This is a genomic window from Faecalibacterium tardum, from assembly GCF_040096515.1.
GTDB lineage: Bacteria > Bacillota > Clostridia > Oscillospirales > Ruminococcaceae > Faecalibacterium > Faecalibacterium tardum.
Genome location: NZ_JBBMEO010000020.1, coordinates 1 through 42,724 on the forward strand (window position 1 = coordinate 1; position 42,724 = coordinate 42,724).

Below are 42,724 nucleotides of genomic sequence, written 5' to 3' on the forward strand. Positions count from 1 at the left end.
GAAAGACTTCCCCCGCTCCGGGGGAAGATGTCACCGCAGGTGACAAAAAGGGGAATCTGGCGCGGGAGCGCCTGAGAGGGCGTCTCTCCCGTGAAAAAGGGGTTCTGAAAAGGCTACGCAACCGCAGCCTTTTCAGAACCCCAAAATTCAAATCATTTCTTCTTCAGCTGCTCTTCCAGCCCCTCGCGCGGGGTGATGTAGACGGTGGTGTACACCTCGTACAGCACCATGCCGGGCTTGGCACCGTTTGCTTTCCAGATGTTCTTCACCTCGGTGGTGTCCACTGCCACCTTGGCACCGGTGCCCGCCTTGTAGGCGCTGGAATGGATGACCGCCAGCTCCGCCGCTTCCTGCTTGGTGGTGTCCGGGATGTCCTCGCCCCGGCTCATGACCACAACATGGCTGCCGGGGGCTTTCTGCACATGGAACCATAAATCCTTGCCCCGGGCGGTGTGCAGGGTGAGCTTGTCGTTCTGGGCGTTGTTGCGGCCTACCAGGATCTCAAAGCCATCGCTGGAGGTATAGCGCAGAAAGTCCGCAGGCTTCTGCTTTTTGTCCCGCTGCTTGTAGTATTTCAGGTAGCCCTGATTTTTCAGCTCCATGCGGATCTCGTTCAGGGCGGCTTCGCCGGAGGCGCTTTCCACCTCGTAGAGCACCGTTTCCAGATAAGCGATTTCCTTTTCGCCCTCGGCCAGCAGGTCTACCAACATCCGGGCGGCGGTCTGCTTCTTTTTGTAGTTCTTGAAGAAGTTCTGGGCGTTCTGGCTGGGGCTAAACCGCAGATCCAGCGGGATGGTCACCTCTTTGCCCTCGTCGTACCAGTTGGGCACGGTCAGGCTCTTCATGCCCTTTTGCGCCAGATAGAGGTTGGCAGACAGCAGCTCACCGTACAGGCGCAGCTTTTCGCTTTTGCCGCTGGCAGCAAGCTCTTCCTGCCGTGCTGCCTGCTTGCGCAGGGCGCGGTCATACATATTGTGCACCGCCTTGTGCAGCTCCTTGCTCTTGGTGCGCAGCCGCTCGGCGCGGTCCTTCTCGGCGTAGTAGCCCTCCAGCATCGCGTTGAAGGACGGCCACTCCCGGATGGTGTACTGCTCGCCGTACTGCTGCGGACGGAAGAAGGTATACTCCACCGGCTTGCCGTCCGGCGCGGTGACGCTGCAGGGACAGCCGCCCTGCGCGTGCAGCTCCTTCAGCTCGTCGATTGCTGCCATCAGGCTGCGCTTCTGGGCATCGGTCAGCTCGTTGGCGGGCAGATGTTCCCCGTCAAAGGCGCGCCATGCGGCTTCGCGGCAGACCACCGGCCCTACACCGGCTACCGTCTTGTTCAGAGCATCCGCCACCGGCAGCTCCCGCTGACAGGCCGCTGCCACGATGGATGCGCTGCTCACCAGCAGAAAATCCGGGCGGACGGGCTTGGGGGGCGTGGTGTAGGGCAAGCCCGGCAGCAGCTGCCGGACGTCGCTGTCCTCAAAATCCACCCGCTTGAGGGCGTCGATAATTTTGCCGCTCTGCACCAGCACAAGGTTGGAGTAGCGCCCCATCAGCTCCGCGCACAGGGTATTGCGCACAAGGTCGCCCATCTCGTTGGTGCACTGAAAATCAAAGTAGACGATGCGGTCGCCCGGTTCCATGTGCACATCCAACAGTCTGCCGCCGGTCAGGTGCTTGCGGATGAGCATACAGAAGGAGGGCGGCGTCTCGGGGTTTTCAAAGGTCTCCTCGGTCAGGCACACCCGGGCAGAGCCGCTGCGGGCAGACAGCAACAGGGCATAGGTATCGGTGCGGGTGCGCAGGGTGATGACCAGCTCATCCCGGGTAGGTTCAAAAATTTTTGCGATCTTGGCATCGGTCAGGGTGGCTTTCAGCTCCGCTGCCGTCAGTGCCAGTGTCGCGGCATCCAGTGCCATAGTGTTTACCTCGTTTTATCTATAATCCTCTCAGTCGCCTGCGGCGTTGCCAGTTTTTCGGTTTATGCTGAAAGACCTCCCCCTTTCGGGGGAGGTGGCATTGCGCAGCAATGACGGAGAGGGTTCTCTTTTTTATAAATAAGTATACGGGTCGCGGTTCTCGGTGCTCACCAGCACCTCTACCTCCGGCAGGGCGGCGCGCAGGGCAGCCGCCACAGCGGCAGTTACCGGGAACTCGGTGGCGTAATGCCCCGCCGCAATGAGGGAAAGTCCCAGCCGCTTGGCGTCCAGTGCATGGTGGTGGTTGGCTTCGCCGGTCAGCAGACAGTCCGCGCCCTCGGCGATGGCTTCGGCAAACAGACTGCCGCCCGCGCCGCTGATGACCGCCAGCCGGCGCACCGGCTTTCCGGTGTTGGCAAACTTCACCTGTACTGCCGTGCCGCTGTCCGGTGCGTTGCACAGGGCTGCCAGCTTATGCTGCGCCAGTGCGGCCAGCTCCGGTACGGTGATGGGGTCGATGTCCCCCACCCGGCCGCAGCCGTCCGCAAAGGCGGTGCGCTGCCGGATGCCGAAAATATCCGCCAGCACATCGTTCACTCCGCCCTCGGCGACATCCAGATTGGTGTGCATACAAATGGCGGAAATGCCCGCCTGCACCAGCTGATAGGGCACATCGGCGGGGCACAGCCGCTTGAGCGGGTCAAAGATGACCGGGTGGTGCGCCACGATGACCGTGCACTGCTTTGCCGCAGCTTCTGCCACCACCTCCGGGGTGATGTCCAGCGTCACCAGCACCCGGCGCACCTCGCCGCCGCAGTCCACCAGCAGGCCGGGGTTATCCCAGTGCTCTGCCAGTTCCGGCGGGGCAAGCCGCTGCATTACTTCGTATACCTGCTGTACCGTGGTCATTTCAGTTTCCCTCTTTCAGAATGGCATCCATCTCTGCGGCAAGCGGACTGCCGTCCGGCACGCCCAGCCGCATCCGGGGCAGCTTTGCCCGCTGCCATGCGGCGTAGCCCGCGCCCTCCGGCCAGCGGCCGGTGTCCCCCAGCAGACACTGGGTAAAGGTGGGCTCTGTCACCTCGCCGGTGTACTCTGCCGCCATCACCGCATACCAGCGGCCTGCGGCCTGCACCGGGCGGTCGGCCACAAGGGCAAAGCCATGCTGCCACAGCCAGCGGCGCAGCTCGCTGTGCCGGGTGGCGGGCACCATGACAAGGCGCGGCCCGCCCACAGCGGACACCCACGGCGCTTTTTCGATGATCTCCCAAGTAGTCTGTGCTGACACGCCCGCCAGCACGATGCTGCCCACCTCCCCGGCAGACAACACAGAAAGACCGTCGCCGAGCCGAAGCTCAGCGCGGTCCAGACAACCTGCATTTTCCAGCGTCTGTTTTGCCTTGGTCAGCGGGCCGGGGCGCAGGTCTGCCCCGATGACCTTCGGGTATCTGCCCGAAGCCGCCAGCACCGCCGTCAGCTTGCCGTGGTCGCAGCCGATGTCCGCCACCGGCTGTCCCGGGCGCACCAGCTCTGCCGCTGCGGTCAGACGCGCATCCAGTGTGGGCAGCACTCAGGCCTTCTTGGCTGCCAGATGGGTGTTCAGCTTCTCCAGCAGCTCGTCGCAGTTCACGCCGTGCACTTCGCAGGCTTCCTCGATGGTCTCCCCGCGGGAAGCCGGGCAGCCCAGGCAGTGCATCCCGATCTCCATAAAGTAGGGTGCGGTGGTCTGGTCCATATCCAGAATGTCGCCGATGATGGTATCGCGGGTCACCTGCTTGGGTGCGGTGTGTGCCTCTTTTTTGAGCATATTGAAAATATCAAACATGATAGCTTTTCCTTTCTGTTTTGGGTGAGATACAGTATAACCTACTGTTCCTCTATACTATACCCCAAACCGGGGCAGTTTTGCAAGAGCCTTGGGGAAATCCGCTTACTCCTCCACCTGATAGTCCTTTTCCAGCGAGAAGCCGCGCCCGCTCACCTCGGTAACATGGCTCACGATCATAAAACAGGTGGGGTCGATGGTATGCGCCAGCTTTTCCAGCCTTGGCAGCTGCCGGTTGGAGACCACGCTCAGCAGCACCGACTCCGGCTCCCGCAGATAGCCGCCCTCGCCGTGCAGGATGGTCACGCCGCGGTCCAGCTGTGCAAAAATAGCGGCGCAGATCTCATCGGACTTGGCACTGATGATCTTTACCTCGGTGCGGGTGGTGCCCAGCATGAGCACCTTGTCCAGCACGACCGTGTAGATGATCGCCATCACCACGCCGTACAGGGACTGCCGCACCGGGCTGAACGCCGCCTGCGCCGCCAGAATGATAAAGTCGAAGGTCATCATGGTGCTGGACACCGGCAGGTGGAACCACTTGTTCAGCACCAGCGGGGGGATATCCATACCGCCGGTGGAAGCACCGGCGCGGATGGTGATGCCCAGCGAGATGCCGATGCCAAAGCCCGCGAATACGGTGTTCAGCACCAGATCATCGGTCAGTACAAGATTGCCCAATAAGTGCTCCCACAGCGCCATAAAAAAGGGGCTGAGCACCGTGCTTGCCATGGTGTTCAGGGCAAAGCGGCGTCCAAGCACCCACCAGCCCAGCAGCAGCATGACCACGTTGACCACGAACAGTACTGCGGACACCGGCAGTCCGGTGACCTTGTTGAAAGCCAGTGCGATACCGGTAGCACCGCCGGTGATGAGGCCGGAGGGCATCAGAAATAATACCACAGTCAGCGCATACATCGCATTGCCCACTACGATGGACAGTGCATTGAAGAGCTGCTGCTGCTTGCGTGTTAATTGCGTCATCTTCATCTTCCTTTGTTTATAGTTGAAGTATCTTCTACTATGATAACGAAAATATCCGCATTTATCAAGCCTTCGGCGATAAATGCGGATATCGGGATCAATTTTAAGGGGTCAAAGGGCAGCTTCCGGCTGGGCTTCGTCCTCTTCCATCAGCCGCAGACCGGCGGTATCGGTCACCGGCAGCGAGAACACGATAGCGCCCGCCTTGGGGTTTGCCCCCTCCATGATGGCTTTCATGATGGTGTTTTTCTGGCTGGTGCGGCTGACGATGAGCACCAGCTCCTTTTCGTTCACCAGTTCCACGCCCAGAAAGGCGGCTGCACCCTCCATGCCGGTGCCCTTTGCATGGATCACCGTGCCGCCGCCTGCACCGGCGGTGCGGGCAGCATCCATAATGGAGCCGGTGTAGCCCTGATTTGCCACCACCAGCAGCAGTTCATAGCGGGTATCCTTCAAGGTGCTCTCCTCCTTCCATGTAAGGGGCTGGTGCTCGGTGAGGAACATCAGCGCCCGTTTGCCGCCAATGCTGCTCAGCGGCACAATGAACGCAATGCCGGTGCCCGGCACATCGATCTGCATTTTGCGGCGCAGATCCTTCTGGATCTTCTGCCAGCTCTCTGCCGTTACCACGGCCAGCAGCACCGCTTTTTCGGTCTTTTCCAGCCCAAGGGTGGAAAGGGTCTCCTGCACCGCCGTGCCGGAACCTACGGTGCGCATACTTACCGTTACGCCGTGGCTTTTGTACAGCTGCAAAAAGCCATCGGTAGAGCGGCGGTCGGTGATGGTGATCATCAAAAACAAACTGCTCACGTTCTGCCTCCTTTACAGCTCGATAATGGCGTCATCCGGCAGGTCTGCAAACACGGTGGCAAGCACCGCAGCGGGCTGCGCCGTCCGTGCCTTGCGGGTGCGCAGCTGCGCCACCAGACCCATCATCTGCACGGTGATCAGCGGAGTCATGGCGACCATCGCCACCACGCCGAAAGCATCGGTGACGATATTGCCGCCCACCGCCACGCAGGCACCCTGCGCCAGCGGCAGCAGGAAGGTGGCGGTCATGGGGCCGGAAGCCACGCCGCCCGCGTCAAACGCAATGGCGGTAAACAGCTTGGGCACCACAAAGGAGATGCTGATGGCGAATGCATAACCCGGCACAAGGAACCACAGGATGGAGATGCCGGTCAGCACCCGCACCATGGCAAGACCCACCGAGATGGACACGCCTGCGGAAAGCGCCAGACCCATAGCCCGCGCCGAAATGGCGCCGTCGGTCACCTCTTCCACCTGCTTGTTCAGCACATAGACCGCAGGCTCGGCCTTGACGATGAAGTAGCCGATGAGCATCCCGATGGGAATGATCACCCAGCGCATCCCGCCGCCTGTCAGCACCTGACCCAGATAGTTACCGGCGGGCATAAAGCCCACGTTTGCGCCGGTCAGAAAGAGCACAAGGCCGATATAGGTATACACAAGGCCCACGCCGATGCGCCCCAGTGTGCGGCGGTCCAGCCGCAGGGCGATGAGCTGAAATGCTCCGAACATCAGCACGATGGGCAGCAGCGAGCGGGCGATCTCAGCCAGATAGGTGGGCAGACCCTCCCGGAACAGCTGCCACAGCTCCACCGAGTCTGCCACCTCCGGCAGAACGGGCGGGATGTAGGTGCTGTCCGCTGCGCGGAACGCGATGCCCAGCGTCAGCACTGCCAGAATAGGGCCGATGGAGCACATGGCCACCAGACCAAAGCTGTCGTCTGCCGCATGGCGGTCGCTGCGGATAGCAGAAACACCCACGCCCAGCGCCATGATAAAGGGCACGGTCATGGGGCCGGTGGTCACGCCGCCGGAGTCAAACGCCACGGCAAGGAACTCCTTGGGCACAAAGGCCGCCAGCAGAAAGATGAGCCCATAGAACAGCACCAGCAGCTTTGGCAGCGCAACGCCGATGAGCATACGCAGAAAGGCAAAGACCAGAAACAGGCCCACGCCCGCCGCCACCGAGAGGATCAGCGTGCCGCTGGGGATGGAGGGCACCTGATCTGCCAGCACCTGCAAGTCCGGCTCGGAGATGGTGATAAGGAAACCCAGCAAAAAGCCGAGCACGAGGATGAGGGGCAGCTTGCGGCTGCGGGTGATGACTGCACCCACCCGCTCGCCCATGGGGGTCATGCTCATCTCTGCACCCAGAGTAAAGAACATGATGCCCACCACGATCATGGCAGCGCCCAGCAAAAAGCACAGCAGGATGCTGGGCGATACCGGTGCTACCGTAAAGCAGAGCACCAGCACAATGGCCACAATGGGCAGCACCGCCTGCAGCGCCTCCAAAAGCTTTTCCCGCAGTTTTGGGAGCGATCGTCTGAGAATGATGTCCACCGCCTTTCGTCTGTATCCTGTTTGTACACTTTTGTACAAGATATATTTATAGTATACAGATTCAGAGGAATGCCGTCAATCCGCAGAAGGAAAAAGCTTGAGCAAGTTCCATAAATTGTAAAAATATGCTACTCACCTTTATGTCCTTCCCCATGAAAAGGGAATACCGGAGCGTCCGCAGATGCTCCGGTATTCCGAACTTATAAATAATTTTTCCGCTGAATATGGCCAAAGCGCACGCGGCGGCCATTCAAAATCGTCCCGCTTTACGCCTTTTTCGGCTTCAGCCAGCCGTCCACGGCGGCTACCAGCGCCTTGCCCCGGCGGCCCAGCAGACGGGGCAGCAGCACCCGCGCCATGGCCCATACGCCCGCAAAGTTGTACAGGATGACCGCCAGCGTGATCAGCCCCGTCCACAGCCCGTACAGCGGCGGCTCTGCCAGCAGTACAAAGGCTTCAAACACCAGCACTGCCGCATTCACCAGCACCCGCGCGGGATGGACGTGCATCCCGATCATGCGGCGGGCGTCCACCGCACGCAGGGTGAACACCAGCGCAAGGCCAAGGAAGGACGCATAGGTCGCGCCCACAGGCCCCCACAGCTTGATGAAAAAGTAGTTCATGATGCAGTTGCTGATAGCACCCGCCATCATGGTGAGCATGCTGCGCTGCGACTTTTTGGTCACAACGTAGACGCTGTTCATAAACTGGTTGAAGCAGCTGCAGGTGGAAGCCAGCACGAGGAACGGCACAAAGTGCCATGCGTAGTAATAGTTGGACTTCATGACGTGCATCACCGGGCGGCACAGCCAGATAATGCCCGCTGCGCAGCAGAACAGCACGCTGGAATAGGTGCGGAAGATCTGGGTAAAGAACCGCGCACGCCCTTCCTCCTCGGTGACGGCGGAAAGCTGCCACGCATCGTAGAAGATCAGACCCAGCGTGGTCAGGATGGTGGGCAGGAAGTAGCCGGTGGAAAGCAGGCCGCTCCATGCGTTGCCGGTACGCCCGTCCAGCCCCTCGCACATCTCGCGCACAAAGAACAGGTCGGACGCATTGATGATCCAGAAACTGATCTGCGCCGGGATCATGGGCAGCGAGAAGTTGAGCATCTGCCGCCACAGCTTTTTGTTGACGCCCTTCAGCTCCACATAGTTCCACAGCTTGCCGGTGAACAGCAAAAACAGCACGCTGGTCAGGTCGCCGCTGATGATGGCCAGCAGGTAGCCGTTGGCGCCCCACTTGAAGCCCACCAGATACAGCACATAGAACGCCATGGTCGCCACGGTGCACAGCACGCCGTCCACTGCCACAAGCTTATTCCACTGGCGGCTGCGCACGAACTGGGTGCACAGGGTGCGCAGGCAGCTCATGAGCACATAAATGTAGATCAGCAGGCCGTACTGCGCCATATCCGGCAAAAACTGGGTGACCGGCCAGCACAACACCAAAATGCCAAAGCCGCCCAGAATGGTCAGCAGGCCGTTGGTGAACACCTGTTTTTCGCTGTTGCCCTTGTCCAGACCAAAGCGGATGATGGCGTTGGACATTCCCATAGACACAAAGGGGATGAGCAGATTGGCGTACTGGCTCAAAATCTTGGACAGACCCAGATCCGAGATCTCCGCCATGGCGTAGGTCAGAAAGGGTTGTACGATCAAAGTGAGCAGCTTGGACGAAAAGCTGGAGATTGCAAAGATCAGGGTATTGCCGGCAAGTTTGGAATATTTATCACCGGTCTTTTTTTCGTTTTCCAAGGGAATTTCCCTCCGTTTTTACGATAGATTATTTTTTCAGCAGCTCCCGCCGGGCCTTCCAGTCCGGCAGCAGCTTTTCCACTTCTGCCCAGAATGCCGGGCTGTGGTTCAACTGCAAAAAGTGGCAGTACTCGTGTACTACCACATAGATCTGCGCCGCCGGGGGCTGGTTATACAGCTGCAAGGCAAAGGTGATCTGCCGCTTAGCCGGGCAGCACACACCCCAGCAGCTTGTCATGCTGCGCACCTTCAGAACGGGCTTCTGCCCGCCCAGCACCCCGGCAAAGGCCGGGTAGACCTTATCGCTCATGGCGGTAAAGTAGGCCAGTGCCGTGGCCTTGTCCGGCAGGTCGGCGTTGTCCCTGTTCCGCTTGGTGATGTTCTTCACCCGGGTATCCCGGATCCACTGGGCGTTTTGCAGCACAAAACGGTCAACCTGTTCCAGACTGGCCGTCAAAGGGATGCTTACCATCACGGTGCCGTTGCTGCGCACCCGCAGATGCAGCTGCTTTACCTTTTTGCGCACCAGCTCGTACTGGATGCCCTCCACGCTGCGCAGCTGGGTGCACGGCTTTGCCGGCATCTCAGGCCTTGCTCCGCATCAGGCGGCCAAGGGGCAGCTGCGCCAGCACCACGGCGGCAAACAGCAGCACGCAGCCGAAAGATTCCCGGATAGAAAGGTTCTGGTGCAGCAGCAGCCAGCCGCCCAAGGCGCTGAATACGCTTTCCAGACACATGATCAGGCTGGCAACGGCGGGGTTCAGGTCCCGCTGACCCAGAATCTGCAGGGTGTAGGCCACGCCGCTGGACATGATGCCGCAGTACAGGATTGGCCCGGCGAAGGTGACAAACTCTGCCATGGCAGGCTGCTCGAACAGCAGCGCCGCCACGGTGCTTTCCACCGACACCACAAAAAACTCCACAAGGCTCAGGCGCACGCCGTCCATCTGCGGGGAGAAATGATCCACCGCCATGATCTGGAAGCTGAACAGCACCGCGCACAAAAGCAGCAGCCAATCGCTGCTCTGGATGCTGCCAAAGCCGTCCTTCATACACAGCAGATACAGCCCTACCACGGCAATGGCCATGCTCACCCACAGCTGTGCGCTGCCCTTGCGGCCCAGAAACAGGCCGAACACCGGCACCAGCACCACATACATGGCGGTCAGAAAGCCCGCCTTTGCGGTAGATGGGTCCAGCGTGATGCCCAGCTGCTGCGCCGCGCTGGCTAAAAACAGCAGCGTGCCGCACATAAGCCCGGCTTTCAGCAGCAGCTTGCGCTCTGCCGCCGTTTTGGGCTTGCCGTCCGGCCTGCCCTGCCGGTGGTGCAAGGCGTCAAACGCCTTAACCGTGGGCAGCAGCACCAGTACCGCCATCCAGCTGCGCCCCGCCAGAAAGGAGAACGCGCCCATGCCGGAACCGGCGCTCTGCGCCACAAAGGCTGTGCCCCAGATCAGGGCACACAGCATCAGCAGCATTGAATTTCTCGTCTGGTTCGTCATCCGGCAATGCCCTCCACCTTCATCAGGCCGTACAGGTAGTACCGGCTGGAATCATACGAGATGGTCACGCGGTACTGCGCCGCCGGGTCCAGCCCGGAAATGGTGCAGCGGTAGTCGGTGCCATCGGTCTTGAAGTAGTAGGTGCTGTCCGGCACATACTCTGCGCCGCCGTCCACCTTTTTCCACAGTGCCACCTTGAACTTCTGGGTGCCCTCGGCGGTGCCGCAGGCCATAATGTTCACACTGCCGCCCGGCACGGTAAAGTAGCCGGTATTACGGCTCCATATCCCGTTGAATACCGCATACAGGCAGCCGTCTGCGGTGGCGGTGGCATACTTTGCCGAGGCATCCGCAATGCCCTGAATGATCAGCGGGTCGGTGGTAGCTTCCGCCCAGCGGGTGGTGTCCTCCTCCTGCACTTCTTCGGAGTGGCCTGTCACCTTCTGCGCCACCTTTTTCAGGGTCTCCTTGCAGCCGGTCAGGCTAAGCACCATCACCGCCGCCAGCAGCAGTGCCAAAAGCTGTTTTTTCATCTTCATAGCTTTCCTCATAGAAACAAAGAAACTTTTCTTTTTCGTGTGTCTCTGCCAACGGGCAGATACAAGTTAAGTATACCGCATTTTGCCGCTCTGCACAAGATACCTGTCTTTATTTTGTGCGGTTTGTCGCCTGTTTCTGCACAAATTTTCACCCATTCAGCGCCCGCAGCGCCGCGCACTCGGCCTCGGCCAGCGCGGGAGCCTCCGGCCCGAACAAACTGCCGTAGCGGTACAGTGCCCAGCCGCCCGCCGCCTGCTGCCGTAAGTCCTTTACCTGCGCCGCCAGCGCGCTGCCGGTGCTCCAGCCAGACACGCTGTCCGGGTTCGCGCCGCCATCCCCGGTGCCCACCCGGTACGCACCCAGCCCGAAGTACAGCGCCACATCTCCCGCCCGAGGGTAGGCAAGCCACGCCGGGACGATGTTTTCAAAGGCAAAGCGGGTGCTGCCGGAGTGCAGGGTAAAGCCGTAGCCCCAGTACACCTGCGGGCAGAGGTAGTCGATGACCTTTTCCTCCCCGCCCGCCGCCAGCCACGCGGTCACATCGCTGTACTGCTGGTCAAGGTCGTTGTCCGGGTTGCCCTGCGGGCTGATGCCGAACCGCAGGGTGGGGTCTGCCGCCTTTACAGTGCGATACACTTTCGCCACCAGCGCGGTAACGTTCTGCCGCCGCCACGCGGCAAGGTCGGCTGCGCCGCTTGCCGCAAACTGCACCGCGTCCACGGCGGCGTCGGTGGTGGGGTAAAAATAATCGTCAAAGTGGATGCCGTCCACCGGGTAGTTCTGCAAAAGCTCCGCCACCCCCTGCACCACATAGTCTGCGGCGGCAGGCACGGCGGGGTTCAGGTACAGCCCCTCCCCGGCGGTGCACAGCCAGTCCGGGTGGGTGTTTGCCAGATTATTCTCTGCCAGATTCGGCGGCATCGCCGCCGAGGAGCGCAGACGGTAGGGGTTGACCCACGCTTCCACCCCGATGCCCCGGCGGTGCGCCTCGGTCAGAAAGACATCCAGCGGGTCAAAGCCGGGGTCCTTGCCCTGCACCCCGGTGCACAGATGGCTCCACGGGAACAGGCTGCTGCAGTACAGCGCATCCCCAAAGGGGCGCACCTGCGCCAGCACGGTGTTCAGCCCCAGCCCTGCGCAATTGTCCAGCAGCTGCGCCGCCCCGGCACGGAAGGTGTCCTCGGTGGAGAAATCCAGCAGCGCCCAGTCCAGATAGCTCACCCACACCGCCCGCCACTCCCCGGCGGGCAGGGCGGGGTTGGGTGCCGGGGGCGTATCCTGCCCGGAGGCAGCAGTGTGGTCTGCATCGCTTTTCTGCCGCAGGTACCACCCCGCCGCAGCACAGGCGGCAACGCCCGCCCCGGCCAGAAAGGCTCTGCGCCCAAAGCGGCGTTTCGCCTTGGTTTTAGACGTCCTGCGGCGCTGGGTCACAGGGTCTCCTCCTGCATCTTATACAGGGTAAGTCCCGCCCAGCCCCGGGCACAGGTCAGCAGCACGAACAGGATATTCGTCCAGAAGGCAAGGCCGCTCATGCCCGCGTACTTGGTCAGCATCCAGAACACCAGCCGCAGCACCTCGGCGGCGCTCACCAGCTGCAACTGCCGCTGGATGGGTCTGCCGCGCTCATACTCCGTTGCCAGCAAAGCAGGCCACACCAGCGCCGAGCAGATATCCCCCGCCCAGCCGCTGGCACCCAGCTTGCTGAGCATCAGCACCACGAACACGCCGGTGTAGTTGCGCTTTTCCCTTGCCGGTGCGCCCTTTTGTGCCGCCAGAAACAGCACTGCGATGCCGGTAAGGCAGAACACGATCATTTCCAGCCCGGAAAAATCCATCCCGCCCAGCACGGCAAAGCCGCCCAGCATGGACACTGCCGCTGCAGCCAGCAAAAAGAAATACCATGTCTTGCGTGTAAATTTAAGCTTCATGAAGCCCTCCCCCGGGCGTTTGCGCCCGGCTTGCAGAAAAATTTAAAAAAGAATTATAAATATTATAGCACAAACCCCCGCAGGTTGTGTTACAATAAGGAAAACTCTTTTGGGGAGGGTCTTTCCATGAACGCTGTCGTTTCCGTCTGTCTTTTAGCCTGTGCGCTGGGCATCATCGTGTATCTGCTCTCCCGGCGGGAGACAACCCGCCGCAGCCAGTACGGCCCCGCCGGCCTGTCCGAGTTCCGCACCGGCCTTGCGCTGGACGAGTGCTTTGACCGTCTGGACTCCTGCAGCGACACCGACCTCTTTGCCTACGAGTGCCGCCGGGAGAACGACGGCAGCTTTCTGCTACACCTGACGCTGCACCAGCCCAGCCAGCAGCCGCTGGACACTTTGTACACCCTGCGGCTGGACCCCGGCCGCCAGACCGTGGTGACTTTGATCTTTATCCGGGAGGCCTTTGGCTACAAAGAGCCGCTGTTCCCGCCCGCCATGCTGGACGAATTTATGCTGCAAAAGCTGGATGCTCACCGCACCAAATGATTTTTGCGGAAAATGCTTTCCTTTTTGCGCAGTTTTTGTTATACTAGTGCGTGTTGCAGCAATGCAGCACCCCTGCGGGCCAGTAGCTCAGCTGGTCAGAGCTGGCGGCTCATAACCGCTTGGTCGCGGGTTCAAGTCCTGCCTGGCCCATACGAAAAAAAGACACCCTTCCGGGTGTCTTTTTTGTATTTCAGGCGCTTTTATTCCCCATCCTCTGCGGGCAGCTGGTTCCACAGGCGGTAGTAGACGCCCTGCTTTTCCAGCAGCTGGGCGTGGGTGCCCTCTTCCACGATGCCCTCCTCGCCCAGCACAAGGATGCGGTCGTAGTCCTTGATAGTGGTCAGGCGGTGGGCGATGGTCAGGGTGGTGCGGCCGTGCGCCAGCTTTTCAAGGCTCTGTCCCACAAGGATCTCGCTCTCGTTGTCCAGCGCACTGGTGGCCTCGTCCAGGATCAGGATGGGCGGGTTCTTCAAAAACACCCGGGCAATGGCGATGCGCTGCTTCTGTCCGCCGGACAGCTTGACGCCGCGCTCGCCCACATAGGTGTCGTAGCCATCCTTCAACGCAAGGATAAACTTTTCCGCGCCCGCCAGACGGGCGGCGGCTTCGATCTCCTGCCGGGTAGCGCCGGGCTTGCCATAGGCGATGTTCTGCGCCACCGTGCCGCTGAACAGGTACACGTCCTGCTGCACGATGCCGATATCCTGCCGCAGGCTCTTCAGGGTGACCCGGCGGATATCCTGCCCGTCAATGAGGATGCGGCCGCTGGTCACCTCGTAAAAGCGGGGGATCAGGTTGCACAGGGTAGTTTTACCGCCGCCGGAGGCACCCACCAGCGCCAGACGCTCTCCGGCGCGGATGTCCAAGCTGACGTCGTGCAGCACCTTGTTGTGGTCGTCCGGGTACTCAAAGCACACCTTCTCGAACCGGATCTCGCCGGGGCCGGGCTGCAATGGCACTGCGTCCGGTGCGTCCTTGATGGCAACCGGGGTGTCCATGATCTCGGCAAAGCGCTCGATGCCGGTCATGCCGCGCTGGAACTGCTCGGCAAACTCCACGATGCGCCGGATGGTGGCGATAAGGGTGGTGACGTAGAGCATATAGGCCACCAGATCGCCGGCGGTAATTTTACCGTACACCAGCGACAGGCCGCCCGCCAGAATGACCACCAGATACATCAACCCGTCAAACAGACGGGTGGAGGTGTTGAACGCACCCATGGCGTAGTAGCCAAGGGTCTTGATCTGCTCAAAGGCGCGGTTGCCCCTGGCAAATTTTTCCCGCTCCTCGTCCTCGGCGGCAAAGGCCTTGACCACGCCCTGTCCCAGCAGGCTGTCCTCGATGGTGGAGTTCAGCTCACCGATCTGGACGCGCTGCTGGCGGAAGCGTGCCCGCAGACGGCCGTTCAGGTACACCGACACCACGCCCATCAGCGGCACACAGGCAAACACTGCCAAGGTCAGCGGGATGCTTGCGCGGCACAGGATGACAAAGGACGCCACGATCTTGATGCCCGCGATGAAAAACTCCTCCGGGCAGTGGTGGGCGAACTCAGTCACGTCAAACAAATCGTTGGTGATGCGCCCCATGATGGTGCCCACCTTGGTGTTGTTGTAGTAGGTGTGATCCAGCTGCAACAGGTGGTCAAAGGCATCCCGGCGCATATCCGTTTCGATATGCACGCCCATGATATGGCCGATGCTGGACATATAGTAGCTGGCTGCGCCGTCGATGATGCGCAGCACAAAGTAGAGCGCCGCCAGCTTCAGCACGATGCCCGCCGTCAGGGTGATGCCCACCCCCATGGCGGAGTTTGTGATGGTGCTCATGATCTTGGGCAGCACGATATCGCACAGGGTCGTCAGCGCTGCACAGAACAGATCAAGGCACAGCACCATCTTATAGTTTGCCAGATACGGCAGAAAACGCCGGATCAGCGCACCGCTGCTTGCGTGGTGCGCCCCGGGGTCGTTGGTTTTGGTTTTCGGTTTTTTAGACATGATACCTCCGTTGTAAACCCTCTCCGTCTTTGCTTCGCAAATCCACCTCTCCCGAAAGGGAGAGGTTTTACGCAGCTGCCGGTCAGCCCGCATAAGCTCCCCCTTTCGGGGGAGCTGGCGAGCGAAGCGAGACTGAGAGGGTTCGTTTTTTACTTTTTACTGTAATCCCGCTCACCGTAGATGGCGGTACCGATGCGCACAAGGGTAGCGCCCTCCCGGATGGCGTTCTCAAAATCGCCGCTCATGCCCATGGAAAGGGTCTGCATCTCCACGTTGCGGTAGCCGCGCTCCCCTGCCCGGACGAACAGCTGATACACCTGCGCCAGATACCGGCGGTTCTGGGCATCGTCATCGTTTACGGGTGGAATCGCCATCAGACCCTTGACCCTGATATGCTCCTGTGCGGCGGCGGTGTCCAGCAGCGGCCAGAGCAGTTCCGGCGCGGCGCCGGTCTTGCTCTCTTCCCCGCCGATGTTCACTTCCAGCAAAATGTCCTGCACGATGCCGGCCTTGGCGGCTTCCTTCTCGATGGCCAGCAGCAGATGCTCACTGTCCACGCTCTGGATCAGGCTTGCCCGCCCCAGCACCTTTTTGATCTTATTGGTCTGCAAGTGGCCGATAAAATGGCTGGGCTTGCCGCAGTAAGCCCCGGCATCGTAGTTTGCGCACAGCTCCTGCACATGGTTTTCGCCAAACAAGTCAATAGGCAGGGCGGCACTGGCGGCAATGGTCTGCGCCGTGCGGGTCTTGCAGGCGGCGCACAGCTGCACCGCCGCCGGGTCGCGCCCGGCTTCCCGGGCGGCGGCGGCCATCTTTTCCCGGATCTCGGCCACAGCCTGCCGCATCTGTTCCAAATTCTTTTCTGCCATCTCGCTCAGTCCTCCTCGGTATAGCGGGCGCGTTCGCCGCCGATCAGCTTCGGACGGGTGTAGGCACACAGAATGTTTGCTTCGCCGATCTTATTAAGGCTCAGCCGCACCGGCACTGCCACCCGCTTCAGATGCATCCCGATCAGGGTGCCGCCGATATCCATGCCCGCGTTGGCGCGGATCTCTTCCACAGCCACCGGGTCTTTGAAGTTCTTCCAGCAGGTAGTGGCCCAGCTGCCGCCCGCATGGGGACGGGGCACGACGCACACTTCCTCCCAGCCGTATTTTTCTGCGGCTTCCCGCTCAAGGATGATGGCACGGTTCAGGTGCTCGCAGCACTGGGCTGCCAGCCAGATGCCTTTTTCCGCCAGCACCGGCGCAGCGCCCGCGTACAGCGCCCGGGCAGCTTCTATGCTGGAATCCTTGCCGATGTGACCGCCCACCATCTCACTGGAAGAGCAGCCCACCACGAGCACATCTCCCTTTTTCAGCTTTGCCGCAGCCACCAGCTCGGTCATGGCCTGCCGCGCTTCGGTCTCGATCTGTTTTGCAAATGCTTCGGTCATACAAAAACACCTCGCTTATCGGTTTGCAGCCAGCAGGCTGTTTGCCCCTGCTGCACCGAAATATACTTTACTTTCCACCGGGCACACCGCCGCGCAGCTGTCCTGTGCAAGGCCGGTAAAGGTCTGCTCCCAAGCCCCGGTGGCAAGGCTCACTGCTTCGGCGCAGGGTGCGTCTGCCGTGCACCGGAACAGCCGCTCCTGCGTATTCTGCCCCGCCCGCAGGGCGATGCCCCGCAGCAGGGTGCTGTCCGCGTTCTTTTCCAGCCAGCTGCTGCGCGCCCAGCGGTAGCTGATGTACAGCGTGCCGTCCGTGTCCGCAGCTAGCGCACCGGGATAGCCCGGCAGACCGGCAAAGGCGGCGATGCAGCCACGTCCCCCGGCGGTCAGTTCCCGGGCGTCGGCATCCACTGCCCAGATGCAGCGGCTGCCAAGGTCGGAGACATACAGGGTGCTGCCGTCCGGGCTGAGCGCCAGACCCGCAGCGCCTGCTACCCCGCCCAGCACCTTTTCCACCGTGCGGGCGGCGGGGTCGTATACATACACGCAGCCGGTAGCAGTGTGCGCCAGCAGCTCGGTGCGCAGGGCGCTTTCCAGCCCGTTCTCTGCGCCTGCCGCCGCAGCCACCGCAAAGTATACCTTGCCCGCCGGGCTTACCTCCACGGCAGATACCGCCCCCAGCGGCGCACCGTCCAGCTGGGTGACCACCTGCTCCACCGCTGCGCCCCAGCTGTCGTGCTTGGCGCGGCACAAGGTTCCCCCGGCGGTGGTCAGCTGGGTCAGCCACACATCCCCGGCGGCATCAAAGGCAAAGCCGGTCAGCTCGCCCTCCACGCTCAGGATGGCGGCAGCGTGCCCGCCATCGGTGCGCACAAGGTCGCTGGTGCGCTTTTTCAGGGCAGCACCGTTCCATGCGGCGGCATACAAAAGGCCGTCCTTGGCGCGGATGCAGTCCACGCCCTGATACTCCCCCAGCTCCAGCCGGGTCTTACGGTCGGTGGAAACTGCCGTCTGCATCGCGCCCGTCTCCTGCCGGAGGTCGGGTGCTTTATAAGCCTGCGGCGGGGTGTCGATGGGACGGAAACCCAGCGCATACACCAGCACCAGCAGGATGCCCACCCCGAACACCGTGCTGGCGGTGCGGAACCGCTTGAGCATGGCATCCCGCTCGATAGCCATCTGGGCGGCATACTCTGCCCGGCGGCGCGCCGCCATGGCGTTGGCGCGGTTGGCACGCCGCATCCACCGGTCCACGAACAACGCCACCCGCGGCCCTACCGTGAGGGACGCAATGGCCAGTATGAGCAAAAATTCGATCAGTCCGATTCGCATAAGCGCTTATCCTTATCTCTGAAAAACCTGCGGACAGCGCACTGTCCTTTATCGCTAAAGTATAGCATTCCTGCGCAAAAAGGGCAAGCGGGGACAAAAAGAACTGCTGCACAGCATCGTGCGGCAGCTCCGGTTTTCAGGTCCTCTTTCTCAGCCGTCCCTCGATCCGACCGCGCAGAGGGCAGTACCATGTATAATAGTGCTTCTTCAGCAGCCGCTGCAAAATGCGGCTGACCGCGCTGGGCTTCGGCTTCCAGCTTTCGGCATAGCGGTGGATGGAGTAGGTCTTGGGCGTTACCCGAAGCTTCCGGCTGCAAAGATCCATCGGGCAGAAATACTCTGCCGGAAAGATTTCCATTTCCTCGATGCTCTGCCTTGTTCCGTCCTTGCGCACGCCCAGTGCCTGCAACACCCTTGTGTTCCGCTCCGGGCAGGGCGTCAGGTCCGCGCTGCCGTCCGCCTTTAAAAAATCCAGTGCATCGTAATCCCGCAGCAGCGCCTGCACCACCGGGTTGCCCTTGCGTGCCCCGAACCCCAGCCCGGTGGCTACCTCGTTATTGGTCTGAAAACCCATAAACCCGGGCATCTCCAGCAGCTCGTCCAGCGGGCGCACCAGCTCCACATCCGTGTCCAGATAAATGCCGCCGTACTCGTACACCACCGCCAACCGCGCATAGTCCGATACAAAGGCATATTTCTTTGCCTCGTAGGCCTGCTGCACATAGCGGTTTTTGCTGATATCAAAATTCTGCTCGTTCCATTCGATGATCTTGTAATCCGGGCAGTATTTCTCCCAGCTTTCCATACATTTCCGGTTCTCCGGGCTGATAGTCCCACCGCCGAACCAGCAGTAATGGAGGATCTTGGGGATGCTCATGAGCACTTCTCCTTTTTCTCTGCAAATTTCCTGATCGTTACGACCTTATTTTACAAAAGTCCGCATTTTCTTGTCAAGTTTCCCCAGCGTATTTTTCCGTGTCTCCCTGTAAAAAGATTGCCGCCCCGCCGCCCGGTGTGGTATACTGGGTGCAGACGGTTTTGTTTTTCCAAACCATTCACTTAAAATTCACAGCTTTTTCCAATTCTTGCATTAAAATAAAGTCGTATACTGAACTATGATAGGAGGAGTCCTGTTTTATGGCAAAGATCCTGATCGTTGACGATGAGCCCCGCATCCGGGAGCTGATCCACGAGCATCTGCAATATTCCGGTTACGTCTGCGAGGAAGCCGGGGACGGCTCTGCGGCGCTGGCACAGCTGTCCGGCGGCGGGTTTGATCTGGTGATCTTAGACCTGATGATGCCCTTTATGGACGGCATGACCTGCCTGCGGGAGATGCGCGCCCGCCACATCAACACCCCGGTCATCATCCTGACCGCCCGGGGCGAGGAATACGATAAGCTGGCCGGGCTGGAAAGCGGCGCAGACGACTATGTGGTAAAGCCCTTCTCCCCCCGGGAACTGGTGGCGCGGGTGCGCGCGGTGCTGAACCGCACCATGCCCCGCACCACCGAGGCCGCCGATACCATGACCTTTGGCGAGCTGACCATCGACACTGCCAGTCATACCGTACGGGTGTCCGGCGAGGAGGTGGCCCTGACCCCCAAGGAGTTTGACCTGCTGGTATTTCTGGCCTCCAATAAGGGCATTGCCCTGAGCCGGGAAAAGATTTTGCAGAAGGTGTGGAACTACGACTACTTCGGCGAGGACCGCACCGTGGACACCCATGTAAAGATGCTGCGCGGCCATTTGGGCAAATGCCGCAGCTATATTGCTACGGTATGGGGCATCGGCTATAAGTTCGACCCCGATGCCGCCCGTTGACTGAAGGAGCGTGCGGAGCATGCGGCAAACCACCAAAGCACGGCATACCCTTGGCATCCGCGGGCAGCTGATGTGGTTTTTGTGCTTCATCTGCCTGTTTCTGCTGGGGCTGTTCTGGCTGCTGTCCACCCAGCTGCTGGAGCCTTTGTACACCAAGCACATCGAGACCCAGCTCACCAATCAGGCTGACAGCATCGTGGAGCGGCTGGACGATGCTATTGCCGAGGGCAAGGTGCTGTCCAGCTGGTCCTTCGGGCAGCTGTCGGTCAACAGCGATTTTTTTGATAAACTCACGCTGGAACTGTACACCAAGGGCACCTTGAACAGCTTCTGCGTGGATATCTCGGACACTACCCTGCACACCATTTATAAGATCGAGAACCAGTCCTTCTGCAACCTGCACGGCACCTATCTTTCGGATTCTGCCAACAACGATAAGATCATTGCCACTGCCCTTGCCATGCGGCGCAAATGCCGCAGCATGGGCAGCTTTGTGCAGACGCTCAACCCGCCCCGGCTCTCCGGCTCGGCGCAGCTATTAGTAGGGCGCACCACGGCAGACGGCAGCTACACCGTGCTGGTGACCACCAGCCTTGTGCACGTTGCCGAGGCTGGCAAGGTGCTCAGCACCCTGCTGCCGCTGGCAGCGGCGCTGATCTTCGGCTTTGCCATGTCGGCGGCGTGGCTGTTCAGCGAGTGGTTCACAAAACCGCTGCGCCAGCTTTCCAGCGCCGCACGGCAGATGGCGCTGGGCAACTACGCCGTGCAGGTGGACAACCGCCGCAACGACGAGCTGGGCGACCTTGCCCGGGACTTCAACCACATGGCCGAGGAGGTGCAGCACGCGGTGCAGATGCAGCGCGATTTGCTGGCCAACGTCTCCCACGACCTGCGCACCCCGCTGACCCTTATCAAGGGCTACGCCGAGACGGTGCGCGACCTGACCGGTGACGACAAGGCCCACCGGGACGAGCAAATGAACATCATCGTGGACGAGGCCGACCGCCTGACCGCGCTGGTGTCCAGCGTGATGGAGCTGAGCAAAGTGACCAGCGGCACCTATAAGTGCGAGCGGGTGCACTTTGACATGGGGCAGCTGTGCGATGAAGTAAGCGAGCGCTACGACGCAGTCTGCGCCCAGAACGGCTGGCAATTGCAGCTGGAGCTGCCGGAAGAAGAGCTGCCAGTCTATGCCGACCCGGACATGATGCAGCGGGCGCTGCACAATCTGCTGGGCAACGCCATGCACCACATCGGCCAAGACGGCATTTTTATCCTGCGTGCCTTCCGCTGCACCGAGGGCGTGCGGGTAGAGGTGGAGGACCACGGCCCGGGCATTGCCGCCGCCGACCTGCCCTATATCTTTGACCGGTACTACCGCTCCCGCTCGGACGCCGGCAAGCAGGGCACCGGTCTGGGGCTTTCCATCACCAAGGCCATCTTCCAGCAGCACAGCTTCCGCTTCGGCGTACAAAGCACCGTAGGCAAGGGCACCACCTTCTGGTTCGTCATGAGCGATCTGCCCTATGTGGACGATTTTGAGGGCAAGTGAGCACCCCCTGTGATACAGAAAAAGCACCGGCAGTTTTCCAGATCTTCCAATCGGGAAACTGCCGGTGCTTTTATTATGTTCCGCTCTCTGCTGTATGGTAGATGCCAAAGGTGTTGTCCGGGGCGGGCATCTCCACCCGGGAGGCGCGGTCGTTCACCGCCCACATCATCGCGCCCATGGCACCCAGCACCACCAGAATGATGAGCCATTTTACTGCATTGGGTAATTTTTTCATTCCGTTATCCTTTCCGTAGTCTCTATGCGGCATTTCTGCCGGGCAGCGCGCAGCAGCGCGGCGGCTTCGGCAGCCGAAAGCGCCTGCACCCAGCCGGAGCGCTCCCCTGCGCCCGCACCGGTGCTGCCTGCCTCGGCAAAGCCGGCCAGCGCCGTGTCGGTGCGGTCGTTCCAGCCGGCAAAGCCCTCCGGCGCAATGTGCGCCCCAAGACGGCAGTCCAGCACCGCCGTTTTGCCGGTAGGCCGCCACGGTCTGCCCAGATACACGCTGCCCGCCGGGCAGTCCGAGACAAAATCGCAGTCCCAGAACACAAAGCCCAGCCCATCTGCCGCACCGGAGGGCGCGGTGACCCAGCTGTGCGCAAGACCGTTATTCACCGTGCGCAGGGTGCAGTACTCAAACAGGGCGTCCGCCCCGCCAAAGATAAAATCGATATCTCCGGCAATTTCACATTTGTGGTAATACTGCGCGCTTGCCCGGCGGGGTGCCAGCACCCGCGGGCCCAGAAAGCCGTCCTTCTCCCGCTCCTTCTCCGGCAGAGGGGCACAGAACAAGGTATCCTGATTGCCCAGCAGCCGCACGCGGCTGAACGCCGCCCGGGCACTGTCCACATAGGCAGCGATGGCCTGTCCCGCCTTTGCGCCGGGGCCTGCGTCATTCTCGATGGTCATATCCTCCACCCGCAGCTTTTCGCCGCTGAAAAAGGCGGTGTAGCTGCGGAAGGTGTGGGTGGGACGCCCGTCCGGGTGCGGCAGCTTGCCGCCATCGTTCCATACCAGCCGGGTGGCATCCATGCCCGCGCCCGCAAAGGTGATATCCTTCTTCTCACAAACCAGCTTTTCCCGGTAAATACCCGGCGCGATGCGGATGACCGCAGGGCAGTCGTAGGGCACCGCCAGCACCGCCTCGGAAATGGTGGTAAACTGTCCGCTGCCGTCGGGTGCAACGTTGATGGTAAGCATAAGCCGCCTCCTGCGCCCGGCACTGCCGGGCTGAAAAATATGCTTCCAGTATACCCCTCCTTCCCGCAAATTGCAACGGAAACTCTGCCGCCGTTACCCGCTCTTTTCCAGCCGAAGCACGGCGGCGGTGATATCATCCGGGCGGCCGGTCTTTTGTGCGCGGATGCGGGCGGTCTGCACCAGTGTTTCGGCCAGCTTTTCCGGCGCGTCTCCCGCCGCCGCCGAAAGCTCCACCTGCTTTGCCACCCAGCCCGCGCCGTCCACCAGTAAGCCGTCCGATACCAGCACTGCGTAATCCCCGGCGGTCAGGTGCACCACCCGGCTCTGCCCGTTCACCCCGCCCAGCACCCCCATGGGCAGGGTAGCTTCGCCCACAGCCCGCACCCGCCCGCCGTGCACCAGAAACCCCGGGGCAGCCCCGGCCTTGAACAGCCGCGCCGTGCCGGTGTATAAGTCCACGCTGATGAGGTCCAACGTTGCGCCGCTCTCGTCCTCACTTTTCAGCGCCAGCGCCACGTTCACCAGCCGCGCCGCCAGCTCGGCGGTAAAGCCCGCCTTGAGCAGCCGGGCGGTCAGCTCTGCCGCCAGATTGCCGTCCACCGCCGCCGGGCGTCCGGTGCCCATGCCGTCACATAAGATCATCTGCGCCGCCGTAGGGCTGCAAAACTGCTGCACTGCATCGCCGGAGACTTCGCCCCGGGCGGCAGCGCTTGCCGCCCCGAACACCGCCCGCAGCGCCGGTCTTTCGCTGAACAGCAGGGTGGTCATGCCCTTGCAGGAGAGCACCTGCGGCACCTCCAGCGTGCGGCGGCAGATATGCCCCACCTCCCCCGCCAGCGCCGCCAGCTCCTGCGGGGTGAACCGGGTGCGCGGCAGGGTGACGGCGGCATGGGTGCGGCCAAGGTCGTCCAGCGTGACGGCGCACTCCTGCGGCGGCGCCCCCAGCCCGGTGAAGAACTCCGCCACCCGGCTGGATTTATAAGGCTCGGGGTCGCCGGGGCGTCCCAGCTGCTCGCTGAGCACCCCAAGTGCTTCAGCTACGGCGCTGTACTGCTCGGTCAGGGCGGTGCGCATGGCTTCGGAATGGATGCGCGCTTCCTTGCGGCTGCGGTACAGCGCAAAGCTGCGCCCCGCCGCCGCGCACAGCGCCGCCGGGTGGATGCAGCGGGACAATTGCCCAGGCAATTGCGCTGTTTCCACGCTGCCATTCTGTTCCAGCAGCGGACGCAGCGCTTCCATGCCCGCCATGGTGGCGGTGTATTCCTGCTTCCAGCAGGTCTCCCGCCGTCCGCAGTTAAAACAAAGCGTATCATGTACATTGTCTATGACCCAGCGGAAACCCTCCCGCCGCCGGGGCAAACCCTCGTAGACTGCGTTCACTGTCTCCGCCAGCGAGGAAAGGCTCTGCGCCACGGCTTCCAGCCGGGTAGATGCCGCCGCACTGCGGGCGGGCGCGGGGGTGTTTTTCCCGCTCTGTGAGGGTTCCGCCACCGGAGCCAGCCAGCCGCCGGGCAGCAGGCAGACCACCGCCATGCCGCCGCAGGCGCTGAACAGCAGCCCAAAGGCATTTCCGGGCGGCTGCACGCAGAGTACCCCGGATACGCACCCGCCCGCGTAGGCAGCAAGCGTTTCCACCCGCCGTCCGGGTGCCAGCACCGCCGCCGCTGCCGTGGCACAGCCAAGCCCCGCTGCCGCCGGGGCAAGGGCGGGGTCTGCGGCGCAGAGGGCGGCGCCCAGCACCGCGCTGCCGCTCAGAGCGGCAAACTTCTGCGCCCGGCAGCAGAGTGCCAGCTCTGTGGCGGCACACGCCAATGTCCCGGGCGAAAACCACCCCCACCGCACACTGCCCAGCGCCGCCGCCACGGCTGCGCCCACCAGCAGCGTGCCCATGCCCGGGCGCTCCGGGGCAAATTTGCGCAGCCCGAAGCCGATTGCCGCCGCAAGCAGGGCGTCTGCCGCGCTGTACAACAAAAGGTCTGCCCCGCCGCTGCTGCCCAGCGCAAAGCACAGCGCCATGCCGGTCAGGGTGCCACAGCCCGCCAGCGCGGCGGGTACAAACTTTTGCGGCAGCAGCCAGCGGGCTGCCACGGCAGCGCCCAGCGCACACAGCTGACACAGGCTGCGCAGCGAAAGCGCCCCTAGTCCATGGAGCAGCAGCCCCAGCGCCGCCCCTGCCGCACAGGGGGCAAAGCAATCCTCTGCCAGCCCAAGGGTCAGCCCCAGCCCAAAGGGCATCAGCGCCCCGTACAACACCGCCCAGCCGCCTGCAAAGCCGATGCCCACCGCTGCCAGCCGCCGCGCCGCCGGGCGCAGCATCGCCCGTGCCGCCAAGGGCGAAGGCTGCAAGCACCGCCCGTCCGAAGATAAAACGCCCATCCGCTCTGTCATAAAAATCCCCCGCTTTCCGGCGGGGATTTTTGTTCTGTTCCCCGCACTGTCTGCATATACTGTAACGCGGGGCAGCGGCAGTTTTTGGCGCGGTGCATAGAACCGCCCCAAACCCGCCCAAAGACGCAAAAAAGCCCTGCGACCGTCATTTTGCCGCAGGGCTTTAGGGGTATTTTGTAAAACTTAACCGTTCAGCTTTGCAATGGCAGCCTGCACGCGCTGCAGGGTCTTTTCGCGGCCCATCATGCAGGCAAGGTCGGTGCCACCGCCGGGGGTACGCTGCTTGCCGGACAGGGCAATGCCCAGCGGGTAGAGCAGCCAGCCGTTCTTTTTGCCCAGCTCCTCGGCCTTTGCCTTGCAGACATCGAACACGGCATCGCGGTTTGCAAAATCCAGAGCCTCGTCGCTCAGCACCGGCAGCAGGGCTTCCAGCGCTTCCTTGGCCGTTTCCGGGGTGGTCTTTTGCTTTTTGTTGGCATACAGGCTCACGTCGTACTCCGGCATGGCGTCAAAGAAATCCAGCTGCTCGGGGATCTCGCCCAGCACCTCGCACCGGGGCTGCAGGTTTGCGCACAGCAGCTTTTTGTCGATGGCGCTGTGCACGGCGCTGTCGATCCACGGCTCGGCCTTTTTCTGGAACTCCTCGGGGCTGAGGCGGCGGATATACTCCGCATTGATGGCACGCAGCTTGAGGGGGTCGAAGATGGCGGGAGACTTGGAAATGCCCTCCGGGGACCAGATCTTGACCAGCTCCGGCAGGGAGAAGATTTCCTGCTCGGCGTACTCGCCGCGGGGGCTCCAGCCCAGCAGACAGATATAGTTCAGCACCGCCTCGGTCAGGTAGCCCTTTGCCACCAGATCCTGATAGCTGGCATCGCCGTTGCGCTTGGACAGCTTATTCTGTGCGTCCTTCATCACCGGCGGGCAGTGGATATAGGTGGGGATGTCCCAGCCAAAGGCCTGATACAGCAGGTTATACTTGGGGGTGGAGGACAGATATTCGCTGCCGCGGATGACGTGGGTAATGCCCATCAGGTGGTCGTCCACAACGTTAGCAAAGTTGTAGGTGGGCATCCCGTCGGTCTTGATGAGGATCTGGTCGTCCATCTCGCTGTTGTTCACCTCGATGTGGCCGTACACCACATCGTCAAAGCCGGTCACGCCCTCGCGGGGGATCTTCTGGCGGATGACGTAAGGCTCGCCTGCGGCAAGGCGCTTTTCCACTTCCTCCTTGGGCAGCTCGCGGCAGCAGCCGTCGTAGTGGGTCATCTCACCGGCAGCGCGCTGCTCGGCGTGCAGGGCTTCCAGACGCTCCTCGGTGCAGAAGCAGTAATAGGCCTTGCCCTCTGCCACCAGCTGCTCGGCATACTGCTTGAACATGCCCATGCGCTCGCTCTGCACATAGGGGCCCACGGGGCCGCCGATATCCGGGCCCTCGTCCCACAGAAGGCCGGTCTCTCGCAGGGTGTTGTAGATGACATCCACAGCGCCCTCCACATAGCGGCCCTGATCGGTATCCTCGATGCGCAGGATGAAGGTGCCATCCTCATGCTTGGCCATCAGGTAGGTGTACAGGGCAGTACGCAGGTTGCCAACGTGCATATAACCCGTGGGCGAGGGTGCAAAACGGGTGCGGACTTTATTGCTCGGCATAGAAAAACGCTCCTTTATTCTCATGCAAAAAATTTGCGGATAGCTATGTTTTATTGTACTTATTCTGCGCAGTTTTGTCAATGCGGGATAATATCATGCACCCATGCAAAAAGGGGCTGCTGCATCAAATGCTGTGCAGCAGCCCCTTTTTATAATATTATTCTCCGTCCTTCGGGTCATCCAGATGCTCGCGCCGTTTGCGTGTCAATGCGGCGCACAGCTGCAGCAATGCAAAGCACAGGATGCCGGTAAAAACACCGGCAAAAACAGCACCGATCCAGTATCCATAGGAAAAACCGCAGATCAGCGTAACCGCCACCGCAGCCACCAGAGAATACACGGCATTGGCCGGGGCCTTATCCGAAAGGTGGCGATCCCACAGACCATTGCGCAGACACGCGACAACCGTATAGATACAGCCGATCATGAATACGACCCACTCTCCGGCAGCCTTGTCCGCAGCCCCGAACACCGTCTGCACGATCCACGCCGCCAGAAGGCTGCCCCACAACAGCCAGAAGCCATGGCTTTCAATTTTGCGCATGGTCTGCTCCTGCATCTCGTCCAACCGGTTTTTCTTGCTGTATAGTGAAAATTTCATAGTTCATTCCTCCCAGAACAGTTCATCCAGTGTCTTATCCAGAATTTTACAGATACTGCGGCAAAGGTTGATGGTGGGGTTGTACTCCCCTTTTTCAATGGCGTTGATGGTCTGGCGCGAAACCCCTGCCGCCTCGGCAAGCGCTCCTTGCGTCATATCCTTTTCCGCACGGGCGGCCTTTAATTTCAGGTTCTTCGGCATTGATATGCTCCTTTTCTGCCGGGTCGGCATTTGTTTTATCCTCTGGACATATAGTAGCATTTACCATTCTAAATGTCAAGTATATATTACAAAAAGTTTTTATGAGCAGACAAAAAGCACCCCAGCTGTTTTCAGCCGGGGTGCTTTGCGGTTACGATTATTTCAGCACAACTTCGCCGTTTTCATCGGCATCCACCACAAGGGTGCCGCCGGATGCCAGCGTGCCGTCGATCAGGCGCTCGGCGGCGGGGTCCTCCACCGCCTTGCGGATGGTGCGGCGCAGATCGCGCGCGCCAAAGCGCCCGCCCTGACTCTTTTGCACCAGTGCCTTGAGCGCTGCCGGGGTGTAGCTGTAAGCGATGCCTTTGGCTTCCATGCCGGGCTTGTACTCGTCCAGCATCAGGGCGGCGATGCCCTGCAGGGTCTCCTCGGTCAGAGGCTTGAAGGCGATGACCTCGTCCACACGGCCAAGGAACTCCGGGCGCAGGAACTGTGCCAGCGCCTTGCGGGTCTTTTCCTCGCTGCGCTGGGCGTCGCTCTTGTTAAAGCCAAGGCTGCCCGCGCTCTGGTCGCTGCTGCCGGCGTTGGAGGTCATGCAGATGACCGTGTTGGAGAAATCCACCGTGCGTCCCTGCGCATCGTTGATCTTGCCCTCGTCCAGAATCTGCAGCAGGATGTTCATCACATCCGGGTGTGCCTTTTCGATCTCATCAAACAGCACCACGCTGTACGGGCGGCGGCGCACCTTCTCGGTCAGCTGACCGGCTTCCTCGTAGCCCACATAGCCCGGAGGAGAACCGATCATACGGGACACCGCGTATTTTTCCATGTACTCGCTCATGTCCAGACGGATGAGCGGGTCGGGGCCGTCAAACAGCTGTTCTGCCAGCTGCTTGACCAGCTCGGTCTTGCCCACGCCGGTGGGGCCCACAAAGATGAAGCTTGCAGGACGGCGGCGGCCGGAAAGGTCGGCGCGGCTGCGCTTGATGGCCTGCGCCACCAGATGCACGGCTTCGTCCTGACCGATGACCTTCTGCTTGAGCGCGTTTTCCAGCCCTGCCAGCTTGACGTACTCGGTCTCCCGAATTTTCACCGCCGGGATGCCCGTCCACAGCTCGATGACCTTGGCTACATCGTCCATGGTCACCTGAATTTCGCTGGCAGCGGCCTGCTTGGCGGGCAGCTCGGATTCCAGCTTGGCGATGCGGGTCTTGCGCTCGGCTACGCGCTCGTAGTCGATGGCTTCGTTCACATCCGCGCTCTCCATCTCGGCTTCTTCCTGCTTCAGGGCGTCCAGCTCCTTCTGCATCCCCAGATACTCGGAGATGACCGGGTGCGCCAGATTGCAGCAGGCGCAGGCTTCGTCCAGCAGGTCGATGGCCTTGTCCGGCAAAAAGCGGTCGGTGATGTACCGCTCGCTCAGGGTGACCACCGCCGAAAGCACCTCGGCGGGCACCTGCACATGATGGTGCTGCTCGTAGTAGCGCTTGATGCCGTTCATCACCGCAAGGGTGTCGGCTACGCTGGGCTCCTCCACCCGCACGGGCTGGAAACGGCGCTCCAGCGCCTGATCTTTTTCAATATACTTGCGGTACTCGGTAAAGGTGGTGGCACCGATGACCTGAATTTCTCCACGGGAAAGGGCGGGCTTTAAGATGTTGCCCGCGTTCATTGCACCCTCGCTCTCACCCGCAGAGGTGATGGTGTGGATCTCGTCAATGAACAGGATGACGTTGCCCGCAGCCTTTACCTCGCTCAGCAAGCCCTTGACCCGCTGCTCGAACTGGCCGCGGAACTGGGTGCCCGCCACAAGGCTGGTGAGGTCCAGCAGGAAGATTTCCTTATCCCGCAGACCGATGGGCACCTGACCCTTGGCAATGCGCTCGGCAATGCCCTCGGCGATGGCGGTCTTGCCCACACCGGCTTCACCGATAAGGCAGGGGTTATTCTTCTGGCGGCGGCTCAAGATCTGGATGGTGCGGTAGATCTCGCGGTCGCGCCCGATGATATCATCCAGCTTGCCCTCCCGCGCCTTGCGGGTCAGGTTTTCGCAGTAGGTATCCAAAAACTTGCGCTTGGGCGGCTTTTTGCCGTTTTTGCGATCGGCCTTTTTTTCGCCGTCCTGCTTCTCCGTGCCGGTAAAGCCCAGCGGGAAGGTGGCATTGCTGCCGGGCACAAGATCCTCGTCCATGTTCTCCGCATCGGCATCCTCGCCGCTGCCGGACATATTCATCAGCATGGAAAGAGGGTTGGAGTCGCCCAGCTCCTCCATCATGCTCTCCATGCGGTTTTCCATGTTATCCAGATCCTGCTCCGACATCCCGAATTGTTTCATCAGATCGTCCACGGGCTTGATGTGCAGTTCCCGGGCACAGTGCAGACAGTACCCTTCCTGCTTCATCTGACCATTCTCCATCCGCTGGATAAAGATGATCGCCGGACGCTTCTGGCATCGAATACAGACCATAGTTCCTCCTTGTCGCCCCTGTTACAAAAAGGGGTTGAACATATTAAACGCTTTATAGTAAAGACTGCTGTGCATTACAGTGTCGTTAAGCACATTCAGGTTGCCGCCGGTGATGACCACAAGGCCCCACACCACGCACAGCACGAGGTATAGGTCCAGCATTGCGGTCATGCCGCCGGTCAGCCAGCCCAGACCCCGGTTGACAGTGCCGATGACCGGGAGCTTATTCACCAGCCCCAGCACGGTGACCAGCATACTGACCAGCAGCCGCAGCACCGCGTAGAACACAAAGAACAGCACCAGCATGATCACCGGGGTGAGCAGCGGCTGCAATACTTTTTCCACGATGGTATCGGCAAGCACCACGGCATTATCTGCCAGCACAGCGTTGATGCTGCGCTCGCAGGCTGCCACGATGGAGGCGCGGAAGCTTTCGGGCAGAAAGCCCGCGTACTGCTGGGCAATGCCGGAAAGGTTCACCACGCCGTCTGCCGAAAGATGGGCGGCAATCTGGGTGCGGAAGCCCCCGGCCAGCAGATTTTCAAACACCCAGCCCGCGCAGGCGGCAGAAAGCTGCCGTGCGCCCAGCAGGCTGATGAGGTTGCCAAACAGCTGCACGATGGACGCCAGAAAGCCCTTGCGGGCATAGCGTGCCATCAGCACCAGCCAGACCACTGTACATAGGATATCAAAAAGAAATGACGGATTCTTGAACATACCTTGTTTTCCCTGTTATAAAGATTACTTTCCCCGCAAAAATACCGGTTTCCCCCTCGGTCACCGGGCGCTGGAAGCCGTTTGCTCCGGCGGAGCGATCTGCTGCACCGTGTTGCCGCACAGCACCAGCAGCTGCTTGCCCGCGATGAGTGCCTGCGGACGGACGGAAAGCGTCTGTCCCCACTGGTACACCCCGTCTGCGGTAAAGCATTCCACGCCGCTGTCGGTGAGCAGATAAAATTTTTCACCCCGGCGCAGGATCTGGTTTGCCGCAGGCACGTTGCCGCTGTACTGCACGTTCAGGTCCTTATCCAGCAGCACGGCGGTGCACACCTGCCCGTTTTCCAGCAGCAGGGCGGCGCTTGCGCCATCCTGCGAAACGCTGACAAGGCTGCCGCCGCCAAGGTCGAAGCGCCCCCGCTCGCCGCCGTCCGCACCGTACACCACGGCGCTGTCCTCATATACAGCCAGCACAGTGTCGTTGTTCAGCCAGCCCAGCCATTGGGGCACGCTGTCCCCGCTGCTCAGCTGCACCGGGTCGCCCTGCGCAAGGTTGAGCACAAAAAGATTCGCCTGTAATTGTCCCGCACTGGAGGTGACCGCCGCCACCGCCAGACGGCGGCTGTCGGCGGCAAAGGCCATCCGCACCGGGGTGCCCTGCGCGCCGGTCATATCCCAGTGCAGCTGTTCGCTCATGGTTGAGGTGTACACGGTCAGCCGGGCGGTGCTGTCGGCAGAATCGGTAGCCACTGCCAGCGTGCCGGTGTCCGACATGGCGCACAGATAGATGCTGTTTTCCAGCGTTTTGCTGTACAGGTTCTGGGTGCGGCTTTCCACCCGCAGCTCGTTGCCGGAGCGGTTGTACAGCACAAAGCGGGTCTTGCTCGCAGCCAGCGCCGGGCGGGCGTAACCGCTCTGGATGCCGGCAAGGCGGGTGCCGCCAAGGCTGTACACCACGCAGGCATCCTCGTCCATGGCCACAAAGCTGCCGGACATGGGCTGCACTGCCGTCAGCTCCCCAAGGCCGGTCTGCTGCGGCCAGCCCACCGCCGGGGAAAGGGCAATGTGCACCGTATCCACCAGATCCTTTACCCGGGCGATGGATGTACCCACCGCGCCGGTGGCAAACAGAGTGACCAGTATCAGCACCGCCAGAATGATGACCGTACGGCGCAGACGGCGGCGGCGCACCCGCTGGCGCGCTGCCTCCAGATATTCCACCCGTCCGGCAGAAAGCGGCTCTCCGTCCGGGCTGCTGCCGCCGCGATGAAGCTTTTTCATGGCTGCTCTTCCTTCCTTTCCGGGTAATCCACACACTTTAAAAATAAGCCCTTTGCGGGCAGGGTGGGGCCTGCCCGGCTGCGGTCCCGGCTTGCCAGAATGGCGGGGATGTCCGCCGCGCGCAGCCGCCCCGCGCCCACCTCGCACAAGGTACCCGCCAGAATGCGCACCATATTGTACAGGTAGCCGTCGGCGGTCACCTCAATGTCCACCTCGTCCCCACGCCGGGTGACATGGCAGTCCGTGATGGTGCGCACGGTATCCCCGTGGGCGGCAGCAGAACTGCCCGCCGCGCACAGCGCCAGAAAATCGTGGGTCCCCACGAACTGCTGCGCCGCCGCCTGCATGGCAGCTTCGTCCAGCCGCCGGGGCACCCGGGTGTAGTAGGCGGCATCAAAGGGCGAGTCGATGGGGTGGTTATGGATGCGGTACAGGTAGGTCTTGGTATGGGCGGCGTACCGGGCGTGGAAATCCTCCGGCACGGTCTGCGCCGCAAGCACCCGGATATCCGGCGGCAGATGCTGGTTGAGCGCCAGCGGCAGCTTCTGGGGCGGGATGCGGGTATCGGCATGGAAGTTCAGCCGGAAGCCCAGCGCGTGCACCCCGGCATCGGTGCGGCTGCAGCCCTTGATATCAGGCCGTGAGCCCAGCACCGCTTCCAGCGCATCCTGAAAGGTGGCCGCCACGCTGCGCCCGTTGGGCTGTACCTGAAAGCCGCAGTAATTTGTGCCATCGTAGGCAAGGGTAAGTAAAAAGTTCATAGTTCTGATTTAAAATGGCCTCCGCTTCGCTGCGGCCATATTCAGCGGAAAAACGTTTTTTATTTCGTGTCTGTCGCGGTCTGCGGACCGCGACAGACACACTTTCACCGGAGGGGCCGCAGCGGGAAGCGGCATTTTCTCTCATCAGAAAAGTTCCGTACCAAAAGCTCCCCCTTTCGGGGGAGCTGGCAAGGCCATCAGGCCTTGACTGAGAGGGTTCTCCTCTTTAATAATTCGGGAACACCAGCCGGGAGGCAAGGATGACGGCAAAGCAGGCGATGCACACCGCAAGGTCGATGTAGTCCTGCTTTTCGCAGCGCAGCACCTTCAGGCGGGTGCGGCCTGTGCCGCCGCGGTAGCAGCGGCACTCCATGGCCATAGCCAGCTCGTCCGCGCGGCGGAAGGCCGAGATGAACAGCGGGATGAGCACCGGCACCAGCGCCTTGACCCGGTCGGTCATCTTGCCGGTGTCCAGCTGTGCGCCGCGCGCCTTCTGCGCGTTCATGATCTTATCCGTCTCCTCGATGAGGGTGGGGATAAAGCGCAGCGCAATGCTCATCATCATCGCCAGCTCGTGCACCGGGAAGTGCAGCTTGCCCAAGGGCTTGAGCAGCTGCTCAATGGCATCGGTCAGCACGATGGGGCTGGTGGTGTAGGTAAGCAGACTGGTGCCCGCAATGAGCGCCATCACGCGCACCGCCATCAGCACCGCGTAGCGCACGCCCTCGGCGTAGATGTTCAAAAACCAGAAATGCACCAGCGGGTCGCCCTCGCCGGAAACAAAGAACAAGTTCAGCACCGCCGTGAACAGCACGATGGGCAGAATGGGCTTCAGGCTTTTGCCGATCATCTTGACCGGAATTTTTGCCACCTTGTACATGACCCCCAAAAAGAGGATGGACAAAGTAAGCCCTAGGGGGTTGGAGGCTGCAAACAGCAGCACGATATAGGCGACCGTCAGCACAAGCTTCAGTCTGGGGTCGAACCGGTGCACCAGACTGTTGCCCGGGAAGTGCTGACCGATGGTGATATCTCGCAGCATCAGACAGCACCCCCTTTCTGTGCAGCGCTGCGGGGCAGCACAAGGCTTTCCCCGGCATCGCGGCGGCGCTTTGCTTCCAGCAGGGTCTTGACCGCATAGGGGATGGTGTACACGTCCGCCGGGACGTCCACCCCCATCTCCCGCAGCTTGAGGAAAATTTTAGTCACCTGCGGCACCGACAGCCCCAGCTCCAGCAGCTCCGGGGCGCGGGCAAAGACCTTTTCCACCGTGTCATACATGGCAATTTTTTTGTTGCTCATCACCAGCACGCGGTTGGCGTACTTGGCAATATCCTCCATGCTGTGGGACACCAGCAGCACGGTAGTGCCGGTCTTTTTGTGGTACTCCTTCACCTCGGAAAGGATATCGTCCCGTCCCTCCGGGTCAAGGCCGGCGGCGGGCTCGTCCAGCACAAGGATGCGGGGCTTCATGGCCATCACACCCGCCACCGCCACCCGGCGCTTCTGACCGCCGGACAGCTCAAAGGGGCTGCGCTCCAAAAGCGCCGGGTCTAAGCCTACAAAGTCTGCGGCTTCGTGGACGCGGCGGTCTACCTCGGCTTCGTCCAAGCCCATGTTCTTGGGGCCAAAGGCGATGTCCTTGTAGCAGGTCTCCTCAAACAGCTGGTATTCCGGGTACTGGAACACAAGCCCGGTGAGGAAGCGGAAATCCCGGATCTTTTCCGGGTCTGCCCACAAATCGCGGCCGTCAATGTAAATTTTGCCGCTGGTGGGCTTGTTCAGGCCGTTCATGTGGGTGATAAGGGTGCTTTTGCCGGAGCCTGTCGCTCCGATGATGCCCACAAAATCGCCCTCTTCTACGGTAAAGCTCACGTCGTCCAGCGCGGTCACTGCGGTGGGCAGGCCGGGGTTATAGACGTAGCTCAGATGTTCTACCTTAATGATATCTGCCATTTCGTCCGCCCCCTTACTGCAGCAGTTCATACAGCGCCTGTGCGCAGGCACCGGTGTCGATGATGCCCTCCGGCATCGGGATACCGGCCTTCACCAGTTCGTCCCGCAGCTCAGCGGCCTGCGGCACGTCCAGATGCAGACTGCGCACCTTTTCGGTCTGGCTGAACACCTCTTTCGGGGTACCCTCCATCACCACATGACCCTTGCTCATCACCAGCACACGGTCGGCCTGTGCAGCTTCTTCCATATAGTGGGTGATGGACACCACCGTGATGCCCATGTTCCTGTTCAGGTAGTGGATGGTCTGCATCACCTGCTCGCGGCCGCGCGGGTCCAGCATGGCGGTGGCTTCGTCCAAAATCAGGCAGTCCGGGCGCATGGCAACCACACCGGCAATGGCCACCCGCTGCTTCTGACCGCCGGAAAGGTTGTGGGGTGCGCGCTCGCGGTATTCGTAGATGCCGGCCATCTTCATGGAATCGTCCACCCGGCGGCGCATCTCGTCCTGCGGCACGCCGAGGTTTTCCAGCGCAAAAGCCACGTCCTCTTCCACCACAGTCGCCACGATCTGGTTGTCCGGGTTTTGGAACACCATGCCCACGGTCTGGCGGATATCGTAGAGCTTGTCCTCGTCTGCGGTATCCATGCCCTCCACATACACCTTGCCGCTCTCGGGCAGCAAAATGGCGTTGAAGTGCTTGGCCAGCGTGGATTTGCCGCAGCCGTTTGCACCCAGCACCGCCACGAACTCCCCGCGCTTCACCTGCGCAGATACGCCGTCCAGCGCGTAGACCGGCTGCTCGGCATCGTAGCGGAACTTCAAATTTTCAGCAGTTAAAATCGTATCACTCATGCTTTGTTTCTCTTTCTGGTGGTGCGCCCCTCCGAAAGGGGCTGTACCCCATTCTTAGCATATATTTATCTCAGTCACGGCTGTCGCCGTGACTGAGATAATATTTTACTTTTATTCTTCCCAAATAGCGGTGGCGCCGCAGGGCACCACGCCGCCGGTGGCAGACACCGGCAGACCGATCTCGTCGCAGCTGGTTTTTCCGCCAAAGCGGGGCACCAGCGTGGTCTTGAGCATATATTCCATGACTGCCGGGGACAGGCCGGTGGTGTAGCTGTTGACCGCAAAGAACAGCGGGGTATCGCTGAGCACCTCTTCGCACTGGCTGATGAGGTCGTAGATGCAGTCCTCCAACTTCCAGATCTCGCCGCCGGGGCCGCGCCCGTAGCTGGGCGGGTCCATGATGATGCCGTCGTAGGTGTTGCCGCGGCGCTTTTCCCGCGCCACGAACTTGGCGCAGTCGTCCACCAGCCAGCGGATGGGCTTGTCGGTCAGGCCGCTTGCCACGGCGTTGTCCTTGCCCCATGCCACGATGCCCTTGGAGGCGTCCACATGGCAGACGGTAGCACCGGCAGCGGCGCAAGCCAGCGTAGCGCCGCCGGTGTAGCCAAACAGGTTCAGCACCTTCACCGGGCGGTTCGCGGCGCGGATCTTCTGCTGGTACCACGCCCAATTGACCGCCTGCTCCGGGAACACGCCGGTGTGCTTGAAGCCGGTGGGGCTGACGATGAGGGTGAGCTTATCCTCCCCCTCGCCGCAGCTGATCTTCCACTTTTCCGGCAGACGGCGGCGGTACTCCCACTCGCCGCCGCCCTGATTGGAGCGGTGGTAGATGGCATCTGCCTTTGCCCACAGGGGGCTTTGCTTGGGGGTCTTCCACACCACCTGCGGGTCGGGGCGGATGAGCAGGGTCTCTCCCCAGCGTTCCAGCCGGTTGCCGTCGGTGGCATCCAGCAGTTCATAGTCTTTCCAAGTATCTGCAGGGCGCATAGCGTCCTCCTTCCATTTACTGCTTCAAATAATCCTTTATATAAAAGTCAGAACAGGCTCTGCTGGCCGTTTTCCTCGGCGCTGCCGGTCTCCGGGGCTTTCATGCCCAGATGCTCGTAGGCAAGGCGGGTGGCACAGCGTCCGCGCGGGGTGCGGGTCAAAAAGCCCATCTGCATCAGATACGGCTCGCACAGATCCTCCAGCGTGACCGCCTCCTCGCCCAGCGCGGCGGCCAGCGTTTCCAGACCTACCGGGCCGCCGTTGTACATCTCAATGATGGCGCGCAGCAGACTGCGGTCCAGCTCGTCCAGACCCAGCGCGTCCACGTCCATCCGCTTCAGACCCAGCAGCGCAACGTCCCGATCGATGATGCCGTCACCCAGCACGGTGGCAAAGTCGCGGATGCGCTTCAAAAAGCGGTTGGCCACGCGGGGGGTGCCACGGCTGCACTTTGCCAGCTCGTAAGCGCCCTCCGGGGTGATGGGCTGATCCAGAATGCCCGCCGACCGCATGATGATGCGGGAAAGCTCGTCCGGGCTGTACAGTTCCAGCTTGAGCAGCACGCCAAAGCGGTCGCGCAGCGGGCCGGTGATCTGTCCGGCGCGGGTGGTAGCGCCCACCAGCGTGAAGCGGGGCAGGTTGATGCGGATGCTCTGGGCGCTGGGGCCTTTGCCGATCATGATATCCAGCGCGTAGTCCTCCAGCGCGGGATACAGCACCTCCTCCACCTGCCGGGACAGGCGGTGGATCTCGTCGATGAACAACACATCGCCCTCCTGCAGGTTGGTCAGCAGGGCGGCAAGGTCGCCGGGCTTTTCAATAGCCGGGCCGCTGGTGATGCGGATCTGCACCCCCATCTCGTTGGCAATGATGCCCGCCAGCGTAGTCTTGCCCAGACCCGGCGGGCCGTAGAGCAGAATGTGATCCACCGGCTCGCCCCGGCGCTTGGCGGCTTCCAGATAAATTTTAAGGTTCTGCTTGGCCTTTTCCTGCCCGATGTAGTCCTCCAGATGCTGCGGGCGGAGGTTATTTTCCTCACTGTCCGCCGGGGTCATGGCGGGCTGCATCATTTTTGCGCCGTACAGCGCGGTATCGTCCTGCATTGCTTACCTCCTGCCTGCCATGCTGCGCAAGGCCAGCTTGATGATCTCTTCCACCGGCAGCGTGGCATCGATCTTTGCGATGGCCAGTGCCGCCTCGCTCTGGCTGTAGCCCAGCGACACCAGCGCCGCAATAGCCTGTGCGCTGCTTTGGGTCGCGGGCGTATCGGCAGCAGAGCCGGCCACATCCTCCAGCGAGATGCCGTCCACAAAGCCCTTGGCCACCTTATCCTTCAGTTCCAGCACAATGCGCTGCGCCAGCTTCGGCCCCACGCCGGAGGCAGCCTTGAACGCCTTGTGGTCCCCCGCCGAGATGGCCAGCGCCACCCGCTGCGGCTCCATGACGCTGAGGATGGCCAGCCCCACCTTGGGGCCAACGCCGGACACGGCGGTCAGCATCTCAAAGCAGGCCTGCTGCTCCTCGGTAGCAAAGCCGTACAGGCTCACATCGTTCTCGGTCACGCTCATCACGGTGTACAGGGTGGTCTCCTGCCCCACACCGGGCAGTGCCCCCGCCACGCTGGCCGGGCACTGGGTATAATAGCCCACGCCGCCGCAGCTGAGCACCACGGCGTTCAGGCTTTTTTTCACGATTTTTCCAGTCAGACAGTAGATCATAGAATCCTCTCAGTCAAGACCCGCCGCTTTGCAGGCATAGAAATCAATTTTCCTCTAAAGGCTTCCCCCGGTCGGGGGAAGCTGTCACCGAAGGTGACTGATGAGGGCGCAGACAAACGGCTGCTTACAGGGAAATTACCCCTCATCCGGCGCTGCGCGCCACCTTCCCCCCAAGGGGTGAAGGCTTTTGCTCTGGGGCAATCTTCAAAAGTTGATTTCCGCGCCCCGCAGGGCGGCTGTGGTATGCGGTCAGATGGGGCCCGCCACCCGGCGGGTATAGCGGTTGAGCTGGTTGCCGTTGGTGTGGCAGAAGGTAATGGCCATAGCCAGCGCATCGGCGGTATCGTCCGGCTTTGGCACGGCGGGCAGATGCAGCAGCACCCGGGTCATCTCCTGCACCTGCTTTTTCACAGCTTTGCCGTAGCCGGTGACCGCCTGCTTGACCTGCATGGGGGTGTACTCGTAGATGGGCAGCCCCGCCTGCGCCGCCGCCAGCAGTATGACCCCGCGCGCCTCGGCTACGCCGATCACGGTGGTCTGGTTGTGCTGGTAGAACAGCTTTTCGATGGCCAGCACCTCGGGCTGCGTGCGCGCGATGACCTCCTTGATGCCGGTATACACCTCGTCCAGCCGCCGTTCAAACGGTACGCCCGCGTCCGTGCACACCGCGCCGAAATCCACCGGCGCAAAGCGGTTGCCCGCATACTCCACCACGCCCCAGCCCACGATGGCGTAACCGGGGTCGATGCCCAAAACTCTCATGCTGTGTTCCCTTTCCGACACTACTCCTATTATAGTTTTCTATTATAGCACAACGTCTGGTTGGGGGCAACAAGAAAGCTGTTGCCAGCCGCCCCAAAACCCGCGCTATACCGCACAGAAGCCGGGTTTCGGGGTGCTTTTTCAAAAAAGTTTTACAATTTTTGAAAAAAGGCCTTGCTTTTCGGCATCGGATATGGTATTATAATCTAGCTGATTTCGGCAAAACAGAATATGGACGGTTAGCTCAGCTGGTAGAGCATCTGCTTGACGTGCAGGAGGTCACAGGTTCGAGTCCTGTACCGTCCACCATACAGTTCGTACTCGAACCCGATTCTTTACGAGAAAGGGTTCGGGTACGTTTTTTGTTTATCGGAAGTTCTGCGGAAGGACTACACAGAGCGTTAAACGAGCAAAGGCAGGGTATCACTATGATAGTGGTATCCTGCCTTTTGCTTTGCGGAATCAAGTTCGCTTTGTGCGAACTTGGTCGTCCCCCTATATGGCGCGTTTGGGAGTAGTCGCTGCGTACGTGCGTACCGGGAGCCTGTACACCTCTGACAAGGTGTAACACACTAGACTTTGTTCCAAAGTCTGTGTGCCAAGGGGCATAGCCCCTTTGGAATCCCTGCGGAGCGTGTACGCACGTACGCAGGAAAATGGCAAAATTTCACTATATCGGGGGTGTTCTTTCATTGGAGAGTATGGTATACTCGGCTTAGCCCAGTAAATTGGAAGTTGTGAACTTAGAATTAGAGGTGTTGAAAATGAAAATAATAATTATATTTATTGATTTACTGATGGCAACTGTTCTCTTTTTTGTTGGAAGATTTTTTATCAAATCAAGGAATACAGAAAGAAGTGTGCTGTTTTTATCAGGAGATTATACTGGATTAAACACAGAGAAAATATGCAGAGTTACTGGAAAACGGATTAAGACATGGGCAATGCTCTTTTGTCTTGGCGGTATAATTGATTTTATCAAGCCGGGCGCAGGAATAATAATAGTTTCCGTTTTTTTTATTATCTTACTTGTATTTCATTTGGTTGATATGACTATAAATCGAGACAAGTACCGGGTATAAATTCCAGTTTGCCGCACTCGTCCCCGGCAAAAGACAACGCACAAAAACACACATAAAGGAGATGCTTCCCCATGGAATACAAACGTTTTGGCAATAAGATCATTGTACGCATCGACAAGGACGAGGAGATCCTTGAACAGGTCAAAGAGCTTGCCCTGAAGGAAAACATCCGCCTTGCCGCCGTGCAGGCGCTGGGTGCCACCAACAGCTTTACGGTGGGCGTATACGATGTAGCGGAAAAGCAATACTACGCCAACACCTTCAGCGGCAGCTTTGAGATCGTGTCCCTGACCGGCACCATCAACACCATGAACGGTGCGTTCTACACCCACCTGCACATGAGCGCCGGAAACGACAAGGGCGAAGTGTTCGGCGGGCATCTGAACCGGGCGGTGGTCAGCGCCACCTGTGAGATGGTGGTGGATGTTCTGGACGGCACGGTAGACCGCCAATACGACCCCATTACCGGGCTGAACCTGTTCAAGTTCTGAGCTTTGCCGTAAAACGAACTAAGGCCGCCGCGCGATGTCTGCGCAGCGGCCTTTTGCTTATAGTTCTTCCTGCCGGGTGTAGGGCTCCATGCCATGATCGGCGGGGTCGTAGGATTCCAGCACGGTGATGTAGTTTTCCTGAAAGTGGCACATCACGGTCTTTAAAATGCCGCTCAGCTGCCCTTTTACCGTGATGGTGGACAGAACAAAGTCTGCCACCAGCTGCACGGTATCCGGCTGCAATTCAAAGCACAGACCGACCGCCAGCATAGGGATGACGATCTGCTGCGCCTGCAGCGGCACCGCGCTGCCCAGCTTTTCCAGCACCGGGCGGCTCAGCGCCGAAGCCGCCTGTACGCTGCGCTCCACCTTTTCCTGTGGGAAACGCTGCATCAGCTCCATGCTGCGCAGCTGTGCCACCACGGCAGCATCGTCCCGTATGATGCCTTGGGTCACTTCTTCCTCCGTGCGGGTGGTCGCGCATTGCAGCATACAGCGCATGGCGTCCTCGTAGTCCTCGTAGTAGGTCTGACGGTCGCAGAACAGATCCAGCATGGAGCGTAGCACGGCATCGGTCTCCTCGGAGACAGCCAGCCGCTCGAAGTCTATCGGCGTGCCCTCCATCCGTGTGCTGCGGTCGTTCAGCGCCTCCAGCTCCTCCGGGATGACCGTGGAGGGCAGAAAGCGGTCGTTGCCGTTGCGGTAGAAGCGCCACTCTGCGGGCAGCACCCGGGGAATCACGTCGCCGCTGGAAACGATATTGAAGATGTTGCTGGTGCCCCAGTCCTTTTTCAGCCTGCCGTCTGCCGTGTGGTTGTTGTCAAAATCCTGTTGCAGGTCGGGGCAGTCTGCCGCCGTCAGAGCTGCCGGAGCGGCAAAGGTATAGACGTAGGTGTTTTTCTTTTCCAGCTGCGGCAGCACGGCGGGCAGACGCGCTGCCACAAGGTTGGTCACGCCGCCGCCCCGGCTGTACCCGCCCATCCAGAGCTTCAGGGTGCCCAGCGGCTGACGCTTTGCCGACGCCTGAACGTATCCGCGTATTTTTTCAACCAGCTGCCGCGCCGCCGTCACAAAGCCGGTGTGGGCGCTGCCGGGCCCTGCATGAAGGTTGCCGGACCACTCAGCTCCATAGCCGGAGCCGCGCAGGAACGCCCCGATGATAGTCACCTGTCTGCCGCCGCGCACCAGCGTTTTGCGGGCAACGGCACAGGCCACAGTGTCCGGGGTGTCGTTCAGGCTGTGGGTATAGTTGAACAGCTGCACCTCGGTAAAGCCCAGCTTTGCAAAGGCGTCCCGGATATGGTCGGCGCGGCCGACCTCGCCTTCCATCCAATAGCGCTGGTCGCTCTCCCATGTACAGTCGGCGGCCACCGCCATGCCCAAGGTGGCCAGCGCCAGTTGGTTGTCGTACTCTGTGGCAGGGTGGTCGAACAGGCTGTCGCTGTAATAGTAGTCGTGCCGCAGGTCGGCGCTGTTGCGGTCGCTGCGGTACCACAGGGTATAGTAGTCGTCTGGCACAGCCCGGCCGACCAGCGCCGTAGCCGCCCCGGCCTGCGGCAGCGCCGCAGCGGGAGCAAGTGCTCCCGCCGCAAGGGTCACCGCAAGACCCTTGCAAAAATCCCGTCGTTTCATGGTTTCATCCCCTCACATCCGCCTCTGCGGCCTGTACACCGCAGGCTTTTTTATAGTATAATCCTTTTTGCCGCCGGATGCAATTTTTACTTGCGGCGGCAGACGGGACGATTTAGGATACGCGCCGCTATCGGGTTGCGGCACCCAGCATCCGCATCGTGCCTTGAGCGGCACTTGCGTCTTGCTGGCCGCTGCCCCAACAACTCCTCCCTGTTTCCGCCGCTGGCGGCGGTCGTCGTCGTTGCACTCTGCGCATATTCAGCGGAAAGAATATTTTAAATTTCGCGTTTGTCGCGCTCTGCGGAGCGCTCCAAACGCATTTTCACGGGAGGGGTCGTAAAGGCAAACGGCATTTGCAGCGCCGCTTTCTGCGAAAGCGCGGCGCTGCGGGCGAGCGCTTGCTCCCCCGAGAGGGCCGACTTCCCCCGGCCGGGGGAAGATGTCACCGCAGGTGACAAAAAGGGGAATCTGTCGC

At 60.9% G+C, this 42,724-nt stretch carries 42 protein-coding genes and 2 tRNA genes; 7 read left to right on the forward strand and 37 right to left on the reverse strand.

Translation table 11 applies throughout. The features are described 5' to 3' along the window. Positions 1-152: 152 nt before the first annotated feature. The 13 genes from WMO44_RS10690 to WMO44_RS10750 form a co-directional block, all read right to left on the reverse strand. The gene (locus WMO44_RS10690; protein ID WP_349152577.1) at positions 153-1,907 is read right to left on the reverse strand and encodes an Rqc2 family fibronectin-binding protein; all 1,755 of its coding nucleotides are present in this window, start codon (positions 1,905-1,907) and stop codon (positions 153-155) included. A gap of 132 nt (positions 1,908-2,039) precedes the next feature. After that, positions 2,040-2,816: a Nif3-like dinuclear metal center hexameric protein gene (locus WMO44_RS10695; RefSeq protein ID WP_349152578.1), complete on the reverse strand. Its 777-nt coding sequence runs from the start codon at positions 2,814-2,816 to the stop codon at positions 2,040-2,042. 1 nt (position 2,817) lies between these two features. After that, positions 2,818-3,477 (reverse strand): class I SAM-dependent methyltransferase, encoded by a 660-nt coding sequence (locus tag WMO44_RS10700; protein ID WP_097779108.1) that lies wholly within the window; start codon positions 3,475-3,477, stop codon positions 2,818-2,820. Continuing rightward, entirely contained in the window at positions 3,478-3,732 is a 255-nt protein-coding gene (locus WMO44_RS10705) for a DUF1858 domain-containing protein (protein WP_005921897.1), read from the reverse strand. A 105-nt stretch (positions 3,733-3,837) separates the two neighbouring features. Continuing rightward, positions 3,838-4,716: a YitT family protein gene (locus WMO44_RS10710; RefSeq protein ID WP_349152579.1), complete on the reverse strand. Its 879-nt coding sequence runs from the start codon at positions 4,714-4,716 to the stop codon at positions 3,838-3,840. A gap of 111 nt (positions 4,717-4,827) precedes the next feature. Continuing rightward, positions 4,828-5,508, reverse strand: a complete 681-nt coding sequence (locus WMO44_RS10715) for a P-II family nitrogen regulator (protein ID WP_154252122.1) — start codon at positions 5,506-5,508, stop codon at positions 4,828-4,830. A 30-nt stretch (positions 5,509-5,538) separates the two neighbouring features. Then, the gene (locus WMO44_RS10720; protein WP_349152580.1) at positions 5,539-7,089 is read right to left on the reverse strand and encodes a DUF1538 domain-containing protein; all 1,551 of its coding nucleotides are present in this window, start codon (positions 7,087-7,089) and stop codon (positions 5,539-5,541) included. A 266-nt stretch (positions 7,090-7,355) separates the two neighbouring features. Next, on the reverse strand, positions 7,356-8,846 hold the full coding sequence (locus tag WMO44_RS10725) for a lipopolysaccharide biosynthesis protein (RefSeq protein ID WP_349152581.1): 1,491 nt from the start codon (positions 8,844-8,846) through the stop codon (positions 7,356-7,358). A gap of 28 nt (positions 8,847-8,874) precedes the next feature. Beyond that, a complete protein-coding gene (locus tag WMO44_RS10730) occupies positions 8,875-9,429 on the reverse strand; it encodes a M48 family metallopeptidase (protein WP_349152582.1) in 555 nt (184 codons plus the stop codon). A gap of 1 nt (position 9,430) precedes the next feature. Continuing rightward, positions 9,431-10,348, reverse strand: coding sequence for a DMT family transporter (locus tag WMO44_RS10735; RefSeq protein WP_349152583.1), 918 nt, complete (start codon positions 10,346-10,348; stop codon positions 9,431-9,433). Continuing rightward, complete coding sequence (locus WMO44_RS10740; protein WP_243111027.1) at positions 10,345-10,887, reverse strand: hypothetical protein; 543 nt, start codon at positions 10,885-10,887, stop codon at positions 10,345-10,347. The genes WMO44_RS10735 and WMO44_RS10740 overlap by 4 nt, the downstream gene beginning before the upstream one ends. 148 nt (positions 10,888-11,035) lie before the next feature. Further along, positions 11,036-12,319 carry a glycoside hydrolase family 10-like protein gene (locus WMO44_RS10745; RefSeq protein ID WP_349152584.1) on the reverse strand — a complete coding sequence of 428 codons (1,284 nt, stop codon included), beginning with the start codon at positions 12,317-12,319 and terminating at the stop codon, positions 11,036-11,038. Continuing rightward, positions 12,316-12,816 carry a conjugal transfer protein TraD gene (locus tag WMO44_RS10750; RefSeq protein ID WP_349152585.1) on the reverse strand — a complete coding sequence of 167 codons (501 nt, stop codon included), beginning with the start codon at positions 12,814-12,816 and terminating at the stop codon, positions 12,316-12,318. Before WMO44_RS10750 ends, WMO44_RS10745 begins: the two co-directional genes overlap by 4 nt. A 126-nt stretch (positions 12,817-12,942) precedes the next feature. Here WMO44_RS10750 and WMO44_RS10755 point away from each other — a divergent pair, with 126 nt between their 5' ends. Next, positions 12,943-13,362 (forward strand): hypothetical protein, encoded by a 420-nt coding sequence (locus WMO44_RS10755; RefSeq protein ID WP_349152586.1) that lies wholly within the window; start codon positions 12,943-12,945, stop codon positions 13,360-13,362. 76 nt (positions 13,363-13,438) lie between these two features. Next, positions 13,439-13,512 (forward strand) — tRNA-Ile (locus WMO44_RS10760). Positions 13,513-13,562: 50 nt separating this feature from the next. Here WMO44_RS10760 and WMO44_RS10765 read toward each other — a convergent pair. The 5 genes from WMO44_RS10765 to WMO44_RS10785 form a co-directional block, all read right to left on the reverse strand. After that, positions 13,563-15,362: an ABC transporter ATP-binding protein gene (locus WMO44_RS10765; RefSeq protein WP_349152587.1), complete on the reverse strand. Its 1,800-nt coding sequence runs from the start codon at positions 15,360-15,362 to the stop codon at positions 13,563-13,565. Positions 15,363-15,511: 149 nt separating this feature from the next. Beyond that, a complete protein-coding gene (locus tag WMO44_RS10770) occupies positions 15,512-16,231 on the reverse strand; it encodes a YggS family pyridoxal phosphate-dependent enzyme (RefSeq protein WP_349152588.1) in 720 nt (239 codons plus the stop codon). Positions 16,232-16,236: 5 nt separating this feature from the next. Beyond that, positions 16,237-16,797, reverse strand: coding sequence for a TIGR01440 family protein (locus WMO44_RS10775; protein WP_349152589.1), 561 nt, complete (start codon positions 16,795-16,797; stop codon positions 16,237-16,239). Between the two features lie 15 nt (positions 16,798-16,812). Further along, positions 16,813-18,126 carry an SMP-30/gluconolactonase/LRE family protein gene (locus tag WMO44_RS10780; RefSeq protein ID WP_349152590.1) on the reverse strand — a complete coding sequence of 438 codons (1,314 nt, stop codon included), beginning with the start codon at positions 18,124-18,126 and terminating at the stop codon, positions 16,813-16,815. A 136-nt stretch (positions 18,127-18,262) separates the two neighbouring features. Then, positions 18,263-19,003, reverse strand: a complete 741-nt coding sequence (locus tag WMO44_RS10785) for a glycosyltransferase family 32 protein (protein ID WP_349152591.1) — start codon at positions 19,001-19,003, stop codon at positions 18,263-18,265. Positions 19,004-19,263: 260 nt separating this feature from the next. Here WMO44_RS10785 and WMO44_RS10790 point away from each other — a divergent pair, with 260 nt between their 5' ends. Both WMO44_RS10790 and WMO44_RS10795 read left to right on the forward strand, forming a co-directional pair. Continuing rightward, positions 19,264-19,950 carry a response regulator transcription factor gene (locus tag WMO44_RS10790; protein WP_349152592.1) on the forward strand — a complete coding sequence of 229 codons (687 nt, stop codon included), beginning with the start codon at positions 19,264-19,266 and terminating at the stop codon, positions 19,948-19,950. Between the two features lie 19 nt (positions 19,951-19,969). Further along, positions 19,970-21,502, forward strand: coding sequence for a sensor histidine kinase (locus WMO44_RS10795; RefSeq protein ID WP_349152594.1), 1,533 nt, complete (start codon positions 19,970-19,972; stop codon positions 21,500-21,502). Positions 21,503-21,575: 73 nt separating this feature from the next. Here the strand turns inward: WMO44_RS10795 and WMO44_RS10800 are convergent, their stop codons facing one another. From WMO44_RS10800 to ruvC, 17 genes are all read right to left on the reverse strand, one after another. Next, positions 21,576-21,737, reverse strand: a complete 162-nt coding sequence (locus WMO44_RS10800; protein ID WP_005921947.1) for a hypothetical protein — start codon at positions 21,735-21,737, stop codon at positions 21,576-21,578. Continuing rightward, entirely contained in the window at positions 21,734-22,699 is a 966-nt protein-coding gene (locus WMO44_RS10805) for a pectinesterase family protein (RefSeq protein WP_349152595.1), read from the reverse strand. The genes WMO44_RS10800 and WMO44_RS10805 overlap by 4 nt, the downstream gene beginning before the upstream one ends. Before the next feature lie 93 nt (positions 22,700-22,792). Continuing rightward, a complete protein-coding gene (locus WMO44_RS10810; RefSeq protein WP_349152596.1) occupies positions 22,793-25,087 on the reverse strand; it encodes a SpoIIE family protein phosphatase in 2,295 nt (764 codons plus the stop codon). 183 nt (positions 25,088-25,270) lie between these two features. Beyond that, positions 25,271-26,740 (reverse strand): glutamate--tRNA ligase, encoded by a 1,470-nt coding sequence (gltX, locus tag WMO44_RS10815; protein WP_349152597.1) that lies wholly within the window; start codon positions 26,738-26,740, stop codon positions 25,271-25,273. A gap of 157 nt (positions 26,741-26,897) precedes the next feature. Next, on the reverse strand, positions 26,898-27,341 hold the full coding sequence (locus WMO44_RS10820) for a DUF6773 family protein (RefSeq protein ID WP_308564950.1): 444 nt from the start codon (positions 27,339-27,341) through the stop codon (positions 26,898-26,900). A 3-nt stretch (positions 27,342-27,344) separates the two neighbouring features. Then, positions 27,345-27,542: a helix-turn-helix transcriptional regulator gene (locus WMO44_RS10825; RefSeq protein WP_015537233.1), complete on the reverse strand. Its 198-nt coding sequence runs from the start codon at positions 27,540-27,542 to the stop codon at positions 27,345-27,347. Between the two features lie 157 nt (positions 27,543-27,699). Continuing rightward, positions 27,700-30,009, reverse strand: coding sequence for an ATP-dependent Clp protease ATP-binding subunit (locus tag WMO44_RS10830; RefSeq protein ID WP_349152598.1), 2,310 nt, complete (start codon positions 30,007-30,009; stop codon positions 27,700-27,702). 21 nt (positions 30,010-30,030) lie between these two features. Then, a complete protein-coding gene (locus tag WMO44_RS10835; RefSeq protein WP_249251809.1) occupies positions 30,031-30,726 on the reverse strand; it encodes a hypothetical protein in 696 nt (231 codons plus the stop codon). Between the two features lie 60 nt (positions 30,727-30,786). After that, complete coding sequence (locus tag WMO44_RS10840; protein WP_349152599.1) at positions 30,787-32,007, reverse strand: DUF5711 family protein; 1,221 nt, start codon at positions 32,005-32,007, stop codon at positions 30,787-30,789. Further along, the gene (truA, locus tag WMO44_RS10845) at positions 32,004-32,768 is read right to left on the reverse strand and encodes a tRNA pseudouridine(38-40) synthase TruA (protein WP_154252783.1); all 765 of its coding nucleotides are present in this window, start codon (positions 32,766-32,768) and stop codon (positions 32,004-32,006) included. Before truA ends, WMO44_RS10840 begins: the two co-directional genes overlap by 4 nt. A gap of 226 nt (positions 32,769-32,994) precedes the next feature. Then, on the reverse strand, positions 32,995-33,810 hold the full coding sequence (locus WMO44_RS10850; RefSeq protein ID WP_005921978.1) for an energy-coupling factor transporter transmembrane component T family protein: 816 nt from the start codon (positions 33,808-33,810) through the stop codon (positions 32,995-32,997). Beyond that, positions 33,810-34,724, reverse strand: coding sequence for an energy-coupling factor transporter ATPase (locus WMO44_RS10855; RefSeq protein WP_005921980.1), 915 nt, complete (start codon positions 34,722-34,724; stop codon positions 33,810-33,812). Before WMO44_RS10855 ends, WMO44_RS10850 begins: the two co-directional genes overlap by 1 nt. A gap of 13 nt (positions 34,725-34,737) precedes the next feature. Then, on the reverse strand, positions 34,738-35,577 hold the full coding sequence (locus tag WMO44_RS10860) for an energy-coupling factor transporter ATPase (RefSeq protein ID WP_112090966.1): 840 nt from the start codon (positions 35,575-35,577) through the stop codon (positions 34,738-34,740). Positions 35,578-35,688: 111 nt separating this feature from the next. Continuing rightward, positions 35,689-36,564, reverse strand: coding sequence for a class I SAM-dependent methyltransferase (locus WMO44_RS10865; protein ID WP_005921982.1), 876 nt, complete (start codon positions 36,562-36,564; stop codon positions 35,689-35,691). Positions 36,565-36,611: 47 nt separating this feature from the next. Next, entirely contained in the window at positions 36,612-37,667 is a 1,056-nt protein-coding gene (gene ruvB, locus WMO44_RS10870) for a Holliday junction branch migration DNA helicase RuvB (protein ID WP_055186645.1), read from the reverse strand. Between the two features lie 3 nt (positions 37,668-37,670). After that, on the reverse strand, positions 37,671-38,282 hold the full coding sequence (gene ruvA / locus WMO44_RS10875) for a Holliday junction branch migration protein RuvA (protein WP_055186644.1): 612 nt from the start codon (positions 38,280-38,282) through the stop codon (positions 37,671-37,673). Positions 38,283-38,531: 249 nt separating this feature from the next. Further along, positions 38,532-39,044: a crossover junction endodeoxyribonuclease RuvC gene (gene ruvC / locus WMO44_RS10880; protein ID WP_349152600.1), complete on the reverse strand. Its 513-nt coding sequence runs from the start codon at positions 39,042-39,044 to the stop codon at positions 38,532-38,534. A 233-nt stretch (positions 39,045-39,277) separates the two neighbouring features. Between ruvC and WMO44_RS10885 the strand changes: the two genes are divergently transcribed. The 3 genes from WMO44_RS10885 to WMO44_RS10895 all read left to right on the forward strand — a co-directional run bounded on the left by WMO44_RS10885 (position 39,278) and on the right by WMO44_RS10895 (position 40,617). After that, positions 39,278-39,353, forward strand: a tRNA-Val gene (locus WMO44_RS10885). Between the two features lie 455 nt (positions 39,354-39,808). Beyond that, on the forward strand, positions 39,809-40,126 hold the full coding sequence (locus WMO44_RS10890; protein ID WP_055187611.1) for a hypothetical protein: 318 nt from the start codon (positions 39,809-39,811) through the stop codon (positions 40,124-40,126). A gap of 71 nt (positions 40,127-40,197) precedes the next feature. Next, positions 40,198-40,617 (forward strand): PPC domain-containing DNA-binding protein, encoded by a 420-nt coding sequence (locus tag WMO44_RS10895; RefSeq protein ID WP_349152601.1) that lies wholly within the window; start codon positions 40,198-40,200, stop codon positions 40,615-40,617. Positions 40,618-40,674: 57 nt separating this feature from the next. On the opposite strand, the gene WMO44_RS10900 is transcribed toward WMO44_RS10895, so the two are convergent. Next, positions 40,675-42,249 (reverse strand): lipase family protein, encoded by a 1,575-nt coding sequence (locus WMO44_RS10900; protein ID WP_349152602.1) that lies wholly within the window; start codon positions 42,247-42,249, stop codon positions 40,675-40,677. 275 nt (positions 42,250-42,524) lie between these two features. After that, positions 42,525-42,724 (reverse strand): hypothetical protein (locus tag WMO44_RS10905; protein WP_349152603.1); only part of this gene is annotated, 200 nt, incomplete at its 5' end.

What these genes read in the sequence shown, in the direction of transcription:
- WMO44_RS10690 (WP_349152577.1), bottom strand. Translation starts at nt 1,907, where the DNA reads ATGGCACTGGATGCCGCGACACTGGCACTGACGGCAGCGGAGCTGAAA.
- WMO44_RS10695 (WP_349152578.1), bottom strand. Translation starts at nt 2,816, where the DNA reads ATGACCACGGTACAGCAGGTATACGAAGTAATGCAGCGGCTTGCCCCG.
- WMO44_RS10705 (WP_005921897.1), bottom strand. Translation starts at nt 3,732, where the DNA reads ATGTTTGATATTTTCAATATGCTCAAAAAAGAGGCACACACCGCACCC.
- WMO44_RS10710 (WP_349152579.1), bottom strand. Translation starts at nt 4,716, where the DNA reads ATGACGCAATTAACACGCAAGCAGCAGCAGCTCTTCAATGCACTGTCC.
- WMO44_RS10715 (WP_154252122.1), bottom strand. Translation starts at nt 5,508, where the DNA reads ATGATCACCATCACCGACCGCCGCTCTACCGATGGCTTTTTGCAGCTG.
- WMO44_RS10730 (WP_349152582.1), bottom strand. Translation starts at nt 9,429, where the DNA reads ATGCCGGCAAAGCCGTGCACCCAGCTGCGCAGCGTGGAGGGCATCCAG.
- WMO44_RS10735 (WP_349152583.1), bottom strand. Translation starts at nt 10,348, where the DNA reads ATGACGAACCAGACGAGAAATTCAATGCTGCTGATGCTGTGTGCCCTG.
- WMO44_RS10740 (WP_243111027.1), bottom strand. Translation starts at nt 10,887, where the DNA reads ATGAAGATGAAAAAACAGCTTTTGGCACTGCTGCTGGCGGCGGTGATG.
- WMO44_RS10750 (WP_349152585.1), bottom strand. Translation starts at nt 12,816, where the DNA reads ATGAAGCTTAAATTTACACGCAAGACATGGTATTTCTTTTTGCTGGCT.
- WMO44_RS10755 (WP_349152586.1), top strand. Translation starts at nt 12,943, where the DNA reads ATGAACGCTGTCGTTTCCGTCTGTCTTTTAGCCTGTGCGCTGGGCATC.
- WMO44_RS10765 (WP_349152587.1), bottom strand. Translation starts at nt 15,362, where the DNA reads ATGTCTAAAAAACCGAAAACCAAAACCAACGACCCCGGGGCGCACCAC.
- WMO44_RS10770 (WP_349152588.1), bottom strand. Translation starts at nt 16,231, where the DNA reads ATGGCAGAAAAGAATTTGGAACAGATGCGGCAGGCTGTGGCCGAGATC.
- WMO44_RS10775 (WP_349152589.1), bottom strand. Translation starts at nt 16,797, where the DNA reads ATGACCGAAGCATTTGCAAAACAGATCGAGACCGAAGCGCGGCAGGCC.
- WMO44_RS10780 (WP_349152590.1), bottom strand. Translation starts at nt 18,126, where the DNA reads ATGCGAATCGGACTGATCGAATTTTTGCTCATACTGGCCATTGCGTCC.
- WMO44_RS10785 (WP_349152591.1), bottom strand. Translation starts at nt 19,003, where the DNA reads ATGAGCATCCCCAAGATCCTCCATTACTGCTGGTTCGGCGGTGGGACT.
- WMO44_RS10790 (WP_349152592.1), top strand. Translation starts at nt 19,264, where the DNA reads ATGGCAAAGATCCTGATCGTTGACGATGAGCCCCGCATCCGGGAGCTG.
- WMO44_RS10795 (WP_349152594.1), top strand. Translation starts at nt 19,970, where the DNA reads ATGCGGCAAACCACCAAAGCACGGCATACCCTTGGCATCCGCGGGCAG.
- WMO44_RS10800 (WP_005921947.1), bottom strand. Translation starts at nt 21,737, where the DNA reads ATGAAAAAATTACCCAATGCAGTAAAATGGCTCATCATTCTGGTGGTG.
- WMO44_RS10805 (WP_349152595.1), bottom strand. Translation starts at nt 22,699, where the DNA reads ATGCTTACCATCAACGTTGCACCCGACGGCAGCGGACAGTTTACCACC.
- WMO44_RS10810 (WP_349152596.1), bottom strand. Translation starts at nt 25,087, where the DNA reads ATGACAGAGCGGATGGGCGTTTTATCTTCGGACGGGCGGTGCTTGCAG.
- gltX (WP_349152597.1), bottom strand. Translation starts at nt 26,740, where the DNA reads ATGCCGAGCAATAAAGTCCGCACCCGTTTTGCACCCTCGCCCACGGGT.
- WMO44_RS10820 (WP_308564950.1), bottom strand. Translation starts at nt 27,341, where the DNA reads ATGAAATTTTCACTATACAGCAAGAAAAACCGGTTGGACGAGATGCAG.
- WMO44_RS10825 (WP_015537233.1), bottom strand. Translation starts at nt 27,542, where the DNA reads ATGCCGAAGAACCTGAAATTAAAGGCCGCCCGTGCGGAAAAGGATATG.
- WMO44_RS10830 (WP_349152598.1), bottom strand. Translation starts at nt 30,009, where the DNA reads ATGGTCTGTATTCGATGCCAGAAGCGTCCGGCGATCATCTTTATCCAG.
- WMO44_RS10835 (WP_249251809.1), bottom strand. Translation starts at nt 30,726, where the DNA reads ATGTTCAAGAATCCGTCATTTCTTTTTGATATCCTATGTACAGTGGTC.
- WMO44_RS10840 (WP_349152599.1), bottom strand. Translation starts at nt 32,007, where the DNA reads ATGAAAAAGCTTCATCGCGGCGGCAGCAGCCCGGACGGAGAGCCGCTT.
- truA (WP_154252783.1), bottom strand. Translation starts at nt 32,768, where the DNA reads ATGAACTTTTTACTTACCCTTGCCTACGATGGCACAAATTACTGCGGC.
- WMO44_RS10850 (WP_005921978.1), bottom strand. Translation starts at nt 33,810, where the DNA reads ATGCTGCGAGATATCACCATCGGTCAGCACTTCCCGGGCAACAGTCTG.
- WMO44_RS10855 (WP_005921980.1), bottom strand. Translation starts at nt 34,724, where the DNA reads ATGGCAGATATCATTAAGGTAGAACATCTGAGCTACGTCTATAACCCC.
- WMO44_RS10860 (WP_112090966.1), bottom strand. Translation starts at nt 35,577, where the DNA reads ATGAGTGATACGATTTTAACTGCTGAAAATTTGAAGTTCCGCTACGAT.
- WMO44_RS10865 (WP_005921982.1), bottom strand. Translation starts at nt 36,564, where the DNA reads ATGCGCCCTGCAGATACTTGGAAAGACTATGAACTGCTGGATGCCACC.
- ruvB (WP_055186645.1), bottom strand. Translation starts at nt 37,667, where the DNA reads ATGCAGGACGATACCGCGCTGTACGGCGCAAAAATGATGCAGCCCGCC.
- ruvA (WP_055186644.1), bottom strand. Translation starts at nt 38,282, where the DNA reads ATGATCTACTGTCTGACTGGAAAAATCGTGAAAAAAAGCCTGAACGCC.
- ruvC (WP_349152600.1), bottom strand. Translation starts at nt 39,044, where the DNA reads ATGAGAGTTTTGGGCATCGACCCCGGTTACGCCATCGTGGGCTGGGGC.
- WMO44_RS10890 (WP_055187611.1), top strand. Translation starts at nt 39,809, where the DNA reads ATGAAAATAATAATTATATTTATTGATTTACTGATGGCAACTGTTCTC.
- WMO44_RS10895 (WP_349152601.1), top strand. Translation starts at nt 40,198, where the DNA reads ATGGAATACAAACGTTTTGGCAATAAGATCATTGTACGCATCGACAAG.
- WMO44_RS10900 (WP_349152602.1), bottom strand. Translation starts at nt 42,249, where the DNA reads ATGAAACGACGGGATTTTTGCAAGGGTCTTGCGGTGACCCTTGCGGCG.